This window comes from Burkholderia sp. Bp9142, from assembly GCF_003853415.1.
Lineage (GTDB): Bacteria > Pseudomonadota > Gammaproteobacteria > Burkholderiales > Burkholderiaceae > Burkholderia.
The window spans coordinates 1-57,671 of the sequence record NZ_QTPP01000014.1; the positions used below are offsets into that span (position 1 = coordinate 1).

Below are 57,671 nucleotides of genomic sequence, written 5' to 3' on the forward strand. Positions count from 1 at the left end.
AACCCTTGCGCGCGCAACTGGATCGCGACCTGCTTGCCGTAGTCGTACGACAGGCGGCGATCCCAGCTCGCGGCGACGGCGATCGTCGCGGGGAAGGTCGTACTGGCCTGCGACGTGCTGCCTGAACCGGTCGCCGAGTCGACCATGTCGAGATCGGGAATGCCGAGGCGCGGCAGGCCCTGGATGTAGCCGGCACCGCCGCCCGGCACCTTTGACATTTCGTATTGCGAATGAATGAACTGCAGTTTCTCGTCGAGCGTCATCTTGCGCACGAGGAGGTCGGCGCGTCGCTGCGCGGCGGACGACGCGAACGCGTCGGCGGCGTCGCCCCGTGAATCGAAATCGACATTGCCCGCATAGGCGCTGGTGCAGAGGGCCGCTGCCAGCACGGCGGCCGGCCAGAGTTTGTCCCGCATGTTGCTCTCCATGATCGTATTGCCGGTTGTTCGGATGATGTCTGGAGCTGCGCTCGTCCGGTGGATTCGCACCGGACGCATTCGGCTGGCGATGCAGGGTGGTTGCGCGTCGGCATGCCAGGCCAGGCGGGGAATCGTTACGGCCGGTTGGGCTCGATCGCACAACGCGGGCGGCGACGCGGACCGCCCGACACTGCCGAATCGGATGTAGCGATTCTCTGCAGCGACCAATCGTACGAATGTAGTTTGACTACAGCATCGGTGTTTCTACCGATACGTACGATCTTTTTTCAACACGATTGCGCGACGCGGGAAAAAGACGGTCATCGTTCCCGATGGGGCGTGCGCGGCGGAGTAAGAAGTACCTGCGTGCGGGCGTTCAGAGGGGGAACACGGCGAAGAGGCGTGGCCTGTACGATGCGGTTCGTTGCACGCGCATCGAACGGCACACACCGTCGGATTCCGGCCGCCTCGTGAGCAACCGGGCAGCACGGGCGCTGCGCTAGCCGCGCCGCGCGACGGGACTGCCGGGCAGCGGGATCCCGGCGCGATAGACGACGGTCGCGAGCGCCGCGGCGACCGCGGCCTCGGCCGTCAGCACGGCGGCGGCGGCGCCCAGTTCGGCGAAGTACTTCGCGAGCACGGGCACCAGCACGAGGTTCAGAATGCCCGACGACATCAGGATCCGCGTGAATGCCGACTTCATCCCGAGCGGCAGCATCGTCTGCACGCCGAACAGGTCGGTCATGCCGGCCATGAAGGGGATGAAGGCCATCCAGCGCAGCACCTGGACCGTCGGTTCGTACGAAGGGCCGTACAGGATGCGCACGGCGAGCGGCGCGCCGAAGAAGATCGCGAACGAGATGCCGAGCACCATCGCGACCTGCACGACGAACAGCTTGCGCAGGAACGAGAACGCGTCGTTGCGCGCGTGCCGCATCAGGTAGCTGATGCGTGGATAGGTGGCGGCCTTCAGCGGCTGGAGCATGCTGAGCGCCGCGCGGATCAGCTTGTCGCCGGCGGCGAAGTAGCCGGCCGCGACGTTGCCCGATACGAAGCCAAGCAGCACGGTGTTGGTCGATGCATAGAACGCGATCGACGTCGACGCGAGAAACACCTGCCAGCCGCCTTTCAGCGATTCGGCGATGTCGGCGAGGCCGACGCGCACGAAGTCGATTTCCCGATGGACATACAGATAGGCGGCCAGCGCGACCGCGGACAGCGTCGGGACGGCGGCGTTGACGATCATCGCGCGGTCGATGTCCGCCGGGCTGTGCACGAGCGCGAACATCGCGGGCAGGCTCAGGATGCGGCCGACGAACAGGATCACGCTCAGCGCGCGCAGTTTCTCCATGCCCTGGAAATACCAGCCTGGCGTGAACGCCACGCCGGCCACCATCCCGAAACCGATCAGCAGCAGGTCGCGGTCCTCGCCGAAGCGCTCGACCAGGCAGGTCAGCGCGACCAGCACGATGAAGCAGATCACCGCGATGCCGATCTGTGCGTACAGCGTCGCCCAGAAGATGCGAGAGCGTTCGGCGCGGTTGTCGCGGGCGAGCGCGATGCGCGGCGTGGCAGTCAGGTCGAAGCTGTAGCTCGTGCAGTTGGTGAGGTAGGCGATAACCGCGAGCGAGAACGCGAGTTGCCCGTAGCCTTCCGGCCCCAGTGCGTGCGTCAGCAGCGGTGCGATCAGCAGCGGCACCGCGTACATCGAAATCTGCAACGTCAGCAGCAGCAGGAAGTTCTTCTTGAGGTTTGACATTCGCTCGGTCGGCGCCGTGGGTGTCGCATGGCGGCCGGGTGCGGGCCGCCGTGCGCTCGCGCGGCCGGTCGGCGCTGACCCGGCTGCGTGGGTTCGCGGCCCGTTCCGGCGGGCGCCGGCTTCGTCCGGCGATGCCGGGCACGGCCACATCGTATGGCGGTGATGATACGGGCCGCGCAAGACGATTGTGTTCGCGAGCCTACCGTTCGCGGATTCCGTGCGCCGGTGCGGCGCGAATGGCGGCACGGCGCGCATCGTTGTATCGCCGCAGTGATGAATGCATTTGTAAGCTGGCGCACCGAAGGACGCTCGGGCCGGGTGCTCTAATCGAGCGCACTGTTTTGGCCCAAGGCCGCAAGGGCTCGACGACGGGCTCAGGCCGGCAACCACTGTTGCCCGGGCAACGGGAGCAGGACGACGCATGGCGAAGGGCGAGCGGGTCGCGCAGTCGCACGATCGCGGAATCGCCGGTTTCGGTGGCGCCGCGGGGACACGTGTCCGCATCCGATAACAAATACCGATCCGAGGAGTACCGATTGAAGCCGATAACGTTCGGCAGCTGCGTGGGGTGGCTGCACGAAGGACAGACGACACACGGCGTGATCCTGTGCGAATCGCTGGGGCACGAGGCTTCGTGGACGCACAAGCTCATGCGGGCGATCGCGGAGCGGCTGGCCCGCGACGGCGTCACCGTATTGCGATTCAGCTATCCGTGCACCGGTGACTCGGCGGGCGACGATCGCGACGCCGATCGGCATGCCGCGTGCATCGCCAGCATTCACGACGCGATCGGCCTGTTGCGCGACCAAGCCGGTGTTACCGCGCTGACACTCGTCGGGATTCGCGCGGGTGCGCTGTTCGCGATGCTGGCCGCCGCGGGCATGGGGCCGCGCCCGTCGCCGCGCGTCGATGCGCTGGTGGCGCTCGCACCGGTCGTGCGTGGCCGAGCCTACCTGCGCGAGCTGTCGTTCGTGCATCGCCAATGGCTCGACACCACATCGCCCGCAATCCGCGCCGCGCATCGCGACGAACCGTGCATGAACGTGCTCGGGCATCGCCTTCCCGCGGATTTCGTCGATGCGCTGAAGGCGGTCGATCTGTGCGACGTCGTGCGCGATGCGCCGACGTTGCCCGGCGCGATGCTGCTGATCCAGCCCGATCAGGGCGACGGGTCCGCATTGCGCGACGCGTTGCTCGCGCGCGGTGTGGACGTGGCGAGCGATCCGTTTCCCGAATGGACGACGACGATGCTGGACGGTACGCGCTCGCGCTTGCCGCTCGCGGCCATCGACACGCTCGCGAGCTGGATCGCCGGACGCGCACCGCGTACACCGGCCGGTGGCGACACCGCGTCGCGAGCTGACCCGGCATGGAATGGTGAATCGGCCGTCGCGCTTGACATGAACGACATGACCGAGCAGGTCGTCGCGGTCGGTCCGGACCGGCTGGTCGGCGTGCTGTGCCGGCCCGCCGATACGCGGCCGGCGAATCCGGTCGGCCCGGCGGTCGTGATCGCGAACACGTCGACGAATCCGCGCAGCGGCGAAGGACGCTTCAGCGTGCGGCTCGCACGCACGCTGGCACGCGCCGGCGTGACGACGTTGCGGATCGACGTGCATGGCGTCGGCGATAGCGGGCCCGCCGCGCTCGACGACCAGTCGGACGTCGTGTATTCGACGCAGTCGAGCGACGACGTGGCCGCTGCCGCGGACTGGCTGCGCGCGCTCGGCCATCCGGAAGTGGCCGCGGCCGGCATTTGTTCGGGTGCCTACGCGGCGTTGCATGCGGCAGTGAAGACACCGTCGCTCGGCGGCGTGATCGCGATCAATCTCGCACGCTTCGTGTGGCCGGCCGGGCTCACGCTCGAAGCGGTGCAGAAGCAGCGGAACAACTCCGTGCGCGGCTACTGGCTGTCGGTGCGCGACTGGCAGAAGTGGAAGCGCCTCGTGCGGGAGCGGCGCGACCTGCGTCCGATCGTGCGGGCGGTGGCAGCGAATGCGATCGCGCGGATCAGCGTGCCGGCCAGGGAGATCGCCACGCGCGTCGGCTGGAAGCCGCGCAGCGGCACGCCACGCGGCGTGATGCATGAGCTTGCGCAGCGCAATGTCTGGACGACGCTGGTGTACGGCGCGCTCGATCCCGGCATCGACGACGTCCGGCGTCACTTCGGCGCAATCGAGCACGCGTTCCGGCGCTCGCGTCACGTGCGCCTGCATCTCGAGCCGCAGGTCGACCACGCGGTGTACGGCGCGGTGGGCACGGACATCGTGATCGATCTGTGCATGCAGGCGCTGGGGCGCGACTCGGCCTGGCCGGTCGCGCGCGTCGTCGATCCGGCCGCGCCGGATGCGGCCGCGCGACCGTACGCGAAGGTGTCGGTCGGCCGGTCGTGATGCGTGCGCGTCGCACGCGTCGGTGCTTCGGGGTGCGATCCCCGCTTCGTACGAAGATCGGCGTTCGGTGGGGTCGCTCACAGACGCGCCGCTCGCCGTGGTGTCCAATCCCGTATCGGTGCATGTGCGGTCCCGCCATGGCATGACCGGCCGGGATGCGTCAGTCCGGATCGCCCGGCTGCGCATAGGGCGACTTCGCGTAGGGCGAGGTGTACAGCGAGCCGGTGTGCCAGACGTCTTCCGTGGCCGCATCGACCACTTGCGGGCGGTGCGGACGCATCGGCACGAGCGGCCGGCGCAGCGCGCCGCGGGCGCGCGAATCGGGCGATGCGACGGTGCTCGCGGCGGGAAGCGCAGCGGCAGGTGTCGCGACGTCGGATGCAGCGGCGACAGGCGCCGCGGCCGCGCTGCCCGTCGCGGCTTGCGCCGAACGCTGGAGCGGCACCGGTGCGGGCAGCGTCGACGACGCGAGGACCGGCGCATCGGCCGGCGTGGTGGGCAAAGTCTGCGCGCCGGCGGCACCGGCAATGCCGGCCGTAACGATGCAGACGAGTGACGAAAGCGACGCAGAGCAGTTCATGACGAATCGTACGGAGTGACGTGCGGTGAAGAGGGAGGCGCGGCACCGCCATGCGAGCCGCGCCGGCAAGCGTAATGCCGGAACTCGCCGCGTTCGGCGGGTTACCGCACAGTTTTGGAAGGGCACGATGTCAATCACCACGCAACCGGAATCGACGCTCGGGACGCCACGGCCACGCACGGCGGGCATCCGGCGCGCGCCGTGGCTGTCGCGCATGGCGATCGTGGCGGCCGCGTGCGCGCTGAGTGCATGTGCGCTGTCGCCGGGCATGACTTACCGGGCGCCTGCCGAGCGCGACGCGAATGCGCGCGTGAGCGCCGACGCATCGGGCTCGGGCGGCCTCGACGGCGTGCAGAACGTGGCGAGCGAGGATCTGATCGAGATCACGCCGGCGTTCGTCGCGCAGCAGCATGCGGGCCAGCGGGCCAACGTCGACGCGGAAATCCGCCCGTTGTTCGGCAAGCCGAAGCCGTACGCGATCGGCCCCGGCGACGTGCTCGGCATCGTCGTGTGGGACCACCCCGAATTGAACCTGCCGACGACGCAGACGACGGGCGGTGGCGACGGCGTCGGTGCCAGCTCGGTCGCGACGGGCTACACGGTCGACGCGAACGGCAACGTGCAGTTCGCATATGCGGGCCTCGTGCATGTCGCCGGGCTGACCGAGGCGCAGGCGCGCGCGCTGCTGACGAAGCGGCTCGGCGAATACGTGCGCAAGCCGCAGATCGCGCTGCGCGTGCAGACCTACCGCAGCAAGCGCGTGTATCTCGACGGCGAAGTGCGCACGCCGGGCCTGCAGATCGTCAACGACATGCCGATGACGCTGCCCGAGGCGATCGACCGCGCGGGCGGCTTCACCCCGACGGCCGACCGCTCGCAGGTATCGGTGACGCGCGGCGACAGGACCGTGAACGTGAGCCTGCCCGCGCTGATCGCCGCCGGCGTGAACCCGTCGAACATCCTGCTGCGCGACGGCGATCTGGTGCGCGTGCGCGCGGCGAGCGACGCGAAGGTGTTCGTGCTCGGCGAAGTGTCGCGGCCCGCGACGCTGACGCTGACCGACGGCCGGATGAGCCTCGGCGAAGCACTCGGCGACACCGGCGGCGCGAGCCAGTACACGTCGGACGCGCACCAGGTGTTCGTCGTGCGCCGCGGCCCGGACAACCGCCCGCGGGTGTACCACCTCGACGGCAGCTCGCCGGCGTCGTTCGCGCTGGCCGACCAGTTTCCGCTCGAGCGCCGCGACGTCGTGTTCGTCGATGCGTCGTCGCTGGTGCGCTGGAGCCGCGTCGTCAACCTGCTGATTCCGTCGTCCGCGCAGGGTGCGCTGACGGCGAAGGCCATCTCGCCGTGACGCTCGTGGCGGATTTCGTGATCGCGACCGCGCGTCGCGCCATACGGGACTTTGCTGTATGACTTCTTCGACCCTGCCCGACCCGCACAGCGGGCCCGCCCTGCGGCCATCCTATCCGGTGCGCCGCTACTGGGGCATGTTGTACGGCGGCCGACGCCTGATCCTTTGCACGACGCTCGCGGGCGCGCTCGTCGGCGCCGTGTATGCGCTGTGCGCGGCCCCCGTCTACCGGACCGACATCCTGTTTCAGGTCGAGCAAAGCCCGACCGACACGAAATCGACGTCGCCGCCCGGCGATCCGTCGTCGGTGTTCGACCTGAAGACGGACGCATCGACCGAGATCGAGGTGCTGAAATCCCGCGCGGTGCTCGACCGCGCGATCGACAACACCAACCTGGCGGTCGACGCGCGGCCGCATTACCTGCCGCTGATCGGCTGGCGGTTCGTGAACGCGGCCGACGGGCTGTCGTCGCCGTTGCCGGGCGGCTACGTGCACGGCACCGAGCGCATCGACGTGCCGACCTTCGACGTGCCGAAGCGACTGCTCGGCAAGCGGTTCGCGTTGACGGTCGGCGACGACGGCGCCTACACGCTGCAGCGTACCGGCTGGTTCGGCCGGAAGGGGCCGGCATGGCAGGGCCGCATCGGGCAGCCGCTGCATGTCGAGACGCCGCAGGGGCCGCTCGACATATTCGTGCGCGATGTGGCCGGCAAGCCCGGCGCACGCTTCGACCTGACGCGCTACAGCGACGAGGAAGCGACGGTCTGGCTGCAGAAGAACGCGCTGATCTCGGAGCGCGGCAAGCAGTCGAACATGATCGGCGTGACGCTCGACGGCATCGATCCCGTGCACGACAGCCGCGTGCTGAACGCGATCGGCGACGCCTACCTGGCGCAGAACACGCAGCGCAAGTCCGAGGCGGCCGACAAGCTGATCCGTTTCATGGATACCCAGCTGCCGCAGCTGAAGGCGCAACTGGAAAAGGCGGAAAGCCGCTTCAACGCATTTCGTGCATCGCATGGCACCGTCAATACGAGTGACGAGGCGCTGGCGTTGCGCCAGCAGTCGGTCGACATCGAGACGCGCGTGCAGACGCTGCAGCAGCGGCGCGAGGAATTGCTGACGCGCTTCATGCCGAAGCATCCGGCCCTGGTGGCCGTCGATGCGCAGCTGGCCGACGCGCAGCGTTCGCTCGACACGACACGCAAGCAGATCCAGCGGTTGCCGACCGTCGAACAGGGCGTGCTGCAGCTGCAGCGCGATGTGGCCGTCGATACCGCGCTGTACACGAACCTGCTCAACACGCGCCAGCAGATGATCCTCGCGCGGGCCAGCAAGACCGGCACCGTGCGGATCGTCGACACGGCGAAGATCGCAGAGCAGCCGGTCGGGCCGCATCGCGGGGTCGCGGTGATCGGGTTGCTGATGGCGGGCCTGCTCGCGGGCGCGGCGATCGTGATCGTCCGGCAGCGTGTCGTCGGCACGATCGGCGACGCGGGGGAAATCGCATGGACGACGGGGCTGCCCGTGTTCGCGACGGTGCCGCACAGCCCGAGCGCGGCGCAAGCGGCGTTGCGTCCGAAGTCCGGCCGGCGCGGCTCGTCCGCGGCGATGCCGCCGGTCGCCGCGCAGGACGCGGCGCTCGAAAGCCTGCGAAATTTCCGCGCGGCACTGCAACTGTCGATGGCGGACGCGTCGAATCCCGTCGTGCTGATCTCGGGGCCGACGACGGGCGTGGGCAAGTCGTTCGTCGCTGCGAATATCGCATCGCTCGTCGGCGCGGCGAAACGGCGGGTCCTGCTGATCGATGCCGACCTGCGCAAGGGTTCGCTGCACGAGCGGTTCCGCCATGGCCGTGCGCCAGGTCTGTCGGACGTGGTGGCAGGCACCCACCGGCTCGACGAGGCGATCAGGCGCGGCGTCGTGCCGGGCCTCGATTTCATCGCGATGGGCAGCATCGTGCCGGACCCGGGCGAACTGCTGCTGCAGCCTGCGCTCGCCGAACTGGTCGAGCAGGTCGCATCGCGCTACGACATGGTCGTGATCGACGGCCCGCCGTTGCTGCCGGTGGCCGACGCGCTGGTGCTCGGCCGCCTCGCGGGAACCGTGTTCCTCGTCGCGCGCAGCGGTGTGACGACGCTGACCGAACTCGATGAAAGCGCGCGACGGCTCGAACACGCGCATATCGACGTGCGCGGCGTGGTCCTGAACGATTACAAGGGCGCGCCCGGACGGTACGACTACGGCTATGCGGATACGAACACGCATCAGGCCGCGTCCGGATATACGGGGGTGATGGCGTCGCGGCAGCGGGTGGGACGCGCGTCATGAACCGCCGAGCGGGCAGGGCGGGGTCCGGGGCGCGGCAGGCCCCCGCGACGCTGCGCAGGACGGCGCGCGTGCGCGGGGCCGCAGGTGGTTATACGGGCCACTGGTGGGAAGATCCGGCACGGCTCGTGCTGATGTTCATCCTGCCGTTGTACGGCTTGCTGTCGCTCAGCCTGCTGGGCGACCAGAAGTCGATTGCGCGGATCTATTTCGACGGCGACTACGCGTTCGTCGGCGCGCTGTTCCTGATGGTGGTGATGGCGGCGGCATGGCTCGCGACGACCGAAGCGCAGACGCGGCGGGGGCCGCCGCCCGCCGCGGTCGAGCTGTCGCCTCGCGTGCTCGATTTCGTGTTCGCGCTTGCGCTGTTCGGCTATGCCCTGTTGCTGAGCGGCATCGTCACGCATCCTGCACTGCTGGTCGCGTTCGTCCGGGGTGAAGCGAATGCATACGACATGCTTGATCTGAAAGGGCGCGTCACGGGCCTCAGCACGTTCACGCAGGCGACCGCACCGTACGTTGTACTGTATTTCTATGTGTTCAGGACACCGGTAAAGGGACTGAATCGCTACAAGATCTACTTCACCGTGCTCGCGGTGCTGACCCTGCTGCGCAGCTTCATCTTCGCCGAGCGGCTTGCGCTGATCGAAATGGTGATGCCGCTTGCGCTCATGGTCGTGCGGTTCCGGCTCGGCGGCAGGTATTCGCGGTTGTTGACACTCGGTCCGTATGCGGCGATCCCGTTGCTGTTCGGTCTGTTCATCGCGAACGAGTACAACCGGTCGTGGGAAGCCTATTACGTCAACATCTACGACAACCTGTTCGATTTCGCGCTCGAGCGTCTCGGCCTGTACTACTCGACGTCGTTGAACAACGGCGCGGGAATCCTGAGCGTGCTGGGCTGGGGCCACGGCAACCCGATGTTCACGTTCGACTGGCTGCTGCGCTTCCCTATCATCGGTGCGACGTTGCAGCCGTGGCTCGACTCGGGCGACAGCATCAACCTGTTCCTGAACAGCTACGCCGATCCGGAGTTCAACAATCCGTCGGGAATTTTCGTCCACTTTTACGAGTGGGGCTGGTTCGGCCTGTTCGATGCACTCGTGCTCGGCTGGGTGGTCGGTCGCAGCTATGCGGGCTGGCGGAGCGGGAACGGGTTCTGGTGCTGCGTCCATGCGGTGCTGTTCGTGTCGGTCATGGAAATCATGCGAACCCCGAACCTGTTCAGCGGACGGAATTTCGTGCCGGTCGTCCTGCTGATCGGCGTATTCCACTGGTTCGCAAAGGATCGGGCACGCGCTGCGCCCGATGCCGCCGGCGCCGGCTCCGATGGAGATGGAGATGGAGATGGAGATGGACGCGGACGCGCCGTCGCGCGTGAGAATCGGGCCACGGACATTGATCCGGTGTTGTCGCGATAACAGCAAGGGTCGAGCGGTACGGGGCATGCGACCCCTTCGTAGATTGCCGGGTCCCAAAACCAATATTTCCCGGAGCCACTACTTGTCATGGCCACTCACAAGCAGAAGTTTGGAATCTTGGACGGATTGCGCGGTATTGCGGCAATCAGCGTGATGTTCATGCATTTCCTTCAGGATCTGCCGATTCCGATACTGCAGAGTGCGTATCTTTCGGTAGACGTCTTTTTCATGCTGAGTGGATTCATCCTGACGTACTCTTACGGCGAACGACTGCGTCAGGCGTCCTGGCGGGGCGAGTATTTGAAGCGGCGAGTGATACGCCTGTATCCGATGATATGCATCGGGCTCACGATCGGGTTCGTGAGCCTCGTCGTCATGCGCATTCATTCGTCAGCGGCATTTTCGTTGGGTAACCTGGCGGCAGCCACCGGTCAGAACTATTTTCTCGTTCCGTATCTCGGTCGTTTTTCGGTGTCGGGCTTTGTCGGTGCGGCGAATCACAGCTTGCCGGCGGTCAACGACCCGGGGGTGTTTCCTCTGAATCCGCCCGCCTGGTCGTTGTGCTTCGAATTGTTCGCCAGTGTTGTCCTGATCGCGGCAATCAGGATGACAGCGCAGAACCTGCTGAGGCTGGCGTACGCATGTCTCGGTGCGTTCGTCGTGTATGGATGGCTCGTGGGGCTCGACAACGGCAAGTTGACCGTCATCCTGAATCAGGGCTGGTCGGCCGACAATTTCATCGGCGGATGCTTCAGGGTCGGCTACGGGTTCTTGCTGGGCGTTGCGATCGCGAAGATGCATGATGCCAATCTGCCGGCGAGGCCGCACTGGTTTGTCGCCGGACTCGTCAGGAACGACTGCATGCTGTTTGTCGCTTTCCTGCTGGTCGTCCTGTTTCCGACGTCGATCAGGGGAATTTACGCGCTGGCAGTGCTGTTGTTCGTCGCACCTGTGCTGGTTTATCGGGGCGCCATGCTGGCTCCGAGCGGCAAGTTGACCGCACGGATCAGTTCGTTCCTGGGCTGGATCTCGTACCCACTCTATTGCGTGCATTACCCGATCGGAAGGCTGGTGTTCGCGTATGCACCGCATGGCGACATCTACGTCGTCAGAACGGCGATGCTTGCCGCGTGCCTTTCGATCGTGTCCGCCGCCGTCCTCGCGAAATTCGTCGAGGAGCCGATCAGGTCGTATCTCGGCAAACGCCTGTTTGGAACTCAACGGGCCGCGACCGGCAGCCCGGTCAACGTCGCGTAATTGCCAGGATTTGCCGAGTGTGCCAGCCAGCGGCGGCGCGCATGCGGGTGGACTGCACGAGGCGCGATCCGGACGCCGGGCCGCGCATGAGGGCAGGGCGTGTCGATCCGCTCGTCTCCCGGTGACGACACGCGGAGAGATTGCCCTACAGCGTCTCGAAGATTGCCTTCATCATCTCGGCACTTCGGCTCCAGCGATATTTTTCCGCGTGCAGGCTTCCCTTGCGTTTGAGCTCGGCCCTGAGGTCCGCGGAATCGAGCAGGCTCCGCAATTTCAGCGCGATGTCATCCTGCGAATACGGATCGCAGTACAGCGCCGCATCGGCACAGACTTCCGGCAGTGCGGCCGAGTGGCCGACGACCGCCGGACAGCCATGGCGCATCGCCTCGAGAGGCGGTATGCCGAAGCCTTCATAAATCGACGGGTAAAGGAAGCACGCCGCGTTCTGGTACAGCGCCTTCAGTTGCTCGTCGCTGATGTACCCGACGTACTTGATGTTCGGTTCCACTGCGCAGACCGTGTCCTGCTTGCCGAACACCGTGGTGTTCTGCATGCCGACGATGACGAGATCCACCGACGGATCGTTGATCTGCCGGAACGCCGCGATCAGCCGGTCGAAGTTCTTGGTGGGGTTCATGCTGCTGACCGCGAGCACGAACCGGTCCGGCGTCAGCGCATGCTTGTCGAGCACGCTCGCGTCCGATTCCAGGACATCGAGATGATCCGCACCAAGCGGCACGACGCTGATCTTTTCCGCGGAAACGCCGCAGTGATGCGCGAGGCGATCCCGCGAGAAACAGGAGTTGGTCAGCACGCAAACGGAGGTTCGCGCCAGGATCCAGAACATGATCCGGTACCAAGCCCGAAACGGCCGGGAGAAATGCGCGGGCGTGTCGAACACCGCCGCGTCGTGCATGTAGATGATCTGGTTGCCGATGAAAATGGATGCTGAATTGCCGAGATTGACGATGCGGCCGCGGCGCGCGAATAGCGGGAGGACCAGCTGCTCCCAGACCACACCCTTGTAAAAGCCGACCTTGACCGTCTTCGCTCCGTTTACCTCAACGCCGGGCTGCGGCGGCACCAGCACGGTCACCGGCTCCTGCGGCTGAAACTTGATCAGTGCGGCGATCAGCTCGCGCGCGACGCGTTGCACGCCGGTCGTCTTCTGCGTGGTGAATCGGCCGTTGTATACGAGTTGCTTTGGCTTCTTGAAAGCGATCATGTCAGTAAGGGGAAGTCGAAATCGAGGTCAGGCCTTGACGTGATCCGGGGCAACGGGCTTGAAGTCGCGCGTGTCGACACGCGGCTCGTCGGCGTCGAGTCCGTAAAGAGCGTTCCAATGCCGGAAGATCGCGCTCATCGAAAACCGCTGAATCGCCCGTTGCCGGGCAGCTGCGCCCATGTGCTCGCGAAGCTGATGGTCGTCGCGGAGCATGGTCAGATACGCGGCCATCTCGTCGGCGTTCGACGCGACGTAGCCGGTCACGCCGTGAATCACGACGTCGCGATTGCCGACGACGTCCGTCACCACGGCCGGGACGCCGGCAACCTGCGCTTCGATCAGCGCGACCGGCATGCCTTCCCAGCGGGAAGTCTGGACGTAGATGTCCAGTCCCGACGTAAGCGCGAGCGCACGTGCGCGGGTTACCCAGCCGCTGCAGACGACGGCCCGGCGCTGGTCGAGGTCCGGAATCTCGGCGGCGTTGCCGCCGATCCAGAGAAACTCGACGTCCGCGCCGTGCAGCTTGTCGGCGAGGCGCACGAATGCCTCGTGATTCTTCTGGAACGACGCCCGACCACTCATTCCGATGACGACTTTGCGATCGTCGCGTGTTTGGCGCGGCGGGATCTCCGCCACGTTGACGCCGTTTTCCACCAGTACCGCCGATTTCGCCCCGATCTTTTTCCGGATCTCCGCGAGTTCGCTGCCCGAGCACGCAACGATGGTTCCGCCGATGCGCGCCGCGATGCGTTCGAAGCTCAGATACGCGTACTGCTTCATGCGCGACACGTCGCAACGCAGGAACGAGAGCCCGTGCGGCGAGTAGAGGACCGTTGCATTCGGGGCGGCGATTCGCGCAGCGACCCGGCCCAGCACGCCGGCCTTCGACGAGTGCAGATGAATCGCGGTCGGCCTGCAGTCGCGCAGGTTCCGGACCAACGCACGCAAGCTCCGCAGATCCTGTTTGACGCTCACCTCGCGCGCCATGTCGACGTAGACGAGCTTCACGTCGGGCCGGAACAGCGTGGAAAAATCGGTCGGCGTTTCCGGTCGGATCGCGTGCAGTACCGTCACGTCGACGCCGGTTGCCGCAGCATGGTTGGCGAGATGGCTCAGCATCGAAAGCACGCCGCCACCAAACGCTTCGGCAATATGAACGATCTTTTCTTTGGTCATCTTTGGGTCCAGCGATCCGATCCCGCCTGTCATCGCCCATCGCGACGATGGGTCGCTGGTGAATCGTGCGGTCGCGTCGTCATGTTCATTGAACTATGCATTCCTAATTGACGAATGCATGCCGGTCTTGACCATTGGATCCCGCTGTCGAGTTCGCGTGTACGAACCGGACGAGGTGGCCGCTCGATTCACGCCGGTGCGATATCGGGTCGACGTTGCCGAAGGGCACGAGCACGATGCGGCGCGACGAATCGATGCGGCATGTCGCATGCCGGTTCGATTCGTCGGAACATCATGGGTCGCCGTTCGACTAGGGCGACTGGAGACGAGGCAACGGCGAAGTCCGGTCAGTGCGCGTGAATCCACTGGTCCGGATCATTGTGCTGCGCATGCAGGATCCACTGGGTGCGATGGCTTACCGAAGAAGCGATTCGGCGCCGGAAGTCGCGGCCCGACGACGCTATCGCGTGCCGACACGCTGCCCGGACGACTTGCGCACGCGCGCGAGCGGATTGGAGATATAGCGGATCGCACGATTGCTGAGCGTCGACGACGGCAGCAGGCAGGCGAGCGACAGCCCGGCGACGGCCACCTTCTTCGCAGGACGCCAGAACGGATTGCGCAGCACGGTATGCCAGTAGCGTCCGGATTCGCACAGGAACCAGCGCCAGCGCCGCACGAGCGGTGCGTGATACAGCGTGCTGGCGAAGCGGGCCTTCTCGATCGCGAAGTCGAGCGGCGCGATCGGCAACGCTTCGTGCAGCCGCGTGCCGGCGAGCATGCGCAGCGTCGACCAACGGCGTTCGGCCTTCAGCGCGCCCGTCGCGGCGTCTTCCGAATTGGTGAGGGCCAGGGCCGGCGGGTCGCCGGCCGGATGTGCATCCGACTGCTGATGCACGCGATACCCGCCGAGCGTTGCGTCGATCATGCGCACGGCGCCGAGCAACGCGATCCCGTAAATCGCGTAGAAATCGGCGCCGTGCAGGTTGTCGGGGGTGACGGGCACTGGAAAGATGCGCTTCAATGCATCGACCCGGTACGCGTTGCCGGACGCGGGCGGCGATGGGTACAGCCAGCCCGCGCGCAACAGGCGGCCGCAATCGGTGTCGACGGCCGATTGCGGCACGCTCGCGCCGGTCATCGCACCGTCCCGCGCGATCACGTCGAGCCGGAAGTGGACCTTCACGAAGTCGCCGGACGCGAACGCGGCCAGCACGCGCGCCGCGGCGTCTGCATAGAGCAGGTCGTCCGCGTCGAGCAGGATCACGTAGCGCGTCGCGACATGCTCGAGCGCGCGGTTGTACGCGGCGACCTGGCCGCGATTTTCCTGGAACACCGCCGTGACGCGCTCGCCATACGCGCGAATGATGTCGCGCGAAGCGTCGGTGGAACCGTCGTCGACGACCAGCACGCGTACCCCGGGCGCGGTCTGCGCGAGCGCCGAATCGATCGCGTCGCGCAGGTATGCGCCGTGGTTGTAGTTGCAGATGGCGATGGTCAGGTCGGTCATGAACGGGTTCTGGATGAGCGAAGAGCGGACGGTCCGGAGGCCCGGTGCGCGCGGTGCCCGAGCGCACCGCACGTCGGGGCCGCGACGCGGGATCGGGTGCGACCGGTGCCTTCAGGCGATGCCGGAGCGCGGCCGCGTCGCATGGTGGCCATGATACGCGTCGCCATTCGGCACTCGGTTCGCGAGCCTACCGTTCGGCGATATCCCGCATGGAAGTGAGACGAATCGTCGACCGGCACGCGGGATCGTGCAGCGCAGGCAGGATGCATTGGTCTGTTGACGCACCGACACCCACCGGATCGAATGATCCAATCGAGCGTATCGCGTCGTCCGCTTCCGCGGTGTCGCGGGTGGGAAACCCGGCCGGCACGCGGCGATTCGCGGGCGCAGGCCGACGCGCGTGACGTCATTCCAGGGAAACGATTCGATATGCGTAGATCGCAATGCCTGTTCCGCGCGTGCGCGGTGATCGTCGGCATCTGCATGGCAGGCGGGCTGGCGTGGCCGGAGGGTGCCGCGGCAGCATCCGGTGCGCGTGCGCCTGGCGCGCTTCATGCGAATGTGCCGGACGCGTACGTGCGTCCCGCCGCGGACGCGTCCGATCAGGCCGACATGCTGCAACATGCGCTGGACGCGTTGCAGCCGGGCCAGCGACTGGTATTCGCGCCGGGGCGGTACGTGGTCGGCCGTTCGCTGGTCGTGCGGCAGCCGGATGTGGTGTTGTCAGGTTACGGCGCGACGCTGATCGCGACCAACCCGGACGACCAGACGATCGAGATGCGCGGCATCGGTACGACGCTCGTCGGCTTCCGGCTCGCGGGCACCGGCACGACGCGTCTCACGACGCCGGCGTCGACGAAGGTCGAAGTGACGGGGCGCGGTGTGCAGGTGCTCGACAACGTGATCGACGGCGGCGCCGGCGCCGGCGTGTTCGTGTTCGGCGGCTCGGCCGTCGCGATCGTCGGCAACGAGGTGCTGTCGACGCTGGCGGACGGCATTCACATGACGCACGGCTCGCACGACGTGCTCGTTCAGGGCAACGTCGTGCGCGGCACGGGCGACGACATGATCGCCGTCGTGAGCTACCGGTCCGAGGGCGTGCTGACACGCAACGTGCTGATTACCGGCAATTCGCTGGAAGGCAATCCATGGGGACGAGGCATCACGGTGGTCGGCGGCGCGGACGTCACCATCTCGAACAACATCGTGCGCAACGTACAGGTCAGCTCCGGGATTCTCGTCGCCCAGGAGGACAGCAACGGGACCTACGGAGCGTCCGACATCCGCATCGAGAACAACGTGATCGCGGATATCCAGACCGCGACGGGGCGGACCGATTCGCGTCCGCTCACGAAGCAGGCAGCGATCGAGATCAGCACATGGTCGGGTTCGGTGGCACGCGTGACCGTAATCGGCAACCGCGTGTCGCATGCGCGATTCGACGGCATTCGCTTGTGGGGGAACGTATCCGGCGTGCGGCTCACGGATAACGCGTTGTCGGGCATCGGGGGCATGCCGGTGCGGGTCGGCCCCGGCAAGGAATGCGCGAGCGGCGGGCCGTCACGGCCATCGGCGGCCCAGGCGAAAGGGGCGACGTGTGCGGCGGCGTATCGGTCGACGGCGACCGGGGCCGATGCGGCCGGCGCGGATTCGTCGTTGCTGCCGCGCGTGCGGGACGCCGTCAGGCAGGCGCGCTGGTCGCAGGGAGGCATCGATTGACCCGGTGCCGGATAGCCCGCGCGTCGAGCGCGAAATGCGGCGAGCGCGCCGGCACGATCCGTACACACCTATCGAACGACGTCGCGTTCGGCCGCTTCCTCCTGCGGTTCGCCCGGCTCGCCCGATGAGCGCGGTGCAAGCGGCGTCAGCTGTGCTGCCGCCGGCCTCGGTCGCGACTGCGCGGTCTCGGCGACCGGCCGTCCATACTGATCGTCGAACCGCACGATATCGTCCTCGCCGAGATACTCGCCCGACTGCACCTCGATGATCTCGAGCGGAATCCGGCCGGGATTCTCGAGACGGTGGACCTCGCCGACGGCGATGTAGGTCGATTCGTTTTCGCTGAGCAGGAAGGTCTCGTCGCCGCGCGTGACCTTTGCGGTGCCGCGCACGACGATCCAGTGTTCGGCGCGGTGATAGTGCATCTGCAGCGACAGCCGTTTGCCGGGTTCGACGACGATCCGCTTCACCTGGAACCGCTCGCCGAGATCGATCGAATCGTAGTGCCCCCACGGCCGCTGCACCTTGCGGTGCTCGCTCGCCTGCGGGCGCCGCTCGGTCTTCAGGCGCGCGACGATGTTCTTCACACGCTGCACGTCGTGCTTGTTCGCGACCAGCACCGCGTCGGGCGTCTCGATCACCACGACGTCCTTCATTCCGACGCACGCAATCAGCCGGCCTTCCGAGCGCACGAGACTGTTCTGCGTGCCCTCGAACATGATCGGGCCGCGCGCGACGTTACCCTGATCGTCCTTCGGCATGATTTCCCAGATCGCATCCCAGGTGCCGACGTCCGACCAGCCTGCCGAAAGCGGCACCACGATGCCTTCGATGCCGAGTTCGGGGTTCTCCGCGAGGCGTTCCATCACCGCGCAGTCGATCGAGTCAGACGGGCAGGCGTCGAAGGCCGCCGCGTCGATTCGAAAGAACGGATCCTCGGCGATGCCCGCGCGCCAGGCCGCGTCGCAGGCCGCATGGATGTCGGGCGCGAGCGCGCGGATCGCCTGCAGCCAGGTCGAGGCACGCGTGACGAAAATCCCGCTGTTCCACCAGTAGTCGCCCGAATGCAGGTAGCGCTCGGCGAGCGCGGCGTTCGGCTTCTCGACGAAGCGCCCGATCGTGTAGCCGCCTTGTCCGCCAAGGCGACCGGCGCGCGGTTCGCCCACCTGGATATAGCCGTAGCCGGTTTCCGCGCGGCGCGGCAGCACGCCGAGCGTGACGATCGCGCCTTCCTGCGCGTAGCGTGCCGCGCGCCCGATCGCTTCCTGGAATGCGCCGACGTCGCCGATCACGTGATCGGCCGGCATGACCGCGAGGACGGGATCGTCGGCGAGCACACTGGCGTCGAGCGCCGCGAGCGTCAGCGCAGGCGCCGTATTGCGCGCGGCCGGTTCGAGCAGGATGCGCGCGGGCGCCGCGCGCCCGAGCACCTGCACGGCGCTCATGATGCGATGCTGTTCACCGCATACCAGCAGCAACGTGTCGCCGAGCGACGCGTTCGCGATGCCGTTCAGGCGGCGCGCGGTCGCCGACAGCGGCGACTCGTTCGAGGTCAGCTCGATCAGTTGCTTCGGATACTGCTCGCGCGACAGCGGCCAGAGCCGCGTGCCCGAGCCGCCGGCGAGAATGACGGGCAGGATGCAGGGCAGATCGGGTTCGGGAACCGGGCGAAGGGTGGTGGTCATCGATTGGCTCCGGTATCGGCGGACAGCCGGTTATGAGCACGGCCGTCGACGCGCGCGTCCTCGTTTCGCGACCGCGATGCCGAGACGGTCCGCGACAGCAGCTGACGCAGCGCGCCGGCGCTGCGGTCCACCGGCCGCACGAGACCGACGAACGGTGCACCCTGTTCGAGATAGGGTCCGTAGGCCTTGCGGAATCCGAAGCGTTTGTAGAATGCCTGGCGCTGGGCAGGAACGTGCGTGCGCACCGCCACGTCGGGCCATGCGGCCTGAGCGGCCGTGATCGCGCGCTGCATCAGCTGCTCGAGGGTGGAGTCGTCGCGACATGCCTCGCGCGTGAGCACCTTGTCGATCACGACGTCCGGATCCGCGTCGTCGCCGGGCAGCACGCGCGCATAGGCGACGACTTCGGTCGTGTCGCCCGTGCGCATGCGCGCGAACACGTGCAGCGCGTGCGCATCCTTGCCGTCGATGTCGAGATGCGTGTGCGCATCCTCGACCACCAGCACCGCGTTGCGCGAACGCAGGATTGCATAGAGATCGACGGCGCTCAGATGTTCGAATTCACAACAATGCCATTCCATGATGCGGTCCTCGTGTGAAGCCTTCAGCAAGCCGAGCCGCACGAACGCGTTCGTGCGGTGCGGCGCGGCGATGTCCATGATGCGGATGCGGCGCGCGCCGGTCTGTTCGAAAGCGTACTCACACACCCGCTTCGCGCGGGCCCGGCGCGGGCTGTGCGACGCGGCCGCATGCCGCGAGCGGGGCAATGTGCGGTAGCACACACTGACCGTCGGGAGGCTTTTCCATAATTGAACCGTCGCGACGGCCTGCTGCGAAACCCGCAGCACCGGCCGTCGGCATCGAACGCGCTTGAAGAACCGGGGGGCTGTACTTGAATATTGCGATCGTTCACGACGGGCAGGTCGTGCTTCGCGGTGCCTGGCGCACGCACTTCATTCGGACACCGTCGTTCCGGCACGCGCATACTTGCATTGGCGCGTCGGCAGCGACAGCGCGTACGTACCGTGCGCGATGGTCATGCTGCATTGCGGCGGGAGGCGGACAACACGGCCGCTTTCGCGGCGATCGGCGATGCGTCGCCACTGCGCGGAATCCGTGATCGGCCGGCCCGGCCAGGCGCGGCGACGCCTGGGCGCGGGGCAGTACGGCCGGACGCTTCGTTACGACGTTGTAACGAACGCGCGCGGCTCGCCTGCGTTCGATGTGTCATGCTGGTGTCGCACGAGGCTCGCGATTACCGACGCAGGAAATACGCTGTGCGGATTTTTCATGCGATTTCGGCGCGAATCGCGAGCAATGGGCGGCACCGATCTTGCAGAAAAGTAGTATTTGCCACTGATTGACGGGAATGGTCGTAGATAATCAAATCTGAGTCGCTAAACGCGTGCCGCGCCGGCGGGCGGCAGCGTAACCGGCTGAATCGATGTTTATCGTTTGGTAACAAGGCCATCTCGATACGGGGTGTAAATTCAGGAGCGGACGAAATGAGGCAGCCATTCCGAACGCGGGTTGGCAGCCATCCGGTTCAGCATCGAGCGCGGCTGTCGTGTACGACGCGACGCACATGCGGACGGAATTCCCGTTTGCCGACGTGCCCCGCCTGACGGCGCGTCGCATCAAAGCCGGAACGTCGTGGCTCCCGCAGCCGCGCGTTCCCTTCGAGTTCGATGACAACGAGGCCGGATGACATCCGGCTCGACCTCCGGGGGCTCTCGCCGTGTGCAGTTTCGATCTTCGCCAAAGCTGCGGAAACGCAGCGCGGACCGGCGGCCATGCGCCGCCGCCCGCAGCGCACGCGAACGGTTCGCGGAGTGGAGAAAGTGATGGTTCGTTATGAATATGCCAATAACGCGCGATAAGAGCGCCGGCGGGGGGAAGAATACCGGGCAGCGTCCCCTGATTTACTGGACCCAGTCGCCGTCCGTCATGCTTCGCAAGGAACTCGCGCGACGCGACTGGAAAGTGACGATCGTCGCGCAGGCAAGCGATCTGCGCGACACCTCCGGCGAAGTCACCTGTGGCATCCTCGACCTGAGCGGCGGCCATGCCGACGCGATCGGCAGCATCGCGTCCACCTGCGCGTCGATGCGCGACGTCGTGTGGGTCGCGCTCGTCGAGACCGGTCAGACCGCCTCCCCGAACGTGCGTGCGCTATTGCGCGACTATTGCTTCGACTACATCACGTTGCCCGCGTCGCATCAGCGCGTCGCCGATACGGTCGGCCATGCGTACGGGATGGAATGCCTGTTCGCGCGCGATCGCGAACGCCTCGAATCGCAGGAGAACGGCATCGTCGGCACCTGCAGCGCGATGCTGCGGCTGTTCGATACGGTGCGGCGTTTCGCGCGCACGGACGCACCGGTGTTCGTGTTCGGCGAGACGGGAACCGGCAAGGAACTGACGGCCGTCGCGATCCATCGTCATTCGGAACGGCGCAACGGCCCGTTCGTCGCGGTCAACTGCGGAGCGATCCCGTCACACCTGCTGCAATCGGAACTCTTCGGCTACGAGCGCGGCGCGTTTACCGGCGCGAACGCGCGCAAGATCGGCTATGTCGAAGCCGCGAACGGCGGCACGCTGCTGCTCGATGAAATCGGCGACCTGCCGCACGAGAGCCAGGCGAGCCTGCTGCGCTTCCTGCAGGAGCGCGCGATTCACCGGCTCGGCGGCAGCGATCCGGTGCCGGTCGACGTGCGGATCGTCTCCGCGACGCACGTCGACCTGCGCGAAGCGATGGAAGAAGGGCGGTTTCGCGCGGATCTGTTCCATCGCCTTTGCGTGATGCGCATCGACCAGCCGCCGCTGCGTGCGCGCGGCAAGGACATCGAATTGCTCGCGCATCACATGCTCGAACGCTTTCGCGGCGACGCGCGCCATCGCGTGCGCGGCTTCTCGACGGATGCGATCACGGCGCTCTACAAGCACGACTGGCCGGGCAATGTCCGCGAACTGATCAACCGTGTGCGGCGCGCGGTCGTGATGACGGAAGGGCGCCTGATCACCGCGCAGGATCTCGAGCTCGAATACTGTCTCGACGCCGCGTCGCCGTCCGTCGCCGACATCCGCAAGTCGATCGAGCGCGAAGCGATCGAAACCGCGCTGCTGCGCACCCGCGGACGCGTCGCCGCTTCCGCGCGCGAGCTCGGCGTGTCGCGGGCGACGCTCTATCGCTGGATGGAAGCGTACGGAATCGAGCGGCCGCGCGGCACGGGATCGTCGGACTGACGTGCGCGGCGCGGCCGCGCGACCGCAGGTTCGGCCCCGCTCGTGTCAGCCGGCCGGCGCCGCGCGCACGGTTCGCGCGGCATTGACCGCGCGGATCTCGACGCTCGGCGGCACGCCGGCGGTCCGATGGCCGCCGGTATCGTCGAGCGGCACGAGCGCGACGCGTGCCGGCGTGCCGGGCGCGAGATCGAACCAGTCGTCGCACGGCACGAAGCCCGGCGCGTCGATCTGCACGTGACGTGCGACGTGGCGCGTGTCGATGTCGACGTGCCACGTGTCATCGGTGCGCGACACGCATGCCTCGATGCCGGGCTCGCGGCGTGCGAACACGGCCGGATGCGTGCGGGACGGGAAGTAGAAGGCCTGCGACAGCAGCGTGCCGTCGTCGGCGCGCAGCGTCGCGACGACGGTGTCGTGCTCGCGGGGGCCGAAGCGATACGCATAGGTCCAGTCGAAGAAGCGGCCGAGCAATTCGGCCGAGCCGAGCCGCACCGTGTCGTGCGCGGCAATCCGGACGGGCCCGCCGGCGCGTGCGACCGGCGTGCGGCCGTCGCGCAGCGCGACCAGCTCGACGGCCGCCGGCAGCGGCGCCGGCCGCTCGTTGATCACGTGCACGTCGAGGCCGTTCAGCCCTTCGTCGACGAGCAGGACCTGCACCGGCTGAAGCACCTGGCGCAGCGCATACCACGCCGATTTCGGCCGATGCGTCGCATCGAGCAGGCCCCATCCGGCGCCCGCCATCACGTCCTGGAACTGCCAGACGAGCGCTCCCGCGCAGCGCGAGCCGGTGCGCCGCCATTCGGAGAACGTGTCCCGCATCAGGTCCGCGATCGCCGCGCGCGACAGCTCGAAGTAGCGCGACGGATCCTCGCGCCGCAAGCGATCGGGCACCACGTCGTACAGCGTCTGCAGATAGTGATCGCGAATATCGTCGAAATCCCAAGATGTGCCGGGGTCGCGCGGCACGGCCTCCTTCCAGCGCGGCTCATGAACGCCCGGCCAGCCGAGGCTCGCGAGCATCGCATCGCATGGCACGTTCGCGAACGCGAGGCATTCGCTCGCGAAGCGCACGTCGGCGCGACGCGCGTCGTCGAGCGGGCGCAGGTATGCGCCGACACCGTAGTAGTGCGACACGCGCTCGCGCGGCATGAACGGCAGCGCGCCGCCGTCGGGCGAGTCGGAGACGTAAAGCGCGTCGGGCCGCCGTGCCGCCGCATGGCCGGCGAGGCGCTCGGCGCTCAGTTCGAGGAAGCGCTGCTTCGGCCCGAGCCCCGACATCGCGGCCTGCTGCGCGATCTCGCTGCCGCCGCACAGCACCGCGAGCGACGGCGACGCGCGGTGGCGCGTGAGAAACTGTTCGGCTTCGCGATCGACGGCCTGCGCGAACGCGCGATCGTCGAGCGCGTAGTCGAAGTTCGCGAACATGAAGTCCTGCCAGACCAGCAGCCCGAGCCGGTCGCACCACGCGTGGAATGCGTCGGCCTCGTAGGTCATCGTGCCGCCGACGCGAATCATGTTGAAGCCGGCGTCGCGCGCGAGCCCAAGTAAACGGCCGTAGGTCGCGTCGTCCGCGTGCAGCGCGAGCGGCGCGGCGCTGCTCCAGCATGCGCCGCGCGCGAACACGCGCACGCCGTTCACGCGCAGCCCGAACCCGTTGCCGTCGTCGCCCGCGTCCTGCTCGATCGTGCGGAAGCCCGTCGCGCCGAGCGGCATTCGTTCGGCGCCGATATGCAGCGCGACGTCGTAGAGCACCGGTTCGCCGTGCGTGTGCGGCCACCAGCGGCGCACGTCGGGCACCGCGACGGTTGCATGCAACCGATCGGCGCCGCTGCGCTCGAGCGTCGCGTGATGTTCGCCGCACGACAGCCGGGCCGCGAACGCGTCGGGCAGCGGCGCGGCGAACGCGAGGTCCGCATCGAGCCAGCCGGTGTCGCCGTCGATGCGCGCATGCAGGTCGCAATGGACGAGAATCGGGCCGTCGGCCGGATCGAGCACGTCGACGGGCCGCCATGGTCCGGTCGGCACGCAGCGCGGAAACCAGCCGGGCATGTGCCCGAGCAGCGACGTGCGAACGGTGCGCAGCGTCGCCGGTTCGGCCAGTCGCGTGCGCCAGCGTGCACGGCGCGGTGCGCGTGCATCGCGCAGGTGCGGCGCGAGGGCTTGGAAGCAGAGGGTGAGCCGGTGTGTGCCGTCGAGCGGCACGGGCACGTCGTGCGCGACGAACATGCTGTCCGAGCGCAGGATCGGCGTGTCGTCGAGCCATGCTTCGGCGAGCGTCGCGAGCCCGTGAAAGCGCAGTATGCGCGGCCCGTGCCCGCGCAGTTCGACGCGATACCAGTGGTCGCGCTCGTCGAGCGATGCCGTATCGTCCGGCTGGCCGGCCAGCGCCAGCGCTTGGGCGACCGTGCCGGGGACGGGGGCGGCGATCCAGCCATCGGCGGGGAGTTCGAGCGGCCCGCGCACGGCGCCCGCGGCCGTCGCGAGCATCGACCACGCAAGCGCCGTGCTCGCGCGTGTCACCGCATCACCGGCACGGCGGCCGCGTCGATGCGAACGGGCACCGCATGCTGCAACGGCAGGGCGATCTGCCGCGCGCAGTCGATCAGGTCGGTGTAAGCCGCTTCGATCGCGTCGAGCGTCGCGTCGCCGCGTTCTTCCTTGCCGCGCGCGCAGGCCCGCGCGAGCCGGAATTCCAGCACCATCGCCTCGGATGCAATGCGGTCGCAGGCGGCGCGAATCTCCGCGAACGGCCCGACGCAGCCGCTTGCCTGCAGCCAGCGCGCGTAATGGCCGAACAGTTCGAAGTTCGCGCCGAGTTGCCGCACCGAATTGAACGAATAGGCATGGAAGCGTTCGAGCGGCGCATCGGCGAGCGACTTCGCATCGCTCTGCAACTGGCGCCGGAACGCCGAGACCGGATTGACGACCGGCAGGCGGCGCAAGTGGTGCTGCAGCGATGCGAGCGACACGTCGCGCAGCGTGCGCTCGTCGAGCGGCGCGAAACGCCGCTTCGCGCATTCGACGTACGGCGGCAGCGACATCGGCGAGCAGTCGCCGACGAGGCCGTTGTAGTCGAAATCCTCGGCCACGTAATATCCGCTGTTGTGGAAGTAGCCGATCTGACGGCGCGTGCGATCGATCGAGTCGATGCCGATCGTCGTCTTCGTATGCTGCGTGCGGTAGCTGCTGCCGCGCGTGTCGGGCAGGAACCACGCGTCGACCTCGACGATCATCAGGTGACCGCGCGCGACTTGCGTCTCGATGTGCTGGTCGAGCGGTTCGTAGATCGAGTGCTCCTGCACGACGATGCCGTAGAGCCGCTCCAGCTCGTCGTGCGGAAACTTGAAGAACGTGAACTGGTCGCCCTCGAAATCGAGCGCGATCGTAAACGGCAGCGCCGCGTACGGATTGAGACCCCACCACCGGAGCACCTCGAGCCACATGTCGACGTAGCAGTTGGTCTGTTTCCAGACCATCTCGTGACTGTGCAGCGGGTGCGGCCGGTAGTGGCGTGCGCGGTGGCGCACGTCCTCGAACGACGCGTCCTCGCCGTCGCGGGACACGAATTTCATCGCGTCCCCCACAGCACGTCGCGGACTTCAACCGGCCATGCGTCGAGGTCGAAGCCGTGATGACGGAACAGCGCGAGCGTCAGCCGCTCGAGACCGAAGCCGACGCAACCCGTGTGCGCGACGTCGCCCGTTGCGGTGCGGATGTCCCACAGCAGCCCGAAGTGATCCATGTGATAGTTGAAGCTCAGGCATGCGGTCTGGCGGTCGTCGTGCTCGATCGGGATCAGCAGCTCGAACTTCAGGTTCTGCTCGCGCTGGCTGTTCGCGACGATCTTGCCGCCGCGCCCGAAGAACGGATCGTTGGCGAGATCGATCGCGTTCGGCAGGCGCAGCGCCTCGATCATCCGCGTGCCGCGCTCCATCCACGTCGCGCGGAACGCGACGATCTGCTCGGGCGTGCCGATCCGGATGTACTCGCGCATCCGGAACAGCTGCATGCGGGTCGGGTCGAGCGACGGCTCGTGGCGGAAGCAGTACGAGAACACGTCGACGATGCGGCCGTCGTCGGGCAGCGCACCCGCGCGCGCGACGACCGGATAGACCGGGTAGCAGGCGGCCGGCGTCATGACGACGTAGGTCGGCTTCTGGTCTTCGGTCCAGTCCTCGCCGCGATCGAGGCACTGCAACAGGCGCTGGTGCCGTCGTTCGTCGCCGCGGAACGCATGCACGCTGCCCGCGAGTTGCGGGAAGCTCTTCATGTATTCGCTGCGCTCGAATTCGGTGCGGCTCATCGCCGGCGGAAAGCGCAGCACTTCGGCCTGCTGGTCGGCGCCGAGACGCGTGACGAAGGCGTCGAGCGCTTCGACGACGCGCTCGAACCGCTCGCTGCGGCCGAACAGGCCCTGGATGCCGGTCGACACGAGCAGGCCCGCATCGATCAACTCGTCGCGCAGCGGATTGACGCCTGCGCGATCGAGCGGCGCGTCGGACGGAGTGGCAGCGGAAGCGGCGGAGGGCACGGAGAGGCGGTCGTTCACGAATGTTTCTCCAGCGTCGCGGGACGCAGTGCGAGCAGCAGGCTCGAGGTATTGGCGGCAATGCGGTCGTTGCTGATCATCAGCGGCGCCGCGTGCAGGTCGCGAAGGTGGCGGCCGATGCTGAACGGCGTGCCGTGCTTGTAGCCGGCCATCCCGCAGATCATCATTGCCTGTTGCACGACCTCGAGAGCCGTCGACGACACATAGGTCTTCAGCGTGTTGATCTCGGCGGCCCAGGCCATGCCGCCCGACCACGAGCGGGTAGACGCGCTTGAATAGAGGCGCAGCACGTTGTCGACGCGCGCCTGCATCGCCTGCATCAGCGCAAGCGATTCGGCGATGCGCCGCGACGCGGGCGACGGAGCGCCGTCGGTCTGGCGCGCCTGCGCGCGGAAGAACTGGTGCGCGCGATGGAACGCGTCGCCGGCCACCCCGATCCATACCGCCGCCCACAGGATGTGCGAAACCGGCACCATCGTCTGCTCGGCGATCTGCGCGAAGGGCACGGGCAGGCACTGGACGGTCGCGCCCTGTGCGTCGAGCACGAATCCGTTGCTGCACGTGCCGCGCATGCCGAGCGTGTCCCATTCGCCGCGGCGCGTGAGCGTATAGCCGTCGCGCAGCAGCGTGACGAGCACCTGTTCGGACGCCGGCGCGTCGGCATCGCGCCGCGCGGTCGCGAGGATGCCGTCCGCGTAATCGCCGTACGAGATCGTCGGCGCGGATTTGTGCAGCCGGAATTCGCCGCCGCTGGTCTCGAGCGCGCACTGGCTCGCGCGCAGGTTGCCGCCGACGCCGTCCTCCGACGTCGCCGACGCGAGCAGCCACTGATGGCGCACGAGCTGCTGGAGGAACAGCTTGTGCCAGCCCTGGTCGGCCGCGTGGTTGGCGATGCAGGCGACCTGGATCTGGTGCATCGCGAACACCATCGCCGACGATGCGCAGGCCTGGCCGAGGATCGAGCATGCCGATGCGATGTCGGCCAACGACGCGCCCGCACCGCCGAGCTGGGTGGGGACCATCGCGCTCAACAGGCGGCGTGCGCGCATGGCCTCGATCGCCTCGACGGGGCAGCGCGCGTCACGATCGACGGCGTCCGCGTGCTGGGCGGCGATTTGCGCGACCGCATGCGCGGCCTCGTCGAGCCGGCGTGCTTCGTCGTCGGCCGCGAGTTCCGGAAGCAGCGCGCTCATGCCGAATGCTCGGAGCGTTGCAGGGTCGCGATCGTGTCCGCGAGTGCGTCGATGCTGCGGAACAGATTGCGGTTGAGCATCTCGTCGGGAATCTCGATGTTGAACTGCTTCTCGATCGCGAGCATCAACTGGATCGTGTCGAGCGAGGAGAGGCCCGCTTCGTAGAGGTCGTCCCCGTCACCGATCGAATCGATCGCGGCTTCGAGGTGGGCGACGTGCTTGAGGATGGTTCTGATGTCGTTTTTCACGTGCTGCTCCGGCGTGCGTGTGGTGTCGTCCGCACGGGCGGACGCGCGCAGCGCGCTGGCATCCCCCCGGCAGTCCGGCATCAGTAGACCATTCGCACGCACGGCGTTCTGTTCGCCACCCTACAATCGGCTGACTCGGATCGCACGCGTCAGCCGACATGCCGTTCGCATCACGCGCGCGCCGCGGCCGCCACGCCCGAGTCGGCCGACAGGATGCGCCTTATCTCGTCGCGCACGATCGCGCGGCAGCCGCACGACAGTTTCTCGAGGCCGGCCAGATCGGCGAGCACGATCGAACTCCGGTACTGGCGGATCAGGCCGAGCTTCTGGATCTCCCCGGCTGCGTCCGTGACCGTCTCGCGCCGCACGCCGAGCATCTGCGCGAGCATGCTGTGGGTGACCTGGATCTCGATGCTGCGCGTCCGGTCGTACGCGAGCAGGAACCATCTGCATAACTGATGTTTGAGTACATGATGGCGGCTGCAGAACGTGATCTGCGATACCTGGGCCATCAGCAGCCGCACGCAGACGAACACGAGATGGCGGATCACCGGCGACGCGTCGAACGCGGCGGCGAAGATTCGCCGGTCGAGCCGGTAGACGAAGCCGTCGCGGCATGCGACGGCGCGGCACGGCATCCGGCCGCTGCCGCCGATCACGTCGTCGCACACGACGCTCTCGCTGCCGATTTCGGCAACTTCGAGCGTCATGCCGCCGGACGACACGTATTGCAGCGAAATCGCCGTCGTGACGGGCAGATAGACCGCGGCGAGCATTTCACCGGGCTCGCACAACACCTGGCCCGATTTCAGGTGAACGAGTTGAAGGTTGGCAATCAGCGTGGCGCGTTCGTCGCGGTCGAGGGCCGCGAGAAACCGGTTGGCGTCGAAGCTGTGGGAAAGCTCGATCATGCCGTTCGCGTGGGCGACGGCGTCATTGGCCTGGTGAGTCACGGCGCATCCTCGTAGGGGGGCGATCGCACATCGCGCGGCGGCATCCACGGGGATTTGGCACGCGCGTGCGGACTTGTGTTCGTCGGAATTCGAATTCCGATGGCGGGAAAAGGCTAGCACGCAACTGAATTCGATAAATTGCGTATTACGTAATTTCACAAAGTTTGACGATTCAGCGTAAATTCAATCGTTATATGGATTTGAAGTTTCTGTTTTCGTGAGCTAATCGCCTTGAGATGGATTGATGGATGGGGCGTGAATTGGTGTCGATCGTGAATTAATCCGGTGAGCGGCGCGAATCGTACAATGAAAAATCATGGATGCATTGAACATTATTTGACAATCGATGATTGTGTTTAATTTTTCCTCAATGAAATCATGGTCTTATCGGAAATTTGTGTGATGTATTACAAATCCGTTAATTGATGGGTCGATTCAAGATTGAGACAGTTTCAAACGGCCAGTAGGGGCGCGGCGCTCTGCCCGGGCGTCGCGATGAGACATCGCGGAAACAATTGAAAACACGCCGTAAGTATTTGAACGATAAGCTCCCGCGCGCCGCTGCCGGCGCCACTGCGTGCACCGTGGTCATTGATCAGTCGAATCGCGTGTTGTGTCCGCGACGGCGGTGGGTGTCCGGAAATGAGACGCTTTTTGCGACTTGTTGCCGGCTATTCGGGCGTTCTAAATCGCGAGTCATTTATATATTAAGGATGGAGCGGGTATTGGCACGTAAATCGCTTATTCGGACGGGCGTGTCGAGACGGGACTGCCGATTCGATCCGGCGGCGCGAAGCCGCAGGTCGATTGGATCGAGGGTTGTGGGCCGCAACCCGTGCCGCCGTCCGGGCGCGCATCGCGATAACGAGTTCCGCTGGCGCGGCTGCATGCGGCGCGGACGATAAAAGGGATACAGACATGCTTCATCTTCACTCGAGCTTCTCGGCGAATGCCATTCTTGATGCCCTCCCGGAGGACAGCATCCGTGCCATTGCACCGCACCTCGAGCTGGTCAGGATCAAGGCCGGCATGCTCGACCGGGTCGGGGAACCGATGCGTCACCTGCATTTCCCGACGACCGCCATGATGTCGGTGCAGCACCTGATGGAGGACGGGGCGATGGTCGAGATCGCGGTGGTCGGCCGCGAAGGCGTGGTCGGCCTGGCGACGCTCGTCGGCGGCACCGCGGTGTCGAACCGCGTCGAAGTCCGCATCGGCGGGATGGCCTATCGCGTGCCGACCTGCGTGATGCGCTCGGAATTCGAACGTTCGCCGGCGACGTATCGCCTGCTGCTGAACTACTGTCAGGCGACGATGGCGCAGATTTCGCGCAGCGCGCTGTGCAACCGGCATCATTCGGTCAGCGAGCAATTGAGCCGCTGGCTGCTGCTCGCGCACGACCGGATCGACGGCGATGAACTGGCCGTCACGCAGCAGACGATCGCGAACATGCTCGGCGTGCGTCGCGAAGGCGTGACGGAGGCGGCCGGCAATCTGCAGGAGGCCGGGTTGATCCGGCAGCGTCGTGGCCGCATCACCGTGCTCGACCGCGATGGCCTGGAGCGTCAGGCATGCGAGTGCTACGAGCTGATTCGCGCGGACTATCGCCGGCTGCTCGGCTCGCGAGCCGGCGCGCGATCGCTGCCGGTGCGGCCGCGCATGCAGGACATGCACGGCGGATTCCCCGTGCACGGTGCGTGACGATGCATGCGAGGGCGGGTGGAATGAATGCGATGCGGCGTGCCGCGATCGCCACGGCCGATGTTGCGCTCGTGCTGGCGGGGACCCTCGCCGCACAAGCTGCGATGGGGCTTGCGTGGCGTGATCTGTCGGATGCGCAGCGCGGCGCGATTGCATTGCTGTGCGTGCTGACCGTCGCGCTGTTGCCGCGCACCGTGCGCGTGCCGCGCGTCGCGGCGTCACCGCATGGCAGCGGCGCCGTGCTGACGCGCACGGTGCTTGCCGTCGTGTGCGCGGGCACGCTGACGCTGGTCGGCACGATGTGGGTCATGAACCGCGGCGGCACCGTCACGACGCGCTGGATCGCGCGGACGGTGCTGTCCGGTGACACGGCGCTGCTGCTCGGCAGGCTGGCGCTATGCACGCTGGCGATGAAGCGCGGCGATCCGCACGCGCGGCAGCGGCGGGTCGCGGTCGTCGGCGCGACCGCTTATGGACGCGTGGCGATCGAGCGAATGCAGCTCGAGCCGGCCGGACCGTTCGCGGCGGCCTGCGTGTTCGACGACGATGCGCCGGCCGCGGCGGACGGGATCGGCGGCGTGCCGGTGATCGACGAATGGGGCGCGCTGCGGCGCATGATCCGCGCCGGCGAGATCGACGAAGTGTGGCTCACGCTGCCGATGTCGCACGAGTCGCGCATCCAGCGCATCGTGCGCGAACTGCGCGACGAGTTCGTCGAGCTGCGGCTGTTGCCGGACGTGCGGCAGATGGCAGTCGTCGAGCGTTCCGCGACCGATGTGCTCGGCATGCCGGCCATCAACCTCGCGACCACGCCGCGCTCCGCGCCGGAATGGTGGGCGAAGTTCGCGTTCGACCGGCTGTTCGCGGTCGCCGTACTGATCCCGTTGCTGCCGCTGCTCGCGGTGCTGGCGATCGCGGTGAAGGTGTCGTCGCCGGGGCCCGTATTGTTCAGGCAGCGCCGCAAGGGGGCCGACGGGCGCGAATTCCATATCCTCAAGTTCCGGACGATGCGCGTGCATCGCGCACAGCCCGGTGTCGTGCGGCAGGCCTCGCGCAACGATGCGCGCATCACGCCGGTCGGCGCGTTCCTGCGGCGCACGTCGCTCGACGAGCTGCCGCAATTCTTCAACGTGCTGTTCGGCCAGATGTCGGTGGTCGGCCCGCGTCCGCACGCGATCGAACACGACGACTTCTACCGGCAACTGATCGACTGCTACATGTATCGCTATCGCGTGCGGCCGGGGATCACCGGATGGGCGCAGGTGAACGGCTATCGCGGCGAGACGCGCAAGGTCGAGGCGATGGCCGCACGCGTGAAGTTCGACCTGTTCTACATGCAGAACTGGAGCTTCTGGTTCGACATGCAGATCATCATGATGACGGTCGTGCGCGGCTTCGTCGGACGCAATGCGTTTTAATGGAGAGGATTGCGAAGTATTCCGTGTAAGATTTCTCGCCCTCGATGCGACGTGCACTTCGACCGCGAACCACAAGCCGAACTCAGCTGTCCGCCGGCGGCTGCCCGGCCGCCGGCAACGCAGCGGGCGAGACAGCAGGGTGGGTGTCGGGTGCGGCTTGCGCGCTCGACGGCTGGATGGCGTGCTGGATCGTCGGCACGACCATCGTCGGGAACAGGGCCGCAAGGGCCACCCAGATGACGACGCCGAACAACATGACGTTCTCCCGGAAAGCCGCGGGTTCGCCGCGCATGCTTTCAATCTATGACGCAACTTTTTTCAGGGGATTGATCGACCTCAAGGCCGCTGCGTCTGACGAATGCGGCCGCGCAGGTTTTCGCGTCGGTCCCCGGTTTTCGCGCGCACGGCGGGTGCTGAAGCCGGCCAACACATGCGTGTGCATTGAGGTTATGCTGCGTCGAATGCGTCCGGCGCTTCGTGCGGCCGGGCGCGTATCCGGGCGCGGCGAGCCAGGCATGCCGGCCCGCCGTGCACCGGCGCGACAACCGCGCGCCGCATGCCTCATTGCGCGGAACCCGGAAAAAGGAGAGACGGCGATGGCGCTCGACCAAGAGCAACGGCAGACGCTGCAGCGGCGGCTGACCGAGAGCGAGCAGGCGTTGCGGGCGGATATCCGGACGACCGAGGACCAGCGCGCTTCGGAGTCCTATGCCGAACTCGCCGGCGCGGCGCCTGACGAGGGCGACGAGGCGAATGCCGATCTGTTCGTCGACATGGATCATGCATTGATCGGGCTGAAGCTGGCCGAGTTGCGCGCGATCGGGCGCGCGCAGCAGCGCATGCGCGACGGCAGCTACGGCGAGTGCATCGATTGCGATGCGCCGGTCGGCTACGAGCGCCTGCTCGCGCGGCCGGCCGCCGAGCGCTGCACGCATTGCCAGTCGGTGTACGAGCGTCGCTACGCGACGCCGCCGCGCGCATCGCTCTGACGTCGGGGCCGGGGGCGCGCAACCCGCGGGGCCCGCGCAGCGCGACACGGACAATCGGCGCAGGATGACCAACGTGCGCCCGCCGCCGTCGACATGCGGCGCCGGGCGGGCAGACGCCTGCGCGCCAGCGCATGGCGCCATCCACGTGGAAGGGAGCCACGCCGATCATGCCGATCCACAATGCCCAGTGCGCGGCCGTGTTCGCGGAAATCGCCGACATGCTCGAGATCCAGGGCGCGAATCCGTTCCGGATACGCGCCTATCGCAACGCGGCGCGTACGATTGCCGACTACGGGCGCGACATTCCGGCGATGATCGCGAACGGCGGCGATCCGGGCCAGATTCCATCGATCGGCGCCGATCTCGCGGCGAAGCTGCGCGAGATCGCCGCGACCGGCACCTGCGAACTGCAGCAAACGCTGCGCCATGCATTGCCGGGCGCGATCGTCGAACTGCTCGACGTACCGGGGCTCGGCGCGAAACGCGTGAAGGCGCTGCATGACGCATTGCACGTCGACTCGCTCGAACAGCTGCGCGCCGAAGCGAAGAGTGGGCACGTGCGCGCGCTGCCGGGCTTCGGCGCGAAGACCGAAGCGCATCTGCTCGACGCGATCGACGACCGCCTGCAACGCGAGCCGCAGCGCTTCCTGCTGCCCGATGCCGCGCAATCGCTGACGCCGCTGCTCGAGCGGCTGCGCAAGGTGGCCGGCGTGGGCGAAGCGGTGCCGGCCGGTAGTTTTCGCCGCTGCCGCGAGACGGTCGGCGATCTCGACATCCTCGTGACCGCGCGCGATCCGGCCGCGGTGGCCGACGCATTCGTCGGCTGCAGCGAAGTCGCGCGCGTGCTCGCGAACGGCAAGACGCGTTCGAGCGTCGTGCTCGGCAACGGGCTGCAGGTCGACCTGCGCGTCGTCGACGCCGACGCGTTCGGCGCGGCGCTCGTCTATTTCACGGGATCGAAGGCGCACAACATCGCGCTGCGCCGGATCGCGCAGGCCGGCGGGCTGAAGATCAACGAATACGGCGTGTTCCGTGGCGACGAGCGCATCGCGGGCGCGACGGAGGCCTCCGTCTACGAGGCGATTGGCCTTCACTGGGTGCCGCCCGAACTGCGCGAGGACCGTGGCGAGATCGATGCGTCGCGCGCCGGCACGCTGCCGGCGCTGGTCGAACGCAAGCACGTTCATGGCGACCTGCACGCGCATGCCGACGCGTTGGCCGGGCGCGACGGCCTGCGTGCGATGGCGGACGCGGCCCGTGCGCGCGGGCTCGCCTATCTGGCCGTCACGGACCGCGCGCAGGATGCCGGCGGCGGCCGCGCCGACTGCGGCTGGCTCGTGCGGCAGATCGACGAGATCGACCGCCTCAACGCGTCGTTCGATGACTTCGTGCTGCTGAAGGGCGTCGAGGCCGGCATTCGCGGGGACGGCAGCCTCGATGTGCCCGACGACGTGCTCGGTCGGCTCGACCTCGTCGTCGGCGCGGTGCGCGACGGCTTCGACCTGCCGTGCGACGCGCAGACCGAGCGGATCCTGCGCGCGATCGATCATCCGTATTTCACGATCCTCGCGCATCCGACCGGCCGGCTGCTCGGCGAACGCGACGCATGCGAACTCGACGTGCCGCGCGTGCTCGCCGCGGCCGCCGCGCGCCACTGCTTCGTCGAACTCGACGGCGACCCGCGGCGGCTCGATCTGCCGGACGTGTGGTGTCGCGAGGCGGCGAAAGCCGGCGTCGCGGTCGCGATCGGCTCGGACGCGCGGTGCGCGGACGATCTCGACAACCTCGGATACGGTATCGGCCAGGCGCGGCGCGGCTGGCTCACCCGGCACGACGTGCTCAACACGCGCACGCTCGCGCAACTGCGGCCGCTGCTGGCGCGCACGATGGGTGCGAGCGCCGCGTCGAAGCGCGGCCGCCCGTAGGGTGAGTGACGGCGCGCGTGCGCGACGGTCAGGCCAGCACGTCTTCCGCCGGGACGTACGGCAGGCCGAGCGCGAGCGCGACGGCCTCGTACGTGATGTGGCCGTCGCATACGTTCAGGCCCGCGCGCAGATGCGGGTCGTCGGTCATCGCGCGTTTCCAGCCTTTGTCGGCGAGTGCGAGCGCATGGCCGAGCGTCGCGTTGTTCAGCGCAAACGTCGACGTGCGCGCGACCGCGCCCGGCATGTTGGCGACGCAGTAGTGCACGACGCCGTCGACGACGAAGGTCGGCTGCGCATGCGTCGTTGCATGCGATGTCTCGAAGCAGCCGCCCTGGTCGATCGCGACGTCGACGACGACGGCGCCCGTGCGCATCGTCGCGATCATGTCGCGCGTGACGAGCCGCGGCGCCGACGCGCCCGGCACCAGCACCGCGCCGATCACGACGTCGGCGTCGCGCACGGCTTCGTCGATCGTGTGCGCATTCGAGCAGACGGTCGTGATCCGGTTCGCGAAGACCAGGTCGAGCTGGCGCAGCCGGCCCACATTCGTGTCGAGCACGGTGACGCGCGCACCGAGGCCGACCGCCATCTGCAGCGCACCGGTGCCCACCACGCCCGCGCCGAGCACCACGACGTGCGCGGCCGGCACGCCGGGCACGCCGGCCATCAGCACGCCGCGGCCGCCGCGCGGGCTTTCGAGATGCGTTGCCGCGACCTGGATCGACATGCGTCCGGCGACCTCGCTCATCGGCGCGAGCAGCGGCAGCCCGCCGCCTGCGCCCGTCACGGTTTCGTACGCGATGCAGACCGCGCCGGACTTCACGAGCGCGGTCGCCTGCTCGGGATCGGGCGCGAGATGCAGGTACGTATAAAGGATCTGCCCGCGCCGCAGCATCGCGCACTCGGCAGCTTGCGGTTCCTTGACCTTGATGATCATGTCGGCACGCGCGAAGAGGTCGCGCACGTCGTCGCACAGCGCCGCGCCGGCGGCCGTGTAGTCGTTGTCGAGCAGGCCGATCGCGGTGCCCGCGCCGCGCTGCACGAGCACGGCGTGGCCGTGCCGCGTGAGTTCGCGTGCGCCGGCCGGCGTCAGGCCGACGCGGTATTCATGGTTCTTGATCTCTTTCGGCACACCGATCAGCATGAGTCGCCTCCATGGGTATTCGTCATTGTTGTCGTGCCCGAGCGCGCCGCGGTCGTCCGATCGTCCGACCGTGCGTGCCGGCGAACGGCACGTGTGCGACGGTTCCGCATGCACGGTTCGAGTGCCGTATTGGAATAAGAGGGTAGCGGTGCCCGGAGGGAAGTCAAGCGGCGGCCCGGCGCAACGGTGCGCGCGCTGCACCGCAACACGCGGCGCGGCGCATTGCGACCGGACGTCGCAATGCACGCGGCGCGTGGTTTGGGTATCGTCTTGCGTGGTGCGGAACGGGGCCGCACGCCGGAATCCTTCCGGCCGGATCACGACACAACGACACGATGAGACAAGGAACCTTACCGACATGACGGGCGCGTATTTCAGCGTGCCGACGCTTTGCGCGATCGCACTCGTGCACGTCTACTGGGCGTTCGGCGGACGGCTCGGCAAGCGAGCGGCCATTCCGGAACAGGACGGCGTGCCGCTGCTGCGGCCGACCGCGCTCGGCACGTTCGCCATCGCGGTGGCGTTGCTGGCCGGCGCATGGGCGGTGGCGTCGCGCGCGGGCTGGCTGTGGCCGAACCTGTATCCCGGCGCGATCGCGTTCGCGGTCGTTACGCTCGCATTGATCTTCGCGGTGCGCGCGGTCGGCGATTTCCGCTACGTCGGCTTCTTCAAGCGGATCCGCGGGTCGCGTTTCGCGCGGATGGACAGCCTGTATTACTCGCCGCTGTGCGCGGCGCTCGCGTTGTCGATCGCGTCGATGCTGTGGCCGTGGTGAGGGCCGGGCCGGTCGGGACGGCCATTTTGCAGCGAGCGGATCTGTAACGTGCGTCGCGGCGCCGCGGCGGAAAGCGACGACCGGCGCGGGCGACGTCATTCCCCCAAGAAACGACAGGCGCCGATCGGGCGAACCCCGCGCGTGCGTTCAGGTGCCGTGGCGCTCAACAACATGACCGCGCCCACGTATCTCGCGCATTTGGGAAACCGGTTTCCTCATTATTGCGGTTTTCGATGTAATGAATTGCATTGAACCTTTTGGAAATGGAACCGGTTCCATTTATAATTCGCGGCACGTGTCGCCAGGCCCGTCATGAGGGGCGTGCACGTTGCGCTTGCCGTCGTCAGGCGGGGCGTCCAGGTTGAACAGGGCCATGGCGATGAAGGGGCAGATGCGGGCGGTAAGCCGGTATTTGTCCGACCATCAGACCCGCGAAGAGGTCGACCCGCGCGGCGCGCCGGAACCCGCGCGCGTGCGGCTGCATGACGGCGCCGCCGCGCGGTGCGCGGCCGGCATCCGCATCGAGGTTGTTCGCAACACCGCAAGAACAGGGCGGCCGGCCGCGCGCGGCATGGCTGCCGCGTCGGGCATGTCGCATGTGGAATGCGCGTTCCCGAACCACGCTCCCCAACGATCAACATCCGACCATGTCCACGCCACCCGACAAACCCAATTCGCGTCGCCGTTTCCTGCGCACGTCGGTCGCGCTCGTGCCGATCGCGTCGGTCGCCGGTTGCGACCTGCGCGCGTCGTCATCGTCCGCGACCACGGCAGGCAACGCATCCGCCGCGCCGGCCGGCGCCGAACGCGCGCCGTACAAGCCGACCTTCTTCGATGCGAAGGAGTGGGCGTTCGTCCAGGCCGCCGTCGACCGGCTGATCCCGGCCGACGCCGAAGGCCCCGGCGCGCTCGAATCCGGCGTGCCCGAATTCATCGACCGCCAGATGGAAACCCCGTACGCGCACGGCGCGACGTGGTACATGCAGGGGCCGTTCCAGCAGGGCGTGCCCGAGCTCGGCTATCAGCTCAAGCTCGTGCCGCGCGACATCTACCGGCTCGGCATCGCGGCGGTCAACCGCTATTGCGAAAAGGCCCACCGCAAGGCGTTCGCCGAGCTCGACGCGGCGACCCGCGATACCGTGCTCGGCGCACTGGAGAAAGGCGCCGCGCAGATCGACGACGTGCCGTCCACCGTGTTCTTCGGCCAGTTGCTGCAGAACACGCGCGAAGGCTACTTCTGCGATCCGGTGCATGGCGGCAATCACGACATGGCCGCGTGGCAGATGATCGGCTTTCCGGGCGCGCGCGCCGACTTCATGGATTTCGTCAACCAGAACGGCAAGCCCTACCCGTACGGCCCGGTTTCGATCAACGGGGAGCGCACCTGATGGCCGCGGAAAAGAAGCCGCACGTCGATGCGGTGATTGTCGGCTTCGGCTGGACTGGCGCGATTCTCGCGAAGGAACTGACCGAAGCGGGCCTGAACGTCGTCGCGCTCGAGCGCGGCGAGTATCGCGACACCTATCCGGACGGCGCGTATCCGAACACGATCGACGAGCTGACCTACAACGTTCGCAAGAAGCTGTTCCTCGACCTGTCGAAGACGACCGTGTCGATCCGCCACGGCGTGCAGGACACCGCGCTGCCGTACCGGCAGCTCGCCGCGTTCCTGCCGGGCGAGGGCGTCGGCGGCGCGGGGCTGCACTGGTCGGGCGTGCACTTCCGGATCACGCCGGAGGAGCTGCGCCTGCGCAGCCACTACGAAGAGCGCTACGGCAAGAAGTTCATCCCCGCGGGGATGACGATCCAGGACACGGGCGTCAGCTACGACGAGCTCGAGCCGTATTTCGACTTCGCCGAGAAGGTGTTCGGCACGTCGGGGCAGGCGTACAAGGTCGGCGGCAAGGTGGTCGGCGACGGCAACGTGTTCGACGCGAACCGCAGCGACAACTTCCCGCTGCCCGCGCAGCTCAATACGTATTCGGCGCAGCGTTTCTCCGACGCGGCGAAATCGCTCGGCCTGCATCCGTACCGGCTGCCGTCGGCGAACACGTCGGGGCCGTACACGAACCCGTACGGCGTGCAGATGGGGCCGTGCAACTTCTGCGGCTACTGCAGCGGCTACGCGTGCTACATGTACTCGAAGGCGTCGCCGAACCTGAACATCCTGCCCGCGCTGAAGCAGGTGCCGAACTTCGAACTGCGCTCGAAGTGCCACGTGCTGCGCGTGGATCTCGACGACACGAAGAAGCGCGCGACGGGCGTCACCTACGTCGACCCGGCCGGCCGTGAAGTGCATCAGCCGGCCGATCTCGTGATCGTCGCCGCGTTCCAGTATCACAACGTGCACCTGCTGCTGCTGTCGGGTATCGGCAAGCCGTACGACCCGATCTCCGGCGAAGGCGTCGTCGGCCGCAATTTCGCGTACCAGAACCTGTCGACGATCAAGGCGTTCTTCGACAAGGACACGTACACGAACCCGTTCATCGGCGCGGGCGGCAACGGCGTCGCGGTGGACGACTTCAACGCGGACAACTTCGACCACGGCCCGCTCGGCTTCGTCGGCGGCTCGCCGCTGTGGGTGAACCAGGCCGGCGTGAAGCCGATCAGCGGCATCGCGACGCCGCCGGGCACGCCGCAATGGGGCGCCGCGTGGAAGAAGGCCGTGAAGGACAACTACGCGCACACGATCTCGATGGACGCGCACGGCACCAACATGTCGTACCGCGACGTGTACCTCGACCTCGATCCGACCTATCGCGACTCGTACGGCCAGCCGCTCTTGCGGATGACCTTCGACTGGAAGGACAACGACATCAGGATGGCGCAGTACGTGACCGGGCAGATGAAGAAGATCGCGGAGGCGATGGGGCCGAAGGCGATCGGCGTGTCGACGCGCGAGTTCGGCAAGCACTTCGATTCGCGCGCATACCAGACGACCCACCTGGTCGGCGGCGCGGTCATGGGCACCGATCCGAAGACGAGCGTGCTGAACCGCTACCTGCAGTGCTGGGACGTGCACAACGTGTTCGTGATGGGCGCGTCGGCGCTGCCGCAGGGCATTGGCTACAACCCGACCGGGATCATCGCGGCGCTGGCCTACTGGTCGGCACGCGCGATCCGCGAGCAATACCTGAAAAATCCCGCCCCGCTGGTGACCGCATGAAGAGGACAGTGAACCACCACCACGCCGCACGCTGCCTGCCTCCGCTGCGGCGCGCGCTGGCGATCGGCACGGCATGGGCGGCGCTCGGTCTCGCCGGCCCGGCCTTCGCGCAACCGGCGGCCGCCGCGGCTTCGGGCCCGGCAGCCGCACCCGCCGCACAGTCGGCGGACGCGAACCTCGTCAAGCGCGGCGCCTACCTCGCCCGCGCGGGCGACTGCATCGCGTGCCACACGGCGAGCGGCGGCAAGCCGTTCGCGGGCGGGCTGAAGTTCGACACGCCGATCGGCGCGATCTATTCGACCAACATCACGCCGGATCCGAAGACGGGCCTGGGCGGCTGGACGCTCGACGACTTCACCCGCGCGGTGCGCGAGGGCGTCCGCAAGAACGGCGACACGATGTACCCGGCGATGCCGTATCCGTCCTACGCGCGCCTGAACGACGACGACGTGAAGGCGCTGTACGCGTACTTCATGCACGGCGTCGCGCCGGTCGAGCACGAGAACCGCGCGGTCGACATCGTGTGGCCGCTATCGATGCGCTGGCCGCTGACGTTCTGGCGCAAGCTGTTCGCGCCGGCGCCGAAGCCGTTCGATGCGGCGCCGTACACCGATCCGGTGGTCGCGCGCGGCGCGTATCTCGTGCAGGGTCTCGGCCATTGCGGCGCGTGCCACACGCCGCGCGCGGTGACGATGCAGGAGCGCGCGCTGACCGACGCGGGCGGCCTCGACTTCCTGGCCGGCGGCGCGGCGATCGACGGCTGGGTGCCGACGAGCCTGCGCGGCGAGCCGCGCACCGGGCTCGGCACGTGGAACGAGACCGAGATCGTGCAGTTCCTGAAGACCGGCCGCACGCTGCGCACGGCCGCGTTCGGCGGGATGACGGACGTGGTCGGCCACAGCATGCAGCACATGACCGACGACGACCTGAGCGCGATCGCGCGCTACCTGAAGACGCTACCGCCGCGCGTGCAGGGCGAGCAGCCGCACGTGTACGACGCTGCGGCGGCGAAGGCGCTGCGGACCGGCGACGCGAGCAAGCCGGGTGCGGCCGTCTATCGCGACAACTGCATGGCCTGCCACCGCAGCGACGGCCACGGCTACACCCGCGTGTTCCCGGCGCTCGCCGGCAATCCGGTCGTGCAGGGCGACGATCCGACGTCGCTGATCCACGTCGTGCTGGAAGGCAGCGCGCTGCAGGGTACGCATGCGGCGCCGTCGACCTTCACGATGCCGCCGTTCGGCTGGCGCCTGTCGGACCAGGAAGTCGCGGACGTGTCGAACTTCGTGCGCACGAGCTGGGGCAATACGGGCGCGGCGATCACGGCCGCGCAGGTCGCGAAGGTGCGCAAGGGCACGCCGTCGACACGGCCGGAGCCGCCGCCGGGCGCGCGGTTCCCGCAGGCGTCGCGCTGACGCTCGCGGCGGGGCGTCCGGCCCCGCCCGATCGATCCGCGTCGCGGCGCCGGCCGGCCCGCGACGCGCATGCCGCCCGACCGGGGTTGCACCCCGCCATGGCGCGCCACCGCGTGAATTTTTCGCGGGGCGCACCATTTTTTTTGCCTCATCCCTTATCCTTTCATTCTTGAACCTTACTAAATCGTTACAAGAATTCGGGAGGGGGGATGCCTCATGACGTCAGCCTGATTGCGTTGCTCGCGGCCGGTTTCGGTCTCGCGATGATCTTCGGTTACCTCGCGTCGCTGCTGAAAATGCCGCCGCTCGTCGGCTATCTGCTCGCCGGGATCGTGATCGGCCCCGGCACGCCCGGCTTCGTCGGCGACCTGTCGCTCGCGCAGCAGCTCGCCGAAGTCGGCGTGATGCTGCTGATGTTCGGCGTCGGCCTGCATTTTTCGCTCGGTGATCTCCTCGCGGTGCGCAAGATCGCGCTGCCGGGGGCCGTCGTCCAGATTACCGTCGCGACGCTGCTCGGCGGCGGGCTCGCGCTCGCATGGGGCTGGAGCGTCGGCGCGGCACTCGTGTTCGGACTCGCGCTGTCGGTCGCGAGCACGGTCGTGCTGTTGCGGGCGCTCGAGGGGCGCGGGCTCGTCGAGACGGTGAACGGACGCATCGCAGTCGGCTGGCTCGTCGTCGAGGATCTCGTGATGGTGCTCGTGCTGGTGCTGCTGCCGCCCGTCGCGGGGCTGCTCGGCGGCACGCCGCCCGGCGACGTGCAGGCGGCCGGCGGCAGCGTGTGGGGCACGCTCGGCGTCACGATGCTGAAGGTCGCCGCGTTCATCGCGCTGATGCTGGTGGTCGGCAAGCGCGTGTTTCCGCGCATCCTGTGGCTCGTCGCGCGTACCGGCTCGCGCGAGTTGTTCACGCTTTGCATGATTGCCGCGGCGGTCGGCATCGCGTTCGGTGCGGCGAAGTTGTTCGACGTATCGTTCGCGCTCGGCGCGTTCTTCGCCGGGATGATGATGCGCGAGTCGGAATTCAGCCGGCGTGCGGCAGACGAGACGCTGCCGCTGCGCGACGCGTTCTCGGTGCTGTTCTTCATTTCGGTCGGGATGCTGTTCGACCCGAAGGTGCTGCTCGCCGAGCCGCTGCACGTGATCGAGGTCGCGGCGATCGTGCTGATCGGCAAGACGCTCGCGGCGGTCGCGCTCGTGATCGCGTTCCGCTACCCGCTGAATACCGCGCTGACGGTCGGCGCGGGCCTCGCGCAGATCGGCGAGTTCTCGTTCATCCTCGCGGGGCTCGGCCGGGCGCTCGGACTGCTGTCGGCCGAGGGGCAGAGCCTGATTCTCGCGGTCGCGCTGATCTCGATCGCGATGAACACGCTGCTGTTCGCGATGATCGATCCGGCGCTCGCATGGATCCGCGAGCATTCGGCGTTCGCGCGCAAGCTCGAGGCACGCGACGATCCGCTCGCCGCGCTGCCGATGTCGACGCCGCAGACGCACTTGACCGGGCAGGTCGTGATCGTCGGCTACGGCAAGGTCGGCACGCGCATCGCGCATGCGCTGGACGAGCGCGGGATCGCATATGTCGTCGTCGAGCAGAACCGCGAGCTCGTCGAGAAGCTGCGCGCGGACGGCGTCGCGGCCGTGTCGGGCGACGCGATCGAGCCGGTCGTGCTCGTGCAGGCGCATATCGCGCGCGCCGGGATGCTGGTCGTCACGCTGCCGGACGTATTCGACGTGCGGCAGATCGTCGAGATCTCGCGCACGCTGAACCCGACGCTGGAGGTCGTGCTGTGCACGAACAGCAGCGACGAGGCCGACTTGCTGTCGAGCGAGGGCATCGGCACCGTATTCATGGGCGAGAGCGAACTCGCGCGCGGGATGACCGAGCACGTGCTCGGCAGGATGGTGAGGCCGGTGGCGGCTGCGCATTGACGGTCGCGCGGCCGGGTTCGCGCGGCTGGCGGGATGGTGCCGGCCGTCGGAACGTCGGAACGTCGGCAGGGCGCATGCGAGGCATTCGACACGGCGAATAGCGGACCTATTCGCCGGCGGCCGCGCCCGGCAGTACCTTTGGCACCCGGCAGGCTTCAGCCTGCCGCCGCCTTCGTCTGTACGGCCGCGCCGGATTGCGCGGCCGTCTTCACCGGCGTTGCCGCCTTCTGCGCGGCCGCCGTCTTCGGTTGCACCGCGGCCTTCGGCGCCGCGACCGTCTTCTGCGATGCCGCCGCCTTGGCCGGCGCATTCGGCGTCGGCTCGACCGGCGCATCGGGCGGCACGCCGAGCAACTGCAGCGCGCCGCTCGTGACCGACGAGAACACCGGGCCGGCCACCGTGCCGCCGTAGTAGCCCTTGCCGCGCGGCTCGTCGATCATCACCGCGACGATCAGGCGCGGCTCGCTCATCGGCGCCATCCCGGCGAACAGCGCACGGTACTTGCCCTTCGCATAGGTCGCGCCGATCTGCTTGCGTGCCGTGCCGGTCTTGCCGCCGATCCGGTAGCCGTCGACGCGCGCGCGGCGCCCCGTGCCGCCTTCGCCGACCGCCGACTCGAGCATCGTGCGGATCGCCGCCGCGGTTTGCGGCGACGTCACGCGGTGGCCGCGATGGGCATCGATCGTCTGCGGGTCGGCGCCGTTCTTCAGCAGCGACACCGGATGCAGCGTGCCGTCGCCCGCATAGGCGGTGTAGGTCTGCGCGATCTGCAGCAGCGACATCGACAGCCCGTAGCCGTACGCCATCGTCGCTTGCTCGATCGGCCGCCAGCGCTTGTAGCCGCGCAGGCGGCCCGATGCGACACCCGGGAACGTCAGCTCCGGCGCGCGGCCGATCCCGTATTCCTGGTACTTGTTCCAGATCGTTTCGGCAGGCAGGTTCAACGCCAGCTTCGCGAGCGCGACGTTGCTCGACTTCTGCAGCGCTTGCGAGACGGTCAGCGAGCCGTGGTTCGACGTGTCGTGGATCACGGCCGGGCCGATCTTGTAGGTGCCCGGCGACGTGTTGATGATCGTGTTCGGCGTGACCTTGCGTTCGTCGATCGACAGCGCGACGACGAGCGGCTTGATCGTCGAGCCGGGCTCGAACGTGTCGATCACCGCGCGGTTGCGCAACTGCTGGCCCGTCAGCCTGGCGCGATCGTTCGGATCGAAGGTCGGGTAGTTCGCGAGCGCGAGGATTTCGCCGTTCTGCGCGTCGAGCACGACGACGCTGCCCGCCACCGCGTTGTTCTCGATCACCGCTGCCTTGAGCTGGCTGAACGCGAGCTGCTGGATGCGCCGGTCGATCGTCAGTTCGATCGTCGCGCCGTGCTGCGCGGGGACGAGCGGGCGCGTGTCGGACACGATGCGCCCGAGACGGTCGCGGATCACCTCGCGCTGCCCGGAGGTACCCGACAGCCTTGCATTCGCCGCGAGCTCGACGCCTTCCTGGCCCTTGTCCTCGACGTTGGTGAAGCCGACCACGTGCGCGGCCGATTCGCCTTCCGGATAGAAGCGCTTCGAGTCGGCGATCTGCGTGATGCCGTCGATCTGGAGCTTGTCGAGCCGGCTCGCGGTATCGGCGTCGATCTGCCGCTTGAGCAGCACGAACGTACGGTCGTTGCGCAGCCGGCGTTTTACTTCCGCGAGCGGCATGTCGAGCAGCTTCGCGATCTGCGGGTAGTCGATTTCGGCGACCTGTTTCGGGTTCGCCCAGATTTCATAGGTCGACAGGCTGACCGCGAGCATCGCGCCGTTGCGGTCGACGATGCGCCCGCGCATCGCGTCGAGCTCGATCGTGCGCTGGTAGCGCTTCTGGCCTTCCCCGACGTAGAAATCCTGGTTCGCGACCTGCACCCAGAACGCGCGCCCGACGAGCGCGGCGAAACCGAGGGACACCATGATCACGACCAGCTTCGAGCGCCACATCGGCAGGCGTGACGCGAGCATCGGATGCTTGGTCGCGGCGGCGTACGGATCGGCGGGGTGGGTCTTCTTTTTCACGCTCATGCAAGGGCCGGGTCGGGCCGCCGGACGGCGGCTGGGTCAGTCTGAATAATGCGATTGTAATAAAGGAGTAAACGTCGTGTGGGGAAAGTGTGTTTCGGCCCCTTGAAAGAGGGGCATCTTCGACCGGGCACGACCGGAAAATGCGCAAGGAAGGCCGGAACGGCGGCGCGACATGGCTCGCTGGCGGCGACGAAATCGGGGAGGAGAGACGGGGGTTACCGCAAGCGCGCTTCAATTACCCCGGCCCCGATTAATTTCGGGGAGCGGAAAATAAAAAGCGCCCCGAGTGAGGCGCCGTTATTGCTGAATATCGAAATGAATATCGCGGAAACCGGAATAAACCCGGAAACCGCAGAGGATTGCCGTCGCGAATACCTATCGCGCGACGGAAATGAATTCGTGGTTTTCCGACTCCGCGGTGGAACGATCGACCGCCTGCAGGCGCCACGCGCCGTCGGGGTGTTCGCCCGCGAGCACCGCGGGGCCCTGTTCGCGCTGCGTCGGGCTGAACGACAGGCCCTTCAGCTGGCACACGGCGTTTCCACTGTCGGCCGCGCAGAGGGCCATCGCGCCTTCCACGTCCCGCACCTTGCCCCAGGTCGGCAGATCGATGCCCTGGTGTGCCTCGCGTGACCACAGGCCCTCGTCGGTATCGACCCACAGCACCGCGAAGGCGTGCCGGGTTGCCGATTCGCTGCCATTAATCCGAATGGTGAGGCGCATTGGATCGTCTCCTGAAGAAAATGACACATTCGACCGTTTTGGTTTGAACAGTCTAGATAGACTGCCATGAAACGCAAGTGATAATCCTCAATAAATCCGCATTGCGTCTATTGGCGTTTCGGATGAAAGGACGTCTGACGATACGCGCGGATTCGGGTTGCGCGCGCAAACGCAGGCGGCACCGCGATCCGCATGCCGCGGCCGGACGTCGGCGCCGCCCGGGACATGCGATGACTAGGCCGGGGCGCGTCGATGTGTCGCGCCGAAGGGATGGCCCCGAACCGCGCCGGCGGCCCAGCCATGCAGGCCCCGAATACTGTCCGACCGGACGTTTCAACGATTGGATGGCCCGGCCGGCGCGACACACTCAGACATTCGCGTACAAATCCGCACACTTTCACGAAACTTTCGGGACAGACTTGCGGGCGATCGGGCCCCACACTGGGAATTTCCCGATCCTGTGCCACGGACGCCCGTCCGCGGCGGGCTGCCGCCTCGTGCCGGAGGCGCGATCGACGCGATCGCGGGCCGCAGCAGGATCGGGGACCGCCGGGGCGAGCGTCGGCCCCGGCCCGGCCGGCAGCCGTGCGCAGCCCCGTCCCCGCGGCAGCGGCGTCGCCCGGCCGATTCTTCGAAGGAGACTATCGTGCTGATCTGGAAAACCGCGTTGTCGCTCAACTGGCGGACGAGCCTCGTGTCGCCGGCCAGCGCACCGGTCGCGGCGGCCAACGTCGGGCGGCTGGTGCTCACCGGCGCCACCGGCTTCATCGGCAGTACCGTGCTGACGGCGCTCGTCAACGCAGGGTTGCTCGAGCGCATCGTGTGCGTCGTGCGGGCGGAGAATCGCGGCCACGCGGTCGCGCGGCTGCGCGAAGCGGCGCTGCGCGCAGGGCTCGCGCCGTACTGGGCGTCGCGTCTCTGCGACGCGAACGTGATCGTCGGCGCGCTCGGCGACGTGTGGAAGGGCGCCGACGCGCCGCGTCTCGCCGGCGCGACGCACGTGATCCACTGCGCGGGCCATGCGTCGCCGGCCGACGGCGCGCACCTGCAGGCGGACATCGACGATGCGCTGCGCTTTGCCGAGCGGTTCGCGCACGCGCCGCGGCTGCAGCGTTTCGTGTATGTCGGCACCGCGTATGCGCATGCGGGCCGAGGCGGGATCGTGCAGGAGGCGGCGGCGAGTGATGTCGCGCACAGCCGCGACGGGCTGCCTGGCGCGGTGCTCGCGGCGGACTACCTGCACGCGAAGGCGGAAACGGAACAGCGCCTGCGCGGGCTGGGGCTGCCGCTCGTGGTCGTGCGCCCGTCGCACGTCGTCGGTCACACGGTGCTCGGCACGCGGCCCGCGCCGAATTCGTTCTGGATGTTCCGCGTCGCGCACGCGGCGCGCCGCTTCACCGCGCGGCCGATGACGCGCATCGACATCGTGTCGGTCGACGACGTGGCGCGCGCGACGATGCTGCTGGCCGTGAAGCCGACGCTGATGCACGACGTGTATCACGTGTCGGCCGGCGACGAGGCGCCGCAGGTCGCGCAGATCGTGCGCGCGATGGACGAGGCGGCCGGCATGACGGGCGCGCCGCGCTATGCGGCATGCGCGCCGGACGAACTGCCGCTCGTGGTGCGCGACGTGCTCGGGCGGTCCGATCCGGCGCTCGAGCGCGTGATCGGCCGGGCGTTGCAGCGTTGCGCGGAATTCGCGACGGTCGATCGCGTATTCGACAACCGCCGCGTGCGCGACGAAATCGATTTCGAGCCGCTGCCGTTCGTCGATTACGTCGAGGAGTGCATGCGCACGTCGCGCGGCGTCGCGGTGACCGAGCTGATGCGCGGCGCGCTGCACTGACTGCCCGCGCGATCCGCGGCCTGCCGGTTCAGGGTCACCGCCGCTCGCGGCGGTCCGGCGGCGGCGGGCCCTACGACGCGCTGCCGAGCTCGATCAGCCGGTCGAGCGCGCGGTAGATGTCGTCCAGGCCGTCCTGGCCGAATCGCGCTTCGAGCTGGCGGTACTGCTCGTCGATGCGCGGGCCGATTTCGGTCACCAGCTTCCTGCTTTGCGGCGTCAGGCTCACCAGCAGCCGGCGCTGATCTTCCCGCGCGCGCGTGCGGGTAATCAGGCCGTCGCGTTCCATCCGTTCCAGCACGCCCGTGAGACTCGGGCTCAGGATGCAGCAGCGGCGCGCGATCTGTCCCGCTTCGAGCGCATGCGCCGGTTCGCCGTCGAGCACGCGGATGATCCGCCATTGCTGTTCGGTCAGCGCGAATTCCTTGAGAATGGGGCGGAACAGGCCCATCAGCGTTTCGCGGGCCTCGAGCAGCAGCATGGCAAGGTTGCGATGGTCGAGCGTACGGTTCATCGGGGTGGGGAATGGACGGGGACGCATCAATCTTAACAGCCGACGGTGACGAATTTCGCATATCAGGGTAATCGAGGTTGCCAGCGTCCGATTGTTTACTTAAGATATTAACTATTGACGATGCGCCGCGACGCGCGGCAGGGGAATGACGCATGGAGCTGTCTTGCAGGACTGCCGCGGCGCCGCCGCTGCCGGTCGCCATCGGTACCGTCTACGGTGCGCTGCTCAACGAGCGCGCCGCACTCGACGCGCTCGGCGATGCCGTGCATGCACCGCCTTACGGCCGTCCGCCGCAGGCGCCGATCCTTTACATCAAGCCGGCCAACACGCATGCAGCGGACGGCGCGGCGGTCGTGGTGCCGGCCGGCGTCGATGCGCTGGAGATCGGCGCGTCGGTGGCCGTCGTGTTCTCGCGGCGCGCGACGCGCGTGCCGGCCGCGCAGGCGCTCGACTACGTGCATGGCTTCACGCTGGCGAGCGACGTGTCGGTCCCGCATCCCGATTACTACCGTCCGGCCGTGCGCTTCAAGTGCCGCGACGGCTTCTGCCCGCTGGGTCCGGCGATCGTGCCGGCGGCCGCGCTCGGCGACGTCGACGCGATCGGCCTGACCGTGCGGATCGACGGCGCCCCGGTGGTGTCCGCGTCGACCGCCACGCTGATCCGCCCGGTGCGCGAACTGATCGCCGATGTGACGGCCTTCATGTCGTTCGACGCGGGCGACGTGCTGCTGCTCGGCGTCGCGGGTGGCGCACCGCGTGCCCGCGCGGGCAGCACGATCGAGATCGCCGGCGCCGGCATCGGCACGTTGCGGCATACGCTGATCGCGGAGGAGGCACGATGAAGACGGCGCGCGTGATCTACAACGGTGCACTGCATGCGGCCGAACCGGCCGGCGACGGCGCGATCCGGCTCGATACGGGCCGCGTGCTCGCGGAGGACTGGGTGACGTGGCTGCCGCCCGTCGCGCCGCGCACGACGTTCGCGCTCGGCCTGAACTACGCGGACCACGCGAAGGAACTCGCGTTCAATGCGCCGAGCGAGCCGCTGATCTTCCTGAAGGGGCCGAACACGTTCATCGGCCACCGGTCGCTCACCGTGCGCCCGGCGGATGCGACGCATATGCACTACGAGTGCGAGCTGGCCGTCGTGATCGGCCGTCCGGCGCGAAGCGTGAGCCGCGCGCAGGCGCTCGACTACGTCGCCGGCTACACGGTCGCGAACGACTACGCGATCCGCGACTATCTCGAGAACTACTACCGCCCGAACCTGCGCGTGAAGAACCGCGACACCTGCACGCCGCTCGGGCCGTGGTTCGTGAGCCGCGACGAGATCGGCGACGCGGGCGACCTGATGCTGCGCACGACGGTGAACGGCCAGGAGACCCAGCGCGGCAGCACGCGCGACATGATCTTCGACGTGCCCGCGCTGATCGAGCACATCAGCAGCTTCATGACGCTCTCGCCGGGCGACCTGATCCTGACCGGCACGCCGGAAGGGTTGGCGGACACGAAGCCGGGCGACGAGGTCGTGACGGAAATCGAAGGGATCGGCCGGCTGGTGAACACGATCGTCGGCGAAGCAGACTACTATCGCGCCGGCTGAGCCCGTCGCCCAAGGAAGGAGAGCACATGACCATCAAGCACTGGATCGACGGCCGCGAAGTCGGGAGCCGCGAGACCTTCACGACGCTGAACCCCGCGACGGGCGACGTGATCACCGACGTCGCGTCGGCCGGCGAGGCCGAAGTCGACGCGGCCGTGCGCGCGGCGAAGGAAGCGTTCCCGAAGTGGGCGAACACGCCTGCCAGGGAGCGCGCGAAGCTGATGCGCAAGCTCGGCGAACTGATCGAGAAGAACGTGCCGATGCTCGCCGCGCTCGAGACGCAGGACACCGGCCTGCCGATCGCGCAGACGAGCAAGCAGCTGATTCCGCGCGCATCCGAGAACTTCAACTTCTTCGCGGAAGTGTGCGTGCAGATGAACGGCCGCACGTATCCGGTCGACGACCAGATGCTGAACTACACGCTGTACCAGCCGGTCGGCGTGTGCGCGCTGGTATCGCCGTGGAACGTGCCGTTCATGACCGCGACGTGGAAGACGGCGCCGTGTCTCGCGCTCGGCAACACGGCCGTGCTGAAGATGTCCGAGCTGTCGCCGCTGACGGCCGACCAGCTCGGCCGGCTCGCGCTCGAAGCCGGCATTCCGCCGGGCGTGCTGAACGTCGTGCAGGGTTATGGCGCGACCGCCGGCGACGCACTGGTGCGCCATCCCGACGTGCGCGCGGTGTCGTTTACGGGCGGCACGGTCACGGGCAAGCGGATCATGGAACGCGCGGGCCTGAAGAAGTATTCGATGGAGCTCGGCGGCAAGTCGCCGGTGCTGATCTTCGACGATGCCGATTTCGACCGCGCGCTCGACGCGTCGCTGTTCACGATCTTCTCGATCAACGGCGAGCGTTGTACCGCGGGCTCGCGGATCTTCGTGCAGCGCACGATCTACGACCGTTTCGTGCAGGAATTCGCGCGCCGCGCGAACAACCTGGTGGTCGGCGACCCGTCCGATCCGGGCACGCAGCTCGGTGCGATGATCACGCGCCAGCATTGGGAGAAGGTGACCGGCTACATCCGCATCGGCGAGCAGGAAGGCGCGCGCGTGGTCGCGGGCGGCGCGGACAAGCCGGCCGGTCTCGCCGATCATCTGCGCAACGGCAACTTCGTGCGGCCGACCGTGTTCGCCGACGTCGACAACGGGATGCGCATCGCGCAGGAGGAGATCTTCGGGCCGGTCGCGTGCCTGATCCCGTTCGAGGACGAGGAGGAAGGGCTGCGGCTCGCGAACGACACGTCCTACGGGCTCGCGTCGTACATCTGGACCCAGGACGTCGGCAAGGTGCATCGCCTCGCGCGCGGCATCGAGGCCGGGATGGTGTTCGTGAACAGCCAGAACGTGCGCGACCTGCGCCAGCCGTTCGGCGGCGTGAAGGAGTCGGGCACCGGACGCGAGGGCGGCGAGTACAGCTTCGAGGTGTTCGCGGAGATCAAGAACGTGTGCATCTCGATGGGTTCGCATCATATTCCCCGCTGGGGCGTGTAACGGGCGCGGGTCGTGTTGGCGCACGACCGAACGATACGGAGACTTGAACGATGGGCAAACTGTCCCTCGCCGCGAAGATCACCCACGTGCCGTCGATGTACCTGTCGGAGCAGCCCGGCAGGCATCACGGCTGCCGCGACGCGGCCATCCGCGGCCATCGGCTGATCGGCGAGCGCTGCCGCGCGCTCGGCGTCGACACGATCGTCGTGTCGGACGTGCACTGGCTCGTCAACGCGGGCTACCACGTGAACTGCAATGCGCGGTTCGCCGGCACCTATACCAGCAACGAGCTGCCGCATTTCATCCGCGACATGCAGTACGCGTATCCGGGCAACCCGGAACTCGGCCGCCTGATCGCGGAGACGGCCAGCGCGCGCGGGATCGCGACGCGCGCGCACGAGATCGACAGCCTCGAACTCGAATACGGCACGCTCGTGCCGATGCGCTACATGAACGGCGACCAGCACTTCAAGGTCGTGTCGATCGCCGGGTGGTGCATGTGGCATCAGCTCGACGAGAGCCGCCGCTTCGGCGAGGCACTGCTCGAGGCAATCGAGAAGAGCGATTCGAACGTCGCGTTCCTCGCGAGCGGCTCGCTGTCGCATCGCTTCAACGACAACGGCAGCCCCGAGGAATCGATCCACGAGATCAGCCGCGAGTTCTTCCGGCAGGTCGACCTGCGCGTGGTCGAGCTGTGGAAGCAGGGCGATTTCAAGACCTTCTGCGCGATGCTGCCCGAGTACAACACGCATTGTCACGGCGAAGGCGGGATGCACGACACGGCGATGCTGCTCGGCCTGCTCGGCTGGGATCGCTACGACAAGCCGGTCGAGATCGTCACCGACTATTTCGCGAGCTCGGGCACCGGGCAGATCAACGCGATCTTCCCGCTCGCCTGAGCGCCGCATCACCTACCCGGAGCGTTGCCATGCCACACATCGTCGTCGAATACACCGCGAACATCCGCGACGACGCGCGCATTCCCGTGCTGCTGCGCACGATCAACGCGACGCTGATCGCGCAGGGCGGCGTGTTTCCGACGGGCGGCATCCGCTCGCGCGCGATCGAGCTGCAGGATTACTGCGTCGCCGACGGCACCGCGGACGACGCGTTCGTCCACGTGACGCTGAAGATCGGATCGGGCCGCAGCGACGCAACGAAGCAGGCCGCGTGCGACGCGCTGTTCGACGCGATCAAGGCGCATTTCGCGGAGTTGTACGCGAGGCGCTATCTGGCGCTGTCGATGGAGTTGACCGAGTTCAGCGAAAGCGGCTCGTACAAGCACAACAACATTCACGCCCGCTACAAGCGGGCCGGCTGAACCCATTCCCGATCCGACCATGCTCGAACCCGCCCTCATCGACCAGCTCGCGCGGCGTCTGCACGACGCCGAGCGCGCGCGCACGCAGATCCGCCAGATCTCGCTCGACCATCCCGACATCACGATCGACGACGCGTATGCGATCCAGCGCGCGTGGGTGACCCTGAAGCTCGCGGAAGGCCGCACGCTCAAGGGGCACAAGATCGGCCTCACGTCGAAAGCGATGCAGAACACGTCGCAGATCGACGAGCCCGATTACGGCGCGCTGCTCGACGACATGTTCTTCGACGACGGCGGCACCGTTCCGACCGGCCGCTTCATCGTGCCGCGCGTCGAGGTCGAACTCGCGTTCGTGCTCGGCAAGCGGCTCGCGGGTCCGAACTGCACGATCTTCGACGTGTACGACGCGGTCGACTACGTGGTGCCCGCGCTCGAGATCATCGACGCGCGCAGCCAGTCGATCGACCCCGATACGAAGCGGCCGCGCAAGGTGTTCGACACGATCGCCGACAACGCGGCGAACGCGGGCGTCGTGATCGGCGGGCGGCCCGTGAAGCCGCAGGACGTCGACCTGCGCTGGGTCGCGGCGATCATGTCGCGCAACGGCGTGGTCGAGGAAACGGGCGTCGCGGCCGGCGTGCTGAATCATCCGGCCAATGGCGTCGCGTGGCTCGCGAATCGGCTGTCGCGTTTCGACGTCGCGCTGGAACCGGGGCAGATCGTGCTCGGCGGCTCGTTCACGCGGCCGTGCGCGGCACGACCGGGCGACACGTTCAGCGTCGACTACGGCCCGCTCGGGACGATCCAGTGCTACTTCGAGTGAGGTGAGCGGGCCATGCAGATTCCGTCGAATGTCTTCAAGGCCGCGCTCGCGCGCGGCGACGCGCAGGTCGGGCTGTGGCTCGGGCTCGCGAATCCGTACAGTGCCGAAGTCGTCGCGGGCGCCGGCTTCGACTGGCTGCTGATCGACGGCGAGCATGCGCCGAACACGGTGCCGACGATTCTCGCGCAGTTGCAGGCGATCGCGCCGTATCCGTCGCAGCCGGTCGTGCGCGTGCCATGGAACGATCCGGTGATCATCAAGCAGGTGCTCGATCTGGGCGCGCAGACGCTGCTCGTGCCGATGGTGCAGAGCGCCGACGAGGCACGTGCGGCGGTGGCGGCGACGCGGTATCCGCCGAACGGGATTCGCGGGGTCGGCAGCGCGCTCGCGCGCGCGTCGCGATGGAATCGTGTCGGCGATTACCTGCATCGTGCGAACGACGAGATGGCGGTGCTCGTGCAGGTCGAAACGCGTGCGGGGCTTGACGCGATCGACGCGATTGCGCGGGTGGAGGGCGTCGACGGCGTGTTCATCGGGCCGGCGGATCTGGCGGCCGACCTCGGGCATCTCGGCAATCCCGGGCATCCGGATGTGCAGGCCGCGATCAATGGCGCGATCCGTGCGATCAAGGCGGCCGGCAAGGCGCCGGGCATTCTGAGCGCGGATGAAGCGGCGGCGCGGCGGTATCTGGAAGCGGGGGCGCTGTTTGTCGCGGTGGGCGTTGATACGACGTTGCTGGCGAGGAGTGCGGAGCGGTTGGCCGCGCAGTTCAAGGGGAGGGGGGGCGAGGCGGCGAACAAGGGGGGCGGCACGTATTGAGGCCGCGGCGGCAGGCGCGTCGCAGGCGGCATGCGTTTGTGCTGCCGCGCTAGCCGCCCCCGCGACGCACCACTTCGATATACCGCCCCGGCGTTGTCCCCATTGCCCGCTGGAACATGTCGATGAACGCGCTCACGTTGTCGTAGCCGAGATCGAGCGCGATCGTCGTCACCGGCACGCCGTCGGCGATTTTCTCGAGCGCCCGCAGCAGCCTTGCCTTCTGACGCCACTGCGCAAACGTCAGCCCCGTCTCGGCGACGAAGCGGCGGCTCATCGTCCGCGCGCTGATGCCGGCCCAGGCGGCCCATTCCTCCAGCCGCCGGTTGTCCGCGAGATCTGCGGCAAGCGCATCGGTAATCCTCATGAGCCGCTGGTCCCGCGGCCGTACCAGTCCCAGCGCTTCGACTTCCGATGACGCGATTTCATCGAGGATCACGTCGGCGATCCGCGTCTGCGCGGCATCCAGGTCCGAATCACCCCAGCTGGCCGCGCGCTGCACGGCTTCGCGCAGCAACGGCGACGTGCGGATCGCGCGCGGCGTGTCCGGCAATGTCGCGCAGCGCTTTTCAGAGACGAACGCCGACCAGCCGGAAATCGGCCCGAACGAGCGCAGCGAATGCCGGCAATGCGGCGGAATCCAGATCGCGTGGATCGCCGGCACGACCCACTCCTCATCGTCGAGGCCGATCGTCACCAACCCGCTCAGCGCGCCGACCAACTGGCCGCGCGCATGCGTGTGCGACGGTGTCACGCGCGGGTCGCGCTGCGTCAGCACGGCGGCGGCGACGAACGGGCCGTCGTCAGACGTGACGAGGTGGGCGGGAAGCAAGGGATCGGACATGGCCGGATTTCCGTATCGAATGGCTTTTATACCGGAGATCGGCCGATGTTGCACGCCTACACTGCCTCCATCGACCACCACTGGAGTACGACGCGATGCGAGCCGAACACCTTCTCCCCGACCATGCCGACCGGATCGAGGCCGGCGCAACGACGATCCGCAAGGGCACGGTGGGCGCGTTCCTGGTCAATGCGCGCGTGCTGGCCGATCCACGCGCATCCCCGGCCGAGCGGGCCACGGCGGAAGCCGACCTAGTCGAAGTGCTGCCTGCGCTGCGGGCGATCGGATTGTTCGATGTACTCGAAGTGCGCGACGCGGCGCTGCGTGCATGGATCGACGCGCGTTGAAGACGGACGCCGGCACCGGTCGCGATACCGGGGCCGCCAACTGCAAGGAACCGACATGAAGGCAGCAGTCGTGGAGGGCGCCGGACGGCGTCCAGTTTATACGGAGTGCGAAGCGCCGCGCGCGCTGCCGGCTCACCGTCTGATCGACGTGACGGCATCCGCGCTGAGCCGGCTCGCACAGGGGCGCGCTGCCGGCACGCATTATTCGTCCGGCGGCAGCTATCCGTTCGTCGCCGGCGTCGATGGCGTGGGGCGCGGCGACGACGGACAGCGCGTGTACTTCTTCGGCGCCCCCGCGCCGTTTGGCGCGATGGCCGAGCGCACGATCGTGCCTGGCGCGCAATGCGTGCCGCTGCCGGACGACCTCGACGACGTCACGGCCGCGGCGATCGCGATTCCCGCGATGTCGTCGTGGGCGGCATTGACCGAACGCGCGCGGCTCGCGGCAGGCGAGACGGTGCTCGTCAACGGTGCGACGGGCACGTCAGGGCGGCTGGCCGTGCGGATCGCGAAGCATCTGGGCGCCGCGAAGGTGATCGCGACGGGCCGCAACGCGGCTGCACTGGATGCGTTGCTGAATGCCGGTGCGGATTCGGTCGTGTCGCTGCAGCAGGACGATGCGCAGCTTGCCCGCGTACTGGGACTGCATTTCCGCGCGGGCGTCGACGTCGTGCTCGACTATCTGTGGGGCGCCAGCGCGCAGGCGTTGCTCGTCGCGGCCGCGAAGGCGACGCCTGAAGGGCGCCGGCTGCGTTTCGTGCAGATCGGTTCGATCGCCGGCGCCGACGTGCTGCTGCCGGGCGCCGTGCTGCGTGCGACCGCGATCGAATTGATGGGGAGCGGCCTGGGCAGCGTGCCGCTGCCCCGCTTGCTGGCCGCCATCCGCGGCGTATTCGACGCCGCCGCGCCCGCGAGCCTGGCGATCGAAACGCGCACCGTGCCGCTGTCGGCGGTCGGCGAACATTGGGACGACGCGAATAGCCGGGTTCGCCCGGTGTTCGTGACGCGTGCCGAGTGAACGGTGACTGGCGCGCGGCGGGCATCGCACGCCACGCGCGAGTCGCGCCGCGCAGTGACCGTCGGGCACCCGTGCTCACACGGCAGCGCGCATCGCGCCAAGCGGGCGGCGCTGTTCGACCATGAGTAGCGCCACCCGGCACGTCGGATTCAGAACCGCTGCTGAATCCCCGCCGTCACGCCGACCTGCGTGGTGCCATACCCGGCAAAATCGCGCGACACACCCACTTTCTCCCCATGCTGCGCGATCGCGAACGCGCCGGCCGCATACAGCACCGTGCGCTTCGACAGCGCGTACTGCGCCCGCACCGACACCAGCGTCGGATCGGCATCGCTGGCACCCTTGATGTTCTGGTGATAGACGGCCGCGATCAGCGAGAACGTCGGCGTGAACTGGTACGACCCGCCGAGCCAGACCATATCGCTCAACTGGTTCGCCGCGCTCGTGTGATACGTGCGCCGATAGTTGCGATAACCGGCCATCGTCTTCAGGTTGCCGAAGTCGTAGCTCAGGCCCGCGTGGATGCCCTGGATGGTGTTGACGGTATCGGCCGGCGTGACGCTGTCGGCCGCGCCGTTCTGCCGGTCGAACGTGACGACCGCCGCGAACGGGCCGGTCTCGTAGCCGAGCGCGAAGTCGTACTTCGAGCTGGTCTTCACGCTGCCCGGCACGTTGCCGAAGCCGTACAGCGCGCCGAACTTGAAGCCGCCGAATTCGCCGTCGTAGCGCACGGCGTTCGACGAACGCGTGAAGAGGCCGTCCTTGCGGACGCCGGTCGCCATCGACGACGTCGCCCACGAATAG

At 67.6% G+C, this 57,671-nt stretch carries 46 protein-coding genes and 1 pseudogene (1 of these 47 running past the window's edge); 26 read left to right on the forward strand and 21 right to left on the reverse strand.

Annotated elements, in window-relative coordinates; all coding sequences use genetic code 11:
• Together DIE22_RS17395 and DIE22_RS17400 are read right to left on the reverse strand one after the other, a co-directional pair.
• Positions 1-416 (reverse strand): annotated as a pseudogene (locus DIE22_RS17395) (glycosyl hydrolase); the annotation flags it as partial.
• A 502-nt stretch (positions 417-918) separates the two neighbouring features.
• Positions 919-2,178 (reverse strand): oligosaccharide flippase family protein, encoded by a 1,260-nt coding sequence (locus DIE22_RS17400; protein WP_124497976.1) that lies wholly within the window; start codon positions 2,176-2,178, stop codon positions 919-921.
• 536 nt (positions 2,179-2,714) lie between these two features.
• Here DIE22_RS17400 and DIE22_RS17405 point away from each other — a divergent pair.
• Entirely contained in the window at positions 2,715-4,571 is a 1,857-nt protein-coding gene (locus DIE22_RS17405; protein WP_124497977.1) for a serine aminopeptidase domain-containing protein, read from the forward strand.
• A 160-nt stretch (positions 4,572-4,731) separates the two neighbouring features.
• Here the strand turns inward: DIE22_RS17405 and DIE22_RS17410 are convergent, their stop codons facing one another.
• Positions 4,732-5,151 (reverse strand): hypothetical protein, encoded by a 420-nt coding sequence (locus tag DIE22_RS17410; RefSeq protein ID WP_185640635.1) that lies wholly within the window; start codon positions 5,149-5,151, stop codon positions 4,732-4,734.
• A gap of 127 nt (positions 5,152-5,278) precedes the next feature.
• Between DIE22_RS17410 and DIE22_RS17415 the strand changes: the two genes are divergently transcribed.
• The 4 genes from DIE22_RS17415 to DIE22_RS17430 all read left to right on the forward strand — a co-directional run bounded on the left by DIE22_RS17415 (position 5,279) and on the right by DIE22_RS17430 (position 11,512).
• On the forward strand, positions 5,279-6,505 hold the full coding sequence (locus DIE22_RS17415; RefSeq protein ID WP_124497978.1) for a polysaccharide biosynthesis/export family protein: 1,227 nt from the start codon (positions 5,279-5,281) through the stop codon (positions 6,503-6,505).
• Between the two features lie 58 nt (positions 6,506-6,563).
• Complete coding sequence (locus DIE22_RS17420) at positions 6,564-8,837, forward strand: polysaccharide biosynthesis tyrosine autokinase (protein ID WP_124605660.1); 2,274 nt, start codon at positions 6,564-6,566, stop codon at positions 8,835-8,837.
• Positions 8,834-10,255: an oligosaccharide repeat unit polymerase gene (locus DIE22_RS17425; RefSeq protein WP_124605661.1), complete on the forward strand. Its 1,422-nt coding sequence runs from the start codon at positions 8,834-8,836 to the stop codon at positions 10,253-10,255. Before DIE22_RS17420 ends, DIE22_RS17425 begins: the two co-directional genes overlap by 4 nt.
• An 87-nt stretch (positions 10,256-10,342) precedes the next feature.
• A complete protein-coding gene (locus DIE22_RS17430; RefSeq protein WP_124605662.1) occupies positions 10,343-11,512 on the forward strand; it encodes an acyltransferase family protein in 1,170 nt (389 codons plus the stop codon).
• A gap of 145 nt (positions 11,513-11,657) precedes the next feature.
• Here the strand turns inward: DIE22_RS17430 and DIE22_RS17435 are convergent, their stop codons facing one another.
• The 3 genes from DIE22_RS17435 to DIE22_RS17445 form a co-directional block, all read right to left on the reverse strand.
• Positions 11,658-12,737, reverse strand: coding sequence for a glycosyltransferase family 1 protein (locus tag DIE22_RS17435; RefSeq protein ID WP_124605663.1), 1,080 nt, complete (start codon positions 12,735-12,737; stop codon positions 11,658-11,660).
• Between the two features lie 27 nt (positions 12,738-12,764).
• The gene (locus DIE22_RS17440; protein ID WP_124605716.1) at positions 12,765-13,913 is read right to left on the reverse strand and encodes a glycosyltransferase; all 1,149 of its coding nucleotides are present in this window, start codon (positions 13,911-13,913) and stop codon (positions 12,765-12,767) included.
• Positions 13,914-14,373: 460 nt separating this feature from the next.
• Entirely contained in the window at positions 14,374-15,423 is a 1,050-nt protein-coding gene (locus tag DIE22_RS17445; protein ID WP_124497983.1) for a glycosyltransferase family 2 protein, read from the reverse strand.
• A gap of 429 nt (positions 15,424-15,852) precedes the next feature.
• Between DIE22_RS17445 and DIE22_RS17450 the strand changes: the two genes are divergently transcribed.
• Positions 15,853-17,142, forward strand: coding sequence for a nitrous oxide reductase family maturation protein NosD (locus DIE22_RS17450; RefSeq protein ID WP_124605664.1), 1,290 nt, complete (start codon positions 15,853-15,855; stop codon positions 17,140-17,142).
• A gap of 68 nt (positions 17,143-17,210) precedes the next feature.
• Here the strand turns inward: DIE22_RS17450 and DIE22_RS17455 are convergent, their stop codons facing one another.
• Both DIE22_RS17455 and DIE22_RS17460 read right to left on the reverse strand, forming a co-directional pair.
• On the reverse strand, positions 17,211-18,827 hold the full coding sequence (locus tag DIE22_RS17455; protein ID WP_124605665.1) for a mannose-1-phosphate guanylyltransferase/mannose-6-phosphate isomerase: 1,617 nt from the start codon (positions 18,825-18,827) through the stop codon (positions 17,211-17,213).
• Entirely contained in the window at positions 18,824-19,408 is a 585-nt protein-coding gene (locus DIE22_RS17460; protein ID WP_124605717.1) for a drug:proton antiporter, read from the reverse strand. The genes DIE22_RS17455 and DIE22_RS17460 overlap by 4 nt, the downstream gene beginning before the upstream one ends.
• A gap of 1,273 nt (positions 19,409-20,681) precedes the next feature.
• On the opposite strand from DIE22_RS17460, the gene DIE22_RS17465 reads away from it, so the two are divergent.
• Positions 20,682-22,073 carry a sigma-54 dependent transcriptional regulator gene (locus DIE22_RS17465; RefSeq protein WP_185640636.1) on the forward strand — a complete coding sequence of 464 codons (1,392 nt, stop codon included), beginning with the start codon at positions 20,682-20,684 and terminating at the stop codon, positions 22,071-22,073.
• A 45-nt stretch (positions 22,074-22,118) separates the two neighbouring features.
• On the opposite strand, the gene DIE22_RS17470 is transcribed toward DIE22_RS17465, so the two are convergent.
• The 6 genes from DIE22_RS17470 to DIE22_RS17495 form a co-directional block, all read right to left on the reverse strand.
• On the reverse strand, positions 22,119-24,560 hold the full coding sequence (locus DIE22_RS17470; RefSeq protein WP_185640642.1) for a glycosyl hydrolase 2 galactose-binding domain-containing protein: 2,442 nt from the start codon (positions 24,558-24,560) through the stop codon (positions 22,119-22,121).
• 29 nt (positions 24,561-24,589) lie between these two features.
• Positions 24,590-25,645: a DUF1839 family protein gene (locus DIE22_RS17475; protein WP_124605667.1), complete on the reverse strand. Its 1,056-nt coding sequence runs from the start codon at positions 25,643-25,645 to the stop codon at positions 24,590-24,592.
• On the reverse strand, positions 25,642-26,622 hold the full coding sequence (locus tag DIE22_RS17480; protein WP_124497987.1) for an amino acid--[acyl-carrier-protein] ligase: 981 nt from the start codon (positions 26,620-26,622) through the stop codon (positions 25,642-25,644). The genes DIE22_RS17475 and DIE22_RS17480 overlap by 4 nt, the downstream gene beginning before the upstream one ends.
• Positions 26,619-27,815: an acyl-CoA dehydrogenase family protein gene (locus DIE22_RS17485; protein ID WP_124605668.1), complete on the reverse strand. Its 1,197-nt coding sequence runs from the start codon at positions 27,813-27,815 to the stop codon at positions 26,619-26,621. The genes DIE22_RS17480 and DIE22_RS17485 overlap by 4 nt, the downstream gene beginning before the upstream one ends.
• A complete protein-coding gene (locus DIE22_RS17490) occupies positions 27,812-28,063 on the reverse strand; it encodes an acyl carrier protein (RefSeq protein WP_057928325.1) in 252 nt (83 codons plus the stop codon). Before DIE22_RS17490 ends, DIE22_RS17485 begins: the two co-directional genes overlap by 4 nt.
• Before the next feature lie 170 nt (positions 28,064-28,233).
• Positions 28,234-29,016: a Crp/Fnr family transcriptional regulator gene (locus DIE22_RS17495; RefSeq protein ID WP_185640637.1), complete on the reverse strand. Its 783-nt coding sequence runs from the start codon at positions 29,014-29,016 to the stop codon at positions 28,234-28,236.
• Positions 29,017-29,934: 918 nt separating this feature from the next.
• On the opposite strand from DIE22_RS17495, the gene DIE22_RS17500 reads away from it, so the two are divergent.
• A complete protein-coding gene (locus DIE22_RS17500; RefSeq protein WP_124497990.1) occupies positions 29,935-30,717 on the forward strand; it encodes a Crp/Fnr family transcriptional regulator in 783 nt (260 codons plus the stop codon).
• 32 nt (positions 30,718-30,749) lie between these two features.
• Positions 30,750-32,135, forward strand: a complete 1,386-nt coding sequence (locus tag DIE22_RS17505) for an undecaprenyl-phosphate glucose phosphotransferase (protein ID WP_124605719.1) — start codon at positions 30,750-30,752, stop codon at positions 32,133-32,135.
• A gap of 82 nt (positions 32,136-32,217) precedes the next feature.
• Here DIE22_RS17505 and DIE22_RS38260 read toward each other — a convergent pair whose 3' ends face one another.
• Positions 32,218-32,391, reverse strand: coding sequence for a hypothetical protein (locus DIE22_RS38260; protein ID WP_185640638.1), 174 nt, complete (start codon positions 32,389-32,391; stop codon positions 32,218-32,220).
• A gap of 340 nt (positions 32,392-32,731) precedes the next feature.
• Here DIE22_RS38260 and DIE22_RS39215 point away from each other — a divergent pair, with 340 nt between their 5' ends.
• The gene (locus DIE22_RS39215; protein ID WP_124497991.1) at positions 32,732-33,124 is read left to right on the forward strand and encodes a TraR/DksA family transcriptional regulator; all 393 of its coding nucleotides are present in this window, start codon (positions 32,732-32,734) and stop codon (positions 33,122-33,124) included.
• A gap of 167 nt (positions 33,125-33,291) precedes the next feature.
• Positions 33,292-35,049 carry a DNA polymerase/3'-5' exonuclease PolX gene (gene polX, locus DIE22_RS17515; RefSeq protein ID WP_124605669.1) on the forward strand — a complete coding sequence of 586 codons (1,758 nt, stop codon included), beginning with the start codon at positions 33,292-33,294 and terminating at the stop codon, positions 35,047-35,049.
• 28 nt (positions 35,050-35,077) lie between these two features.
• Here the strand turns inward: polX and ald are convergent, their stop codons facing one another.
• A complete protein-coding gene (ald, locus tag DIE22_RS17520) occupies positions 35,078-36,193 on the reverse strand; it encodes an alanine dehydrogenase (RefSeq protein WP_124497993.1) in 1,116 nt (371 codons plus the stop codon).
• 358 nt (positions 36,194-36,551) lie between these two features.
• Here ald and DIE22_RS17525 point away from each other — a divergent pair, with 358 nt between their 5' ends.
• From DIE22_RS17525 to DIE22_RS17550, 5 genes are all read left to right on the forward strand, one after another.
• The gene (locus DIE22_RS17525) at positions 36,552-36,968 is read left to right on the forward strand and encodes a DUF3995 domain-containing protein (protein WP_124497994.1); all 417 of its coding nucleotides are present in this window, start codon (positions 36,552-36,554) and stop codon (positions 36,966-36,968) included.
• 647 nt (positions 36,969-37,615) lie between these two features.
• The gene (locus tag DIE22_RS17535; RefSeq protein WP_124605670.1) at positions 37,616-38,356 is read left to right on the forward strand and encodes a gluconate 2-dehydrogenase subunit 3 family protein; all 741 of its coding nucleotides are present in this window, start codon (positions 37,616-37,618) and stop codon (positions 38,354-38,356) included.
• Complete coding sequence (locus DIE22_RS17540) at positions 38,356-40,134, forward strand: GMC family oxidoreductase (RefSeq protein ID WP_124605671.1); 1,779 nt, start codon at positions 38,356-38,358, stop codon at positions 40,132-40,134. The genes DIE22_RS17535 and DIE22_RS17540 overlap by 1 nt, the downstream gene beginning before the upstream one ends.
• A complete protein-coding gene (locus DIE22_RS17545; protein WP_124605672.1) occupies positions 40,131-41,549 on the forward strand; it encodes a cytochrome c in 1,419 nt (472 codons plus the stop codon). Before DIE22_RS17540 ends, DIE22_RS17545 begins: the two co-directional genes overlap by 4 nt.
• Before the next feature lie 209 nt (positions 41,550-41,758).
• Positions 41,759-43,474: a cation:proton antiporter gene (locus DIE22_RS17550; protein WP_124605673.1), complete on the forward strand. Its 1,716-nt coding sequence runs from the start codon at positions 41,759-41,761 to the stop codon at positions 43,472-43,474.
• 155 nt (positions 43,475-43,629) lie between these two features.
• On the opposite strand, the gene DIE22_RS17555 is transcribed toward DIE22_RS17550, so the two are convergent.
• Complete coding sequence (locus DIE22_RS17555; RefSeq protein ID WP_124605674.1) at positions 43,630-45,525, reverse strand: penicillin-binding protein 2; 1,896 nt, start codon at positions 45,523-45,525, stop codon at positions 43,630-43,632.
• 375 nt (positions 45,526-45,900) lie between these two features.
• A complete protein-coding gene (locus DIE22_RS17560) occupies positions 45,901-46,248 on the reverse strand; it encodes a DUF3564 family protein (protein ID WP_124498000.1) in 348 nt (115 codons plus the stop codon).
• A 646-nt stretch (positions 46,249-46,894) separates the two neighbouring features.
• Here DIE22_RS17560 and DIE22_RS17565 point away from each other — a divergent pair.
• Positions 46,895-48,094: an SDR family oxidoreductase gene (locus DIE22_RS17565; protein ID WP_124605675.1), complete on the forward strand. Its 1,200-nt coding sequence runs from the start codon at positions 46,895-46,897 to the stop codon at positions 48,092-48,094.
• Positions 48,095-48,164: 70 nt separating this feature from the next.
• On the opposite strand, the gene hpaR is transcribed toward DIE22_RS17565, so the two are convergent.
• Complete coding sequence (hpaR, locus tag DIE22_RS17570) at positions 48,165-48,605, reverse strand: homoprotocatechuate degradation operon regulator HpaR (RefSeq protein ID WP_124498002.1); 441 nt, start codon at positions 48,603-48,605, stop codon at positions 48,165-48,167.
• A 152-nt stretch (positions 48,606-48,757) separates the two neighbouring features.
• Between hpaR and DIE22_RS17575 the strand changes: the two genes are divergently transcribed.
• Genes DIE22_RS17575 through hpaI form a run of 7 tightly spaced genes read left to right on the forward strand, consistent with a single transcriptional unit; the run spans position 48,758 to position 54,661 of the window.
• Entirely contained in the window at positions 48,758-49,447 is a 690-nt protein-coding gene (locus DIE22_RS17575) for a fumarylacetoacetate hydrolase family protein (RefSeq protein ID WP_124605676.1), read from the forward strand.
• Positions 49,444-50,208 (forward strand): fumarylacetoacetate hydrolase family protein, encoded by a 765-nt coding sequence (locus DIE22_RS17580; protein WP_124605677.1) that lies wholly within the window; start codon positions 49,444-49,446, stop codon positions 50,206-50,208. The genes DIE22_RS17575 and DIE22_RS17580 overlap by 4 nt, the downstream gene beginning before the upstream one ends.
• A gap of 26 nt (positions 50,209-50,234) precedes the next feature.
• Complete coding sequence (hpaE, locus tag DIE22_RS17585; protein ID WP_124605678.1) at positions 50,235-51,698, forward strand: 5-carboxymethyl-2-hydroxymuconate semialdehyde dehydrogenase; 1,464 nt, start codon at positions 50,235-50,237, stop codon at positions 51,696-51,698.
• 50 nt (positions 51,699-51,748) lie between these two features.
• A complete protein-coding gene (gene hpaD / locus DIE22_RS17590) occupies positions 51,749-52,597 on the forward strand; it encodes a 3,4-dihydroxyphenylacetate 2,3-dioxygenase (protein ID WP_124605679.1) in 849 nt (282 codons plus the stop codon).
• Between the two features lie 29 nt (positions 52,598-52,626).
• Positions 52,627-53,019, forward strand: coding sequence for a 5-carboxymethyl-2-hydroxymuconate Delta-isomerase (locus DIE22_RS17595; protein ID WP_124498007.1), 393 nt, complete (start codon positions 52,627-52,629; stop codon positions 53,017-53,019).
• A 19-nt stretch (positions 53,020-53,038) separates the two neighbouring features.
• Entirely contained in the window at positions 53,039-53,842 is an 804-nt protein-coding gene (hpaH, locus tag DIE22_RS17600; RefSeq protein WP_124605680.1) for a 2-oxo-hept-4-ene-1,7-dioate hydratase, read from the forward strand.
• A 12-nt stretch (positions 53,843-53,854) separates the two neighbouring features.
• Positions 53,855-54,661 (forward strand): 4-hydroxy-2-oxoheptanedioate aldolase, encoded by an 807-nt coding sequence (gene hpaI, locus DIE22_RS17605; protein ID WP_124605681.1) that lies wholly within the window; start codon positions 53,855-53,857, stop codon positions 54,659-54,661.
• A 49-nt stretch (positions 54,662-54,710) separates the two neighbouring features.
• Here the strand turns inward: hpaI and DIE22_RS17610 are convergent, their stop codons facing one another.
• Positions 54,711-55,502, reverse strand: coding sequence for an AraC family transcriptional regulator (locus DIE22_RS17610; protein ID WP_124605682.1), 792 nt, complete (start codon positions 55,500-55,502; stop codon positions 54,711-54,713).
• A 95-nt stretch (positions 55,503-55,597) separates the two neighbouring features.
• On the opposite strand from DIE22_RS17610, the gene DIE22_RS17615 reads away from it, so the two are divergent.
• Both DIE22_RS17615 and DIE22_RS17620 read left to right on the forward strand, forming a co-directional pair.
• Positions 55,598-55,849 (forward strand): hypothetical protein, encoded by a 252-nt coding sequence (locus tag DIE22_RS17615; protein ID WP_124498011.1) that lies wholly within the window; start codon positions 55,598-55,600, stop codon positions 55,847-55,849.
• A gap of 55 nt (positions 55,850-55,904) precedes the next feature.
• A complete protein-coding gene (locus DIE22_RS17620; protein ID WP_124605683.1) occupies positions 55,905-56,867 on the forward strand; it encodes a zinc-binding alcohol dehydrogenase family protein in 963 nt (320 codons plus the stop codon).
• Positions 56,868-57,016: 149 nt separating this feature from the next.
• Here the strand turns inward: DIE22_RS17620 and DIE22_RS17625 are convergent, their stop codons facing one another.
• Positions 57,017-57,671 carry the 3' portion of a porin gene (locus DIE22_RS17625; protein WP_124605684.1) on the reverse strand. Its footprint extends 437 nt past the window's final position, so 655 of the gene's 1,092 nt are visible here — the last part of the coding sequence; its start codon lies off the right edge, out of view; the stop codon is at positions 57,017-57,019.

Excerpts from the sequence above, each read along its gene's own strand:
- DIE22_RS17400 (WP_124497976.1), bottom strand. The coding sequence starts at position 2,178 with ATGTCAAACCTCAAGAAGAACTTCCTGCTGCTGCTGACGTTGCAGATT.
- DIE22_RS17410 (WP_185640635.1), bottom strand. The coding sequence starts at position 5,151 with ATGAACTGCTCTGCGTCGCTTTCGTCACTCGTCTGCATCGTTACGGCC.
- DIE22_RS17415 (WP_124497978.1), top strand. The coding sequence starts at position 5,279 with ATGTCAATCACCACGCAACCGGAATCGACGCTCGGGACGCCACGGCCA.
- DIE22_RS17420 (WP_124605660.1), top strand. The coding sequence starts at position 6,564 with ATGACTTCTTCGACCCTGCCCGACCCGCACAGCGGGCCCGCCCTGCGG.
- DIE22_RS17425 (WP_124605661.1), top strand. The coding sequence starts at position 8,834 with ATGAACCGCCGAGCGGGCAGGGCGGGGTCCGGGGCGCGGCAGGCCCCC.
- DIE22_RS17430 (WP_124605662.1), top strand. The coding sequence starts at position 10,343 with ATGGCCACTCACAAGCAGAAGTTTGGAATCTTGGACGGATTGCGCGGT.
- DIE22_RS17435 (WP_124605663.1), bottom strand. The coding sequence starts at position 12,737 with ATGATCGCTTTCAAGAAGCCAAAGCAACTCGTATACAACGGCCGATTC.
- DIE22_RS17440 (WP_124605716.1), bottom strand. The coding sequence starts at position 13,913 with ATGACCAAAGAAAAGATCGTTCATATTGCCGAAGCGTTTGGTGGCGGC.
- DIE22_RS17445 (WP_124497983.1), bottom strand. The coding sequence starts at position 15,423 with ATGACCGACCTGACCATCGCCATCTGCAACTACAACCACGGCGCATAC.
- DIE22_RS17450 (WP_124605664.1), top strand. The coding sequence starts at position 15,853 with ATGCGTAGATCGCAATGCCTGTTCCGCGCGTGCGCGGTGATCGTCGGC.
- DIE22_RS17455 (WP_124605665.1), bottom strand. The coding sequence starts at position 18,827 with ATGACCACCACCCTTCGCCCGGTTCCCGAACCCGATCTGCCCTGCATC.
- DIE22_RS17460 (WP_124605717.1), bottom strand. The coding sequence starts at position 19,408 with ATGGAATGGCATTGTTGTGAATTCGAACATCTGAGCGCCGTCGATCTC.
- DIE22_RS17465 (WP_185640636.1), top strand. The coding sequence starts at position 20,682 with ATGAATATGCCAATAACGCGCGATAAGAGCGCCGGCGGGGGGAAGAAT.
- DIE22_RS17470 (WP_185640642.1), bottom strand. The coding sequence starts at position 24,560 with ATGCTCGCGACGGCCGCGGGCGCCGTGCGCGGGCCGCTCGAACTCCCC.
- DIE22_RS17475 (WP_124605667.1), bottom strand. The coding sequence starts at position 25,645 with ATGAAATTCGTGTCCCGCGACGGCGAGGACGCGTCGTTCGAGGACGTG.
- DIE22_RS17485 (WP_124605668.1), bottom strand. The coding sequence starts at position 27,815 with ATGAGCGCGCTGCTTCCGGAACTCGCGGCCGACGACGAAGCACGCCGG.
- DIE22_RS17500 (WP_124497990.1), top strand. The coding sequence starts at position 29,935 with ATGCTTCATCTTCACTCGAGCTTCTCGGCGAATGCCATTCTTGATGCC.
- DIE22_RS17505 (WP_124605719.1), top strand. The coding sequence starts at position 30,750 with ATGCGGCGTGCCGCGATCGCCACGGCCGATGTTGCGCTCGTGCTGGCG.
- DIE22_RS38260 (WP_185640638.1), bottom strand. The coding sequence starts at position 32,391 with ATGTTGTTCGGCGTCGTCATCTGGGTGGCCCTTGCGGCCCTGTTCCCG.
- DIE22_RS39215 (WP_124497991.1), top strand. The coding sequence starts at position 32,732 with ATGGCGCTCGACCAAGAGCAACGGCAGACGCTGCAGCGGCGGCTGACC.
- polX (WP_124605669.1), top strand. The coding sequence starts at position 33,292 with ATGCCGATCCACAATGCCCAGTGCGCGGCCGTGTTCGCGGAAATCGCC.
- ald (WP_124497993.1), bottom strand. The coding sequence starts at position 36,193 with ATGCTGATCGGTGTGCCGAAAGAGATCAAGAACCATGAATACCGCGTC.
- DIE22_RS17525 (WP_124497994.1), top strand. The coding sequence starts at position 36,552 with ATGACGGGCGCGTATTTCAGCGTGCCGACGCTTTGCGCGATCGCACTC.
- DIE22_RS17535 (WP_124605670.1), top strand. The coding sequence starts at position 37,616 with ATGTCCACGCCACCCGACAAACCCAATTCGCGTCGCCGTTTCCTGCGC.
- DIE22_RS17540 (WP_124605671.1), top strand. The coding sequence starts at position 38,356 with ATGGCCGCGGAAAAGAAGCCGCACGTCGATGCGGTGATTGTCGGCTTC.
- DIE22_RS17545 (WP_124605672.1), top strand. The coding sequence starts at position 40,131 with ATGAAGAGGACAGTGAACCACCACCACGCCGCACGCTGCCTGCCTCCG.
- DIE22_RS17550 (WP_124605673.1), top strand. The coding sequence starts at position 41,759 with ATGCCTCATGACGTCAGCCTGATTGCGTTGCTCGCGGCCGGTTTCGGT.
- DIE22_RS17555 (WP_124605674.1), bottom strand. The coding sequence starts at position 45,525 with ATGAGCGTGAAAAAGAAGACCCACCCCGCCGATCCGTACGCCGCCGCG.
- DIE22_RS17560 (WP_124498000.1), bottom strand. The coding sequence starts at position 46,248 with ATGCGCCTCACCATTCGGATTAATGGCAGCGAATCGGCAACCCGGCAC.
- hpaR (WP_124498002.1), bottom strand. The coding sequence starts at position 48,605 with ATGAACCGTACGCTCGACCATCGCAACCTTGCCATGCTGCTGCTCGAG.
- DIE22_RS17575 (WP_124605676.1), top strand. The coding sequence starts at position 48,758 with ATGGAGCTGTCTTGCAGGACTGCCGCGGCGCCGCCGCTGCCGGTCGCC.
- DIE22_RS17580 (WP_124605677.1), top strand. The coding sequence starts at position 49,444 with ATGAAGACGGCGCGCGTGATCTACAACGGTGCACTGCATGCGGCCGAA.
- hpaE (WP_124605678.1), top strand. The coding sequence starts at position 50,235 with ATGACCATCAAGCACTGGATCGACGGCCGCGAAGTCGGGAGCCGCGAG.
- hpaD (WP_124605679.1), top strand. The coding sequence starts at position 51,749 with ATGGGCAAACTGTCCCTCGCCGCGAAGATCACCCACGTGCCGTCGATG.
- DIE22_RS17595 (WP_124498007.1), top strand. The coding sequence starts at position 52,627 with ATGCCACACATCGTCGTCGAATACACCGCGAACATCCGCGACGACGCG.
- hpaH (WP_124605680.1), top strand. The coding sequence starts at position 53,039 with ATGCTCGAACCCGCCCTCATCGACCAGCTCGCGCGGCGTCTGCACGAC.
- hpaI (WP_124605681.1), top strand. The coding sequence starts at position 53,855 with ATGCAGATTCCGTCGAATGTCTTCAAGGCCGCGCTCGCGCGCGGCGAC.
- DIE22_RS17610 (WP_124605682.1), bottom strand. The coding sequence starts at position 55,502 with ATGTCCGATCCCTTGCTTCCCGCCCACCTCGTCACGTCTGACGACGGC.
- DIE22_RS17615 (WP_124498011.1), top strand. The coding sequence starts at position 55,598 with ATGCGAGCCGAACACCTTCTCCCCGACCATGCCGACCGGATCGAGGCC.
- DIE22_RS17620 (WP_124605683.1), top strand. The coding sequence starts at position 55,905 with ATGAAGGCAGCAGTCGTGGAGGGCGCCGGACGGCGTCCAGTTTATACG.